This is a genomic window from Azospirillum argentinense (assembly GCF_000632475.1).
Lineage (GTDB): Bacteria > Pseudomonadota > Alphaproteobacteria > Azospirillales > Azospirillaceae > Azospirillum > Azospirillum baldaniorum.
In genome coordinates this window covers 1873911-1929855 of the sequence record NZ_CP007793.1, presented here as the reverse complement: position 1 = coordinate 1929855, position 55945 = coordinate 1873911, and the positions used below count along the sequence as shown (strand labels likewise).

Annotated in this window: 51 protein-coding genes and 1 pseudogene (2 of these 52 only partly in view); 28 read left to right on the top strand and 24 right to left on the bottom strand. The window is 69.7% G+C overall.

Annotation, left to right across the window (positions count from 1 at the left end):
- The 3 genes from ABAZ39_RS09210 to ABAZ39_RS09200 all read right to left on the bottom strand — a co-directional run.
- Positions 1 to 315, bottom strand: the 5' portion of a protein-coding gene (locus ABAZ39_RS09210) for a 5-(carboxyamino)imidazole ribonucleotide synthase (protein WP_038528756.1). It extends 768 nt beyond the left edge of the window; 315 of the gene's 1083 nt are visible here — the first part of the coding sequence; its start codon is at positions 313 to 315; its stop codon lies off the left edge, out of view.
- Between the two features lie 3 nt (positions 316 to 318).
- Positions 319 to 786: a 5-(carboxyamino)imidazole ribonucleotide mutase gene (gene purE, locus ABAZ39_RS09205; protein ID WP_051140162.1), complete on the bottom strand. Its 468-nt coding sequence runs from the start codon at positions 784 to 786 to the stop codon at positions 319 to 321.
- 162 nt (positions 787 to 948) lie between these two features.
- A complete protein-coding gene (locus ABAZ39_RS09200; RefSeq protein WP_014239909.1) occupies positions 949 to 1134 on the bottom strand; it encodes a YdcH family protein in 186 nt (61 codons plus the stop codon).
- 217 nt (positions 1135 to 1351) lie between these two features.
- Here ABAZ39_RS09200 and ABAZ39_RS09195 point away from each other — a divergent pair, with 217 nt between their 5' ends.
- Genes ABAZ39_RS09195 through ABAZ39_RS09185 form a run of 3 tightly spaced genes read left to right on the top strand, consistent with a single transcriptional unit; the run spans position 1352 to position 3523 of the window.
- Positions 1352 to 2437, top strand: coding sequence for an ATP-dependent 6-phosphofructokinase (locus tag ABAZ39_RS09195; RefSeq protein WP_014239910.1), 1086 nt, complete (start codon positions 1352 to 1354; stop codon positions 2435 to 2437).
- 29 nt (positions 2438 to 2466) lie between these two features.
- Positions 2467 to 2925 carry a TIGR02444 family protein gene (locus ABAZ39_RS09190; RefSeq protein ID WP_038528750.1) on the top strand — a complete coding sequence of 153 codons (459 nt, stop codon included), beginning with the start codon at positions 2467 to 2469 and terminating at the stop codon, positions 2923 to 2925.
- A 13-nt stretch (positions 2926 to 2938) separates the two neighbouring features.
- A complete protein-coding gene (locus tag ABAZ39_RS09185) occupies positions 2939 to 3523 on the top strand; it encodes a GNAT family N-acetyltransferase (protein WP_038528748.1) in 585 nt (194 codons plus the stop codon).
- Here the strand turns inward: ABAZ39_RS09185 and ABAZ39_RS09180 are convergent.
- A complete protein-coding gene (locus tag ABAZ39_RS09180; protein ID WP_038531074.1) occupies positions 3507 to 3905 on the bottom strand; it encodes a hypothetical protein in 399 nt (132 codons plus the stop codon). The genes ABAZ39_RS09185 and ABAZ39_RS09180 overlap by 17 nt on opposite strands.
- 216 nt (positions 3906 to 4121) lie before the next feature.
- On the opposite strand from ABAZ39_RS09180, the gene ABAZ39_RS09175 reads away from it, so the two are divergent.
- The gene (locus ABAZ39_RS09175) at positions 4122 to 5897 is read left to right on the top strand and encodes a tetratricopeptide repeat protein (RefSeq protein WP_038528745.1); all 1776 of its coding nucleotides are present in this window, start codon (positions 4122 to 4124) and stop codon (positions 5895 to 5897) included.
- Here the strand turns inward: ABAZ39_RS09175 and ABAZ39_RS09170 are convergent.
- The 5 genes from ABAZ39_RS09170 to ABAZ39_RS09150 all read right to left on the bottom strand — a co-directional run bounded on the left by ABAZ39_RS09170 (position 5887) and on the right by ABAZ39_RS09150 (position 10933).
- The gene (locus ABAZ39_RS09170) at positions 5887 to 7257 is read right to left on the bottom strand and encodes a flagellar hook protein FlgE (RefSeq protein ID WP_038528742.1); all 1371 of its coding nucleotides are present in this window, start codon (positions 7255 to 7257) and stop codon (positions 5887 to 5889) included. The genes ABAZ39_RS09175 and ABAZ39_RS09170 overlap by 11 nt on opposite strands.
- A gap of 229 nt (positions 7258 to 7486) precedes the next feature.
- The gene (locus ABAZ39_RS09165; protein ID WP_038528739.1) at positions 7487 to 8179 is read right to left on the bottom strand and encodes a carbonic anhydrase; all 693 of its coding nucleotides are present in this window, start codon (positions 8177 to 8179) and stop codon (positions 7487 to 7489) included.
- 57 nt (positions 8180 to 8236) lie between these two features.
- Complete coding sequence (locus ABAZ39_RS09160; protein WP_038528734.1) at positions 8237 to 8830, bottom strand: UbiX family flavin prenyltransferase; 594 nt, start codon at positions 8828 to 8830, stop codon at positions 8237 to 8239.
- A gap of 157 nt (positions 8831 to 8987) precedes the next feature.
- Positions 8988 to 9605, bottom strand: a complete 618-nt coding sequence (locus ABAZ39_RS09155; protein WP_014239918.1) for a DUF1013 domain-containing protein — start codon at positions 9603 to 9605, stop codon at positions 8988 to 8990.
- A gap of 320 nt (positions 9606 to 9925) precedes the next feature.
- Complete coding sequence (locus tag ABAZ39_RS09150) at positions 9926 to 10933, bottom strand: NAD(P)H-quinone oxidoreductase (protein WP_014239920.1); 1008 nt, start codon at positions 10931 to 10933, stop codon at positions 9926 to 9928.
- A 210-nt stretch (positions 10934 to 11143) separates the two neighbouring features.
- Here ABAZ39_RS09150 and ABAZ39_RS09145 point away from each other — a divergent pair, with 210 nt between their 5' ends.
- Complete coding sequence (locus ABAZ39_RS09145) at positions 11144 to 11332, top strand: DUF1192 domain-containing protein (protein WP_038528730.1); 189 nt, start codon at positions 11144 to 11146, stop codon at positions 11330 to 11332.
- Between the two features lie 175 nt (positions 11333 to 11507).
- Here the strand turns inward: ABAZ39_RS09145 and ABAZ39_RS09140 are convergent, their stop codons facing one another.
- Both ABAZ39_RS09140 and ABAZ39_RS09135 read right to left on the bottom strand, forming a co-directional pair.
- A complete protein-coding gene (locus tag ABAZ39_RS09140) occupies positions 11508 to 12347 on the bottom strand; it encodes a DUF2189 domain-containing protein (RefSeq protein WP_038528727.1) in 840 nt (279 codons plus the stop codon).
- Between the two features lie 144 nt (positions 12348 to 12491).
- A complete protein-coding gene (locus ABAZ39_RS09135; RefSeq protein ID WP_038528724.1) occupies positions 12492 to 12683 on the bottom strand; it encodes a DUF4169 family protein in 192 nt (63 codons plus the stop codon).
- 205 nt (positions 12684 to 12888) lie between these two features.
- Between ABAZ39_RS09135 and ABAZ39_RS09130 the strand changes: the two genes are divergently transcribed.
- The 11 genes from ABAZ39_RS09130 (at position 12889) to ABAZ39_RS09080 (ending at position 27701) form a co-directional block, all read left to right on the top strand.
- A complete protein-coding gene (locus tag ABAZ39_RS09130; protein ID WP_063922632.1) occupies positions 12889 to 16326 on the top strand; it encodes an AsmA family protein in 3438 nt (1145 codons plus the stop codon).
- 118 nt (positions 16327 to 16444) lie between these two features.
- Positions 16445 to 16780 carry an accessory factor UbiK family protein gene (locus ABAZ39_RS09125; RefSeq protein ID WP_038528721.1) on the top strand — a complete coding sequence of 112 codons (336 nt, stop codon included), beginning with the start codon at positions 16445 to 16447 and terminating at the stop codon, positions 16778 to 16780.
- Between the two features lie 201 nt (positions 16781 to 16981).
- A complete protein-coding gene (locus ABAZ39_RS09120) occupies positions 16982 to 17485 on the top strand; it encodes a type III secretion system chaperone family protein (RefSeq protein WP_014239927.1) in 504 nt (167 codons plus the stop codon).
- A 5-nt stretch (positions 17486 to 17490) separates the two neighbouring features.
- The gene (gene proC / locus ABAZ39_RS09115) at positions 17491 to 18318 is read left to right on the top strand and encodes a pyrroline-5-carboxylate reductase (RefSeq protein WP_038528717.1); all 828 of its coding nucleotides are present in this window, start codon (positions 17491 to 17493) and stop codon (positions 18316 to 18318) included.
- A gap of 6 nt (positions 18319 to 18324) precedes the next feature.
- Positions 18325 to 18807 carry a YbaK/EbsC family protein gene (locus ABAZ39_RS09110; RefSeq protein WP_038528714.1) on the top strand — a complete coding sequence of 161 codons (483 nt, stop codon included), beginning with the start codon at positions 18325 to 18327 and terminating at the stop codon, positions 18805 to 18807.
- 151 nt (positions 18808 to 18958) lie between these two features.
- Complete coding sequence (locus ABAZ39_RS09105; protein ID WP_038528711.1) at positions 18959 to 20614, top strand: acyl-CoA synthetase; 1656 nt, start codon at positions 18959 to 18961, stop codon at positions 20612 to 20614.
- Positions 20611 to 21843, top strand: a complete 1233-nt coding sequence (locus ABAZ39_RS09100; protein WP_247881560.1) for a GNAT family N-acetyltransferase — start codon at positions 20611 to 20613, stop codon at positions 21841 to 21843. Before ABAZ39_RS09105 ends, ABAZ39_RS09100 begins: the two co-directional genes overlap by 4 nt.
- A gap of 181 nt (positions 21844 to 22024) precedes the next feature.
- Positions 22025 to 24367: a methyl-accepting chemotaxis protein gene (locus tag ABAZ39_RS09095; protein ID WP_247881559.1), complete on the top strand. Its 2343-nt coding sequence runs from the start codon at positions 22025 to 22027 to the stop codon at positions 24365 to 24367.
- Between the two features lie 124 nt (positions 24368 to 24491).
- Positions 24492 to 25727, top strand: coding sequence for an O-antigen ligase family protein (locus ABAZ39_RS09090; protein WP_038528705.1), 1236 nt, complete (start codon positions 24492 to 24494; stop codon positions 25725 to 25727).
- On the top strand, positions 25724 to 26668 hold the full coding sequence (locus ABAZ39_RS09085; protein ID WP_038528702.1) for a glycosyltransferase family 9 protein: 945 nt from the start codon (positions 25724 to 25726) through the stop codon (positions 26666 to 26668). Before ABAZ39_RS09090 ends, ABAZ39_RS09085 begins: the two co-directional genes overlap by 4 nt.
- A 61-nt stretch (positions 26669 to 26729) precedes the next feature.
- Positions 26730 to 27701, top strand: a complete 972-nt coding sequence (locus ABAZ39_RS09080; RefSeq protein WP_160174810.1) for a lysylphosphatidylglycerol synthase transmembrane domain-containing protein — start codon at positions 26730 to 26732, stop codon at positions 27699 to 27701.
- Here the strand turns inward: ABAZ39_RS09080 and queG are convergent.
- From queG to ABAZ39_RS09035, 9 genes are all read right to left on the bottom strand, one after another.
- Complete coding sequence (queG, locus tag ABAZ39_RS09075; RefSeq protein WP_038528699.1) at positions 27664 to 28746, bottom strand: tRNA epoxyqueuosine(34) reductase QueG; 1083 nt, start codon at positions 28744 to 28746, stop codon at positions 27664 to 27666. The genes ABAZ39_RS09080 and queG overlap by 38 nt on opposite strands.
- 163 nt (positions 28747 to 28909) lie before the next feature.
- Complete coding sequence (queF, locus tag ABAZ39_RS09070) at positions 28910 to 29374, bottom strand: preQ(1) synthase (RefSeq protein ID WP_038528696.1); 465 nt, start codon at positions 29372 to 29374, stop codon at positions 28910 to 28912.
- A complete protein-coding gene (gene tgt / locus ABAZ39_RS09065) occupies positions 29367 to 30569 on the bottom strand; it encodes a tRNA guanosine(34) transglycosylase Tgt (RefSeq protein ID WP_038528693.1) in 1203 nt (400 codons plus the stop codon). Before tgt ends, queF begins: the two co-directional genes overlap by 8 nt.
- The gene (gene queA / locus ABAZ39_RS09060) at positions 30569 to 31588 is read right to left on the bottom strand and encodes a tRNA preQ1(34) S-adenosylmethionine ribosyltransferase-isomerase QueA (RefSeq protein WP_038528690.1); all 1020 of its coding nucleotides are present in this window, start codon (positions 31586 to 31588) and stop codon (positions 30569 to 30571) included. The genes tgt and queA overlap by 1 nt, the downstream gene beginning before the upstream one ends.
- A 57-nt stretch (positions 31589 to 31645) precedes the next feature.
- The gene (locus tag ABAZ39_RS09055; RefSeq protein ID WP_038528687.1) at positions 31646 to 32992 is read right to left on the bottom strand and encodes an ABC1 kinase family protein; all 1347 of its coding nucleotides are present in this window, start codon (positions 32990 to 32992) and stop codon (positions 31646 to 31648) included.
- A 72-nt stretch (positions 32993 to 33064) separates the two neighbouring features.
- Positions 33065 to 34489, bottom strand: a complete 1425-nt coding sequence (locus tag ABAZ39_RS09050) for an FAD-binding oxidoreductase (protein WP_038528684.1) — start codon at positions 34487 to 34489, stop codon at positions 33065 to 33067.
- Positions 34490 to 34668: 179 nt separating this feature from the next.
- On the bottom strand, positions 34669 to 35070 hold the full coding sequence (locus ABAZ39_RS09045; protein WP_051657892.1) for a bacteriohemerythrin: 402 nt from the start codon (positions 35068 to 35070) through the stop codon (positions 34669 to 34671).
- A 94-nt stretch (positions 35071 to 35164) separates the two neighbouring features.
- Positions 35165 to 36970 carry a M3 family oligoendopeptidase gene (locus tag ABAZ39_RS09040; protein ID WP_038531061.1) on the bottom strand — a complete coding sequence of 602 codons (1806 nt, stop codon included), beginning with the start codon at positions 36968 to 36970 and terminating at the stop codon, positions 35165 to 35167.
- Between the two features lie 170 nt (positions 36971 to 37140).
- Entirely contained in the window at positions 37141 to 37497 is a 357-nt protein-coding gene (locus ABAZ39_RS09035) for a hypothetical protein (RefSeq protein ID WP_038531059.1), read from the bottom strand.
- 297 nt (positions 37498 to 37794) lie between these two features.
- Here ABAZ39_RS09035 and ABAZ39_RS09030 point away from each other — a divergent pair, with 297 nt between their 5' ends.
- Entirely contained in the window at positions 37795 to 38865 is a 1071-nt protein-coding gene (locus tag ABAZ39_RS09030) for an extracellular catalytic domain type 1 short-chain-length polyhydroxyalkanoate depolymerase (RefSeq protein WP_160174809.1), read from the top strand.
- A 182-nt stretch (positions 38866 to 39047) separates the two neighbouring features.
- Entirely contained in the window at positions 39048 to 40970 is a 1923-nt protein-coding gene (locus ABAZ39_RS09025; RefSeq protein WP_038528679.1) for a propionyl-CoA synthetase, read from the top strand.
- Between the two features lie 182 nt (positions 40971 to 41152).
- Here the strand turns inward: ABAZ39_RS09025 and ABAZ39_RS09020 are convergent, their stop codons facing one another.
- Entirely contained in the window at positions 41153 to 41449 is a 297-nt protein-coding gene (locus tag ABAZ39_RS09020; RefSeq protein ID WP_038528676.1) for a hypothetical protein, read from the bottom strand.
- Between the two features lie 262 nt (positions 41450 to 41711).
- Here ABAZ39_RS09020 and ABAZ39_RS09015 point away from each other — a divergent pair, with 262 nt between their 5' ends.
- The 7 genes from ABAZ39_RS09015 (at position 41712) to ABAZ39_RS36075 (ending at position 48143) form a co-directional block, all read left to right on the top strand.
- A complete protein-coding gene (locus ABAZ39_RS09015; protein ID WP_144243481.1) occupies positions 41712 to 42674 on the top strand; it encodes a sulfurtransferase in 963 nt (320 codons plus the stop codon).
- 39 nt (positions 42675 to 42713) lie between these two features.
- Entirely contained in the window at positions 42714 to 43985 is a 1272-nt protein-coding gene (locus tag ABAZ39_RS09010) for a YeeE/YedE family protein (protein ID WP_081862930.1), read from the top strand.
- 214 nt (positions 43986 to 44199) lie between these two features.
- The gene (locus tag ABAZ39_RS09005) at positions 44200 to 44709 is read left to right on the top strand and encodes a sigma-70 family RNA polymerase sigma factor (protein ID WP_014239953.1); all 510 of its coding nucleotides are present in this window, start codon (positions 44200 to 44202) and stop codon (positions 44707 to 44709) included.
- On the top strand, positions 44709 to 45662 hold the full coding sequence (locus ABAZ39_RS09000) for an anti-sigma factor family protein (protein WP_038528673.1): 954 nt from the start codon (positions 44709 to 44711) through the stop codon (positions 45660 to 45662). Before ABAZ39_RS09005 ends, ABAZ39_RS09000 begins: the two co-directional genes overlap by 1 nt.
- Positions 45663 to 45831: 169 nt before the next feature.
- Entirely contained in the window at positions 45832 to 46497 is a 666-nt protein-coding gene (locus ABAZ39_RS08995) for an SGNH/GDSL hydrolase family protein (RefSeq protein WP_038528670.1), read from the top strand.
- Positions 46498 to 46534: 37 nt separating this feature from the next.
- On the top strand, positions 46535 to 47353 hold the full coding sequence (locus tag ABAZ39_RS37660; RefSeq protein ID WP_372684156.1) for a tetratricopeptide repeat protein: 819 nt from the start codon (positions 46535 to 46537) through the stop codon (positions 47351 to 47353).
- Complete coding sequence (locus ABAZ39_RS36075; protein ID WP_051657890.1) at positions 47241 to 48143, top strand: glycosyltransferase family 9 protein; 903 nt, start codon at positions 47241 to 47243, stop codon at positions 48141 to 48143. Before ABAZ39_RS37660 ends, ABAZ39_RS36075 begins: the two co-directional genes overlap by 113 nt.
- A 49-nt stretch (positions 48144 to 48192) precedes the next feature.
- Here the strand turns inward: ABAZ39_RS36075 and ABAZ39_RS08985 are convergent.
- From ABAZ39_RS08985 to ABAZ39_RS08975, 3 genes and pseudogenes are all read right to left on the bottom strand, one after another.
- Positions 48193 to 51699: pseudogene (locus ABAZ39_RS08985) on the bottom strand (indolepyruvate ferredoxin oxidoreductase family protein); the annotation flags it as partial.
- Between the two features lie 382 nt (positions 51700 to 52081).
- Complete coding sequence (locus ABAZ39_RS08980) at positions 52082 to 53101, bottom strand: response regulator (protein ID WP_038528665.1); 1020 nt, start codon at positions 53099 to 53101, stop codon at positions 52082 to 52084.
- A 181-nt stretch (positions 53102 to 53282) separates the two neighbouring features.
- Positions 53283 to 53720 (bottom strand): CBS domain-containing protein, encoded by a 438-nt coding sequence (locus ABAZ39_RS08975; protein ID WP_038528663.1) that lies wholly within the window; start codon positions 53718 to 53720, stop codon positions 53283 to 53285.
- A 173-nt stretch (positions 53721 to 53893) separates the two neighbouring features.
- Here ABAZ39_RS08975 and ABAZ39_RS08970 point away from each other — a divergent pair, with 173 nt between their 5' ends.
- From ABAZ39_RS08970 to ABAZ39_RS08960, 3 genes are all read left to right on the top strand, one after another.
- A complete protein-coding gene (locus tag ABAZ39_RS08970; RefSeq protein ID WP_038528660.1) occupies positions 53894 to 54832 on the top strand; it encodes a cation diffusion facilitator family transporter in 939 nt (312 codons plus the stop codon).
- Between the two features lie 52 nt (positions 54833 to 54884).
- Entirely contained in the window at positions 54885 to 55610 is a 726-nt protein-coding gene (locus ABAZ39_RS08965) for a cation efflux transmembrane domain-containing protein (protein ID WP_051657889.1), read from the top strand.
- A 237-nt stretch (positions 55611 to 55847) separates the two neighbouring features.
- Positions 55848 to 55945, top strand: the 5' end (the start) of a protein-coding gene (locus tag ABAZ39_RS08960) for an anthranilate synthase (protein ID WP_038528657.1). The gene runs 2116 nt beyond the window's last position; the window shows 98 of its 2214 coding nt (coding positions 1-98); the start codon lies at positions 55848 to 55850; its stop codon lies off the right edge, out of view.

The following is a 55945-nucleotide window of genomic DNA, read 5'->3' as shown; positions in this document are numbered from 1 at the left end:
GACCGATAGCACCTTCCCGCCGGGGTGGACGGGGGTGAAGCGGTTCAGATGCTCGACTACGGCGACCGGGACGTTCTCCCACTCCAGGGTCACCACGTCGACGGAGCGGGCGAAGGCTTCCAGCGCGTCGAGGTCGTCCCAGCCGGCGGAGGTGACGGCCGCCGCGACCTGGGCGCCGGGGCTGCCCTCCGATCCCGGCGCGTAGACGTGCGTCTTGTAGCCCAGCCGGGCGGCGGCGAGCGCGGTCATGCGGCCGAGCTGCCCGTCGCCGAGCATGCCGATGGTCGAGCCGGGCGGAAGGATGCGGTGGGTCATGGTTCAGGCGGGCTCGTCGACGGGGGCCTCGGCGACGGCGGCGGTCTGGCGGGCGCGCCAGGCGTCCAGCGCCTCGGCGACCGCCGGGTCCATCAGGGCGATGACCGAACCGGCGAGCAAGGCGGCGTTGATCGCGCCGGCCTTGCCGATGGCCAGCGTGCCCACCGGAACGCCGCCGGGCATCTGGACGATCGACAGCAGGCTGTCCATGCCCTTCAGCGCGTGGCTTTCCACCGGGACGCCGAAGACGGGCAGGGGGGTCATGGAGGCGGCCATGCCCGGCAGGTGGGCGGCGCCGCCGGCACCGGCGATGACCACCTTCAGGCCGCGCTCGCGGGCGGTGGTCGCGTACTCGACCAGACGCTGCGGGGTGCGGTGGGCGGAGACGATCCGGACCTCGTGCGGAACGCCGAGCGCGGTCAGCGTCTCGGCGGCGTGCTTCATGGTGGTCCAGTCCGACTGGCTGCCCATGATGATGCCGACCAGCGGCTTGCGGTCGGTGGTGGCGGCGATGGATGCGGACACGGCGCGCGCTTTCCTCTAGGTCCGGAAAGCGGCGCATTATAGAAAGCGCGCACGCGGAGTCCAGCGCGACGCGATGCGCCGGGCCATGTTCCCCGCCGAAACGCCGCGTCAGGCGATGATGTCGGGCAGCATACGGCTTTCCAGAACCATGATCTGGTCCTTGAGCGCGAGTTTGCGCTTCTTCAGACGTTGCATCTGAAGCTGGTCGAACGGCGCACGTTCGTGCAGTCGGGCGATCACGTCATCGAGGTCGCGATGCTCGCTGCGAAGCGTGGCCAGTTTTTCCTTCAGCATCTCTTGTTCGTTCATACGCGCGGGGCCCGCTGGCTGAGCGGCGGGGACTATACCAGATTTCCGGCGCAACGGCAGTGCGAAACCACGCATTCTTCGCAGGGTTATAATCCGGTCGCCGGAATGTAATATACTCGGAGGACCAGAACCATTGCGGTGGAGCAACGTTCTGGTATGACTACCTTTCGCAGCGGTTCCAGACGACACGGGACAGTCATCCATGACAGCAGGCAAGCGCATCGGCATTCTCACCAGCGGCGGCGACTGCGCCGGGCTGAACGCGGTCATCCGCGCGGTGGTCCACCGGGCCGTCCTGACCTACGGCTGGCAGGTCCTGGGCATCAAGGAGGGCACCCAGGGGTTGCTGCAGCGTCCAGTGCAGTATCAGGTGCTCGACCTGCCGCAGGTCGACGGCAACATGATGCGCATGGGCGGCACGATCCTCGGCACGACCAACCGCGGCGACCCCTTCGCCTACCCGATGGCCGACGGCACGCAGAAGGACCGGTCGGACGAGATCATCGGCGGCTACCGTGAGCTGGGGCTGGACGCGCTGATCGGCATCGGCGGCGACGGCAGCTTCGCCATCCTGAAGAAGCTGGCCGACAAGGGCGGCTTCCAGATGGTCGGCATCCCCAAGACCATCGACAACGATCTCGGCCTGACCGAGGTGTCGGTCGGCTACGACACCGCCGTCGGCGTGGCGGTCGAGGCGCTCGACCGGCTCCAGCCGACCGCGGCCAGCCACGCCCGCGTCATGGTGCTGGAGGTGATGGGCCGCGACGCCGGCCACATCGCCTTGGCCGCGGGCATCGCCGGCGGTGCCGACGTGGTGCTGATCCCCGAGATCGCCTATTCCATCGAGAAGATCGCCCAGAAGATCAAGCAGGTGCGCTCGACCGGCCGCAACTTCGCCCTGGTCGTGGTGTCGGAGGCGGTGAAGACCGTGGACGGCACCGGCGTGCAGAAGCTGTTCCAGGGCGGCCAGAAGCGCTACGGCGGCATCGGCGACTACATCGGCGAGAAGATCGCCGAGGCGACGGGGGCGGAGACCCGCGTCACCGTTCTGGGCCACGTCCAGCGCGGCAGCATGCCCAGCCCGCGCGACCGTCTGGTCGCCTCGGCCTTCGGCGTGCACGCCGTGGACCTGATCGCCGAAGGCAAGTTCGACCGCATGGTCGCTTGGTCGGACCGCGGCGTCATCGACGTGCCGATCACCGAAGCCATCGCCAAGTACGCCTGCGTGGAGCTGGACGGCGCCATGGTCAAGACCGCCCGCGGCCTGGGCATCAGCCTGGGCGACTGAGCGGCGACTTCGGGGAGGCAGGCGCGGCGATGTCGGAAAACCCGCTCTGGGACTTCTCGCTCGCCGTCTACGGACGGCCCGGCGTGTCCGCCGCCTGCCTCGATCTTCAGGACCGGCTCGGCCAGGACGTGAACCTTCTGCTGTTCGCCGCCTGGGCGGGCATGGCCTGCAACGCCGACCTTCCGGCGGGCGAACTGGCGCGGATCGACTCCGCGGTCGCCCCTTGGCGGGACGAGGTGGTCCGCCCGCTGCGCGCCGTCCGCCGCCGGGCGAAGGGGGAGGACGATGCCCTCTACAAGCGCCTGAAGGCGGCGGAGCTGGAGGCGGAGCGCGTCCAGCAGGACCGTCTCTTCGCCCTGTCCGGACTTACCCCCACGCCGGGTGGCGGCGTCGCGCTGGCCGCGGTCAATCTCTACCGGCTGGTGCCGGAGGGCGACCCGGCGGTGATGGCGTTGCTGGCGGCGCTCGACACGCCGCCTGAGCCCTGACGGAACCGGTGCGATGCCGCATGTCACGCTCACCTCCGCGCGCCTGATCCTGCGTCCCTGGCGCGACGGGGACGGCGACGCCTTTCACGCGCTGTCACGGAATCCCGCGGTGATGGAGCATCTGCTGCCGCTTCCCGATCGGGAGGCCAGCGACGCGGTGATCCGGCGCATCGGTGCGCATTTCGACCGGCACGGCTTCGGCTTCTGGGCGGTGGAGCGGCCCGGCCACAGCCCCTTCATCGGTTTCGTCGGTCTGGCCCGGGTGACGGAAGAGATGCCCTTCACCCCCGCCGTGGAGGTGGGGTGGCGGCTCGACCCGGCCCATTGGGGGCAGGGGCTGGCGACGGAGGCCGCCGGGCTGGCGCTGGCCCACGGGTTCGGCACGGTCGGGCTGAACGAGATCGTCGCCTTCACCGTGCCGGAGAACCGGCGGTCGCAGCGGGTTATGGAGCGGCTGGGGATGGAGCGCGACGCGGCGGGCGACTTCGATCACCCGCGGGTTCCCGATGGGCATTGCCTGAAGCGGCACGTCCTCTACCGGATCGGGCGCGGCCGCTGGCGGGACGGGATCGGCACTGGTGTCAGCGGACCAGGATGAGGCTGTTGCGGTCGCCGGTCTCGTCGGAGACCTGGAAGGGCTTGCCGACGTAGAAGGCTTGGCAGCGCTTACCGCCGGACAGGCGGGTCAGCCCGGCTTCCCACTCCTGCCCGCGCGGGCCGAGGATGCGCAGTTTCAACTGGTCGAGCAGCGGGAATATCTGATAGCCCTCGAGGTCCAGCGGCTCCCCCTTCGCGGAGAAGGCCTCCTGGTTCAACGTGAGGGTCTTGCCGTTGAGGTCCAGCTTGACGTCCTGCGCCCACGGGCAGCCGCCACCGGCGGGCTTCTCGTTGGCAGCGGCGGGCGTCGCGGTCAGGATCGCCGGGACGAGGGCGCAGGTGAGGGCGAGGGCGAGGGCGCAGACGTTCAAGGTGCTTGTCATCGACGGAATGCTTTTCATAAGCGGGACCCGGTCCTCGCGCTGAATACCCCGGTATGCTCAAGGGCATGGGGTGCAGAATAAATTTTGCAAAAGTGAAATGCAACGCGGGGCTTCTCGTGGGTGGGTTGCGGGAACGGCAGGACTTGTGACCAATGCGTCAGCGGACCTGTCCGGTCCTTCGGCTTCCGGTACCCCTTCCATCATCAGGCGCGTCCCATGGCGACGATCATCGAGGCCCTTCTGGCCGCCATCGACCACCACCAGTCGGGCCGTCTGGCCGAGGCGGCGACGCTCTACGGGCGGATTCTGGAAGCCGATCCGGAGCAGCCCGACGCCGCGCAGTTCCTGGGCGTGCTCCACGCACAGACGGGCCGGCCGGCCGACGGGGCGCGCCTGCTGTGCCGGGCGCTGGCGCTGCGTCCCGACTCGGCGGGCGGGCACTCCAACCTCGCCGGGGCGCGTCAGACCATGGGCGACGCGGCGGGGGCGGAGGCCGGTTACGCCCGCGCCCTGCGGCTCGACCCGCTGCTCGCCGACGCCCACGCCAGCCGGGCCGCCGCCTTGCGCGACCTGAACCGGGTGCCGGAGGCCGCCCGTTCGGCGCAGCGGGCGCTGGCGCTGCTCCCGGCCTCGGCGGACGCCTTGGTGAACCTTGCCGAAACGGCGCTGGCCGGACGGCGGGGAGAGGAGGCGGAGCGGACGGCCCACCGCGCCGCCGCGCTGGCGCCGGGATCGCCGGCGGCCTTGATGATGCTCGGTTCCGCCTGCGCGGCGCAGAAGCGCTGGGACGAGGCGGAGGCCGCCTACCGCGCGGCGCTGGACCTCGCCCCCGGCTATGGCGCGGCGTGGGGAAATCTCGGATCGTTGCTTGCCGGGCAGGGCCGTTTCGACGAGGCGCTGGCGGCCTTCGCCGCGGCGGAGGAACGCGGTTTTTCCGGGCCGTCCCTGTGGTCGGCGCGCGGCAACGCGCGGCTTGCCATGGCCCGGCCGGCGGAGGCGCTCGCCGACTTCGACCGGCTGTTGCAGGCCCGCCCCGGCGATGCCGGGATGCGCTGGAACCGCGGCTTCGCCCGGCTGCTGGCCGGCGATTGCGAGGGCGGCTGGCCGGAGTTCGACTGGCGCCGCCACGACGCGCGGGCGGAACCTCCCTGGCGCCGCTTCGCCCAGCCCACCTGGACCGGCGGCGACATCGCCGGGCGCACCATCCTGCTCTACGCCGAGCAAGGGTTGGGCGACACCCTCCAGTTCGTCCGCTACGTCCCGTTGGTGGCGGCGCGCGGCGCGCGGGTGATCCTGGAGGTGCAACGGCCCTTGGTGAGCGTTCTGTCGGGCCTGCCGGGGGTGGAGCGGCTGATCGCCCGCGGCGACCCGCTTCCGGATTTCGATCTGGAATGCCCGCTGATGAGCCTGCCGCGCGCCTTCGGCACCAAGCTGGATGATGTGCCCGCCGCCGTGCCCTATCTGCGCGCCGACCCGAAACGCGCCGCCGTCTGGAGTGAGCGGCTGGCGGACGGGCAACTGACGGGTGGGCTGCGGGTCGGGCTGGTCTGGGCGGGCAACCCGCGCTTTCCCGGCGACGCTCTGCGCTCGCCCCGGCTGGCCGGGCTGCGGCCGGTGCTGGATGCGCCGGGCGTGCGCTTTTTCGGCCTCCAGAAGGGACCGGGGCGGGAGGATTTGGATCGGGTGCCGATGCCCTCGACCTTCACCGACCTGGGACCGGACATCGCCGATTTCGCCGACACCGCGGCGATCATGGCCAACCTCGACCTCGTCATCTCCTCCTGCACCGGGCCGGCGCATCTGGCCGGGGCGCTGGGGGTGCCGGTCTGGGTTGTGCTGCCGCTGTCGCCGGACTGGCGCTGGCTGCTGGGGCGGGAGGACAGCCCCTGGTACCCCACCGCCCGCCTGTTCCGCCAGACCCGCGTCGGCGACTGGGCGGAGGTGGGCGGGCGCGTCGCCGACGCGTTGCGCGCCGTGGCTCTTACGACTTGAGCGTGATCGTCGTCTGGGTCATCTCGTCGGCGGTGGACACCAGCTTGGAGGCAGCGGAGTAGGTGCGCTGCGCCTGGATCAGCGTGGTGAACTGCTCCTCGATCTTGACGTTGGAGCCCTCGACGCTGGCCGTGTTCAGCGACGCCCCGACGGTCTTCGGCGCGCTGGTGCCGGTCTCACTGGTCAGGTTGCCGAAGGAGTTCAGGCGGATGGCGCCCGAATTGGCGGTGGTCCGGAACATGGTGCCGGACACGCTTTCCAGATCGGTCGGGTTGATCACCGTCGCATCGGGGATGCGGTAGATGTAGCGCTGCCTGCCGCCCTGGAAGTTCGCGGCGACGAAGCCATCCTCGGTCAGTTCCGCCCCCTGATAGGTGCCGGCGCGGATGCCGTTGTTGCCCTGGACGATCCCCAGATCCATGCCGGCGATGGTGGTGATGGAGTTGGTCATCTTCCCATAGGAACCGAGATCCAGCGTCGTCTGGGCGAAATCGCCGCCGGGGTTCAGGGTCAGGGTCACCGGGCTGCCGGTGGGGCCGCCGGTCAGCGTGCCGTTGCGGGCGAAGTTCAGCGTGCCGAGCGATTGCCACGTGGTGGGGTCGTTGACGTTGCCGTTGCCCACTGGCTTGCCGTCCGCGCCGATGACTCCGGCGTTGAAGACCTGCCACGTCGAGGTGCCGTCCTCGGCCTGCCCGGTCTTCAGGAAGCGCAGCGCCATCGCCCCGTCGGCGCCGTTCTTGTCCACCATGTTCAAAACGACGCCGGTGGTGTTCGCCGTGGTGATCTGGCCGGACACCGGGGCTTGGTCGTAGGGCAGGTTGAGGTTCAGCGACGCCTGGGTCGAGGCTTCGCGGTAGTCCTGCAACCCGCTCAGCGAGACCGGCGTCATGCTGGTGAGGCTGCCGAAGGAGCCGGCGCCGCTGGCGGGGTCGAGCTTGAACCCCATCAGCGCCTTGCCGGCGCTGTTCACCAGACGGCCTTCCTTGTCGGGAGAGAAGTCGCCGGAGCGCGTGAGGAAGACCGAATCGTCGCTGGTCTGTGTGGCGGTCGCGGTCGTGCCGGTCTGGGCAGCCAGATCCTGGACGATGAAGAAGCCGTTGCCGTTGATGGCCGCGTTGGTGGAGATGTCGGTCCGGGTGACCGTGCCGCCGCTGTGGTCCAACCGCTCGAAGGCGCGCACGCCGTTGCCGGGGTCCTTGTTGCCGGTGCGGTCGCTCAGCACGAAGTCGGAGAACTGCGTCTCCGACGCCTTGAAGCCGGACGTCGAGGCGTTCGCGATGTTGTTCGAAATGGTGCCCAGGGCGCGGTTCTGCGCCGTCAGCCCGAGAACGCCATTGTTGAAGATCGTGGTGATGCCCATGGTCCGGCCGCCTCATTCCCATCGACGCGCGTCCGCCGGAACGCGCCGATCTGGGAATTGCAACCGTCGTGCCAGAAGGCGGGGAGCCGCTGAAACAACCCTCTTCCGTGGTGGGGAGGGGTTTGTTCAGGCCGCCGAAACCAAGGGATGGGCAGAAATTTCCCGGCGGAAGCGGCTCCTCACCGTGCGCTGGGCAGCTTTCGCCCAGCCGTCGGCGCCCTCGTTGGTCTCAATCGACCGGTTCGAACATCTTGGTCTGGGAATTGATGGCCCACAGGTCGCCGCTGTCCAGGTCGAACCACCAGCCGTGCAGTTCCAGCGACCCGGCCTCGACCCGCTCGCGGACGAAGGGGAAGGTCATCAGATTGTCCACCGAGGTGCGGACGGCGGCGCGCTCGATCACGTCGGGCTTCTGCTGGAGACGCTCGAACTCGGCTTTGCGCCGTTCCTCGTTGGTGTCCCCCTGGGCGGGCGGGATGTAGGGATCGAGCGCCGCGCTGGCGATGGACACCCAGGGCGACACGAAGTCGTTCTGGTCCGGTTCGCCCTTGCGCAGGCGGATCAGCCCCTGGATGCCGCCGCACAGGGCGTGGCCCAGCACGATGACGTGGCTGACCTGAAGCACCCGCACCGCGTATTCGATGGCCGCCGAGGTGCCGTGGTAGCTGCCGTCCGGCTGGTAGGGCGGGACGAGGTTGGCGACGTTGCGGACGACGAACATCTCGCCCGGCTCCGCCTGGGTCAGCAGCGCCGGATCGACGCGGCTGTCGGAGCAGCCGATCATCAGGATCTTCGGCTTCTGCCCCTCCTCGACGAGCTGGCGCATGCTGTCGGGCCGGCGCTCGTAATAGCGGGCGCGGAAGCCTTTCATCCCGGCGAGAAGCTGACGAATCGGAACGTCCTGGTCGCGGGTGTGTGGCATCGTTCTGATACCCCTCTTCGGTCGGGATTTAGCGGATGCGGTATAGCCCAGGCCGGGTCATGTTTCCAGAACCTCCGCAGGCGCCGGCTCGCCCCAGCGGCGGACGATGCCCGCGTCCAGCCCGAACAGGTCGAGCGCCCGCCCAACGGCGTGGTCCACCAGATCGTCGATGGTCTGCGGGCGGCTGTAGAAGGCGGGGACCGGCGGGGCGATCACCGCGCCCATCTCGGCCAGCTGGGTCATCGTGCGCAGGTGCCCCAGATGCAGCGGCGTCTCGCGCACCATCAGCACCAGCGGGCGGCGCTCCTTCAGCGTGACGTCGGCGGCGCGGGTCAGCAGGGTGGAGGTCACACCCGTGGCGATCTCGCTCATCGTGCGGACGGAGCAGGGGGCGACGATCATGCCCATGGCGCGGAAGCTGCCGCTGGCGATGGCCGCGCCGATGTCGGCGACGGCGTAGGACACGTCGGCGAGAGCGCGCAGCTCCGCCACCTTCATGTCCGTCTCATGGGCCAGGGTGACTTCGGCGGAGCGGCTGACGACGAGGTGCGATTCGACGCCGATCCGGCGCAGCACGGACAGCAGCCGGATGCCCAGGATCACGCCCGAGGCTCCGCTGATGCCGACGACAAGACGGGAGGGTGCAGTCATGCCGAAGAAGTAGCGCGCGGGCCGGGCGTCGTCCAGAGCGCGGTCTTGTGGACCCCTTCACGGGCCCGGCGCCGGGGGCGGAGGGACGGGCCGCACCCGGTCGCACAAAAGCAAAAAGCCCCCCTCCCGCCGGGGGAGAGGGGCCGGGAAGGCGGCGTCAGCGCGCCTCTTCCTGCTCCGAATAGGGCGACTCGTCGCCGTAGCCGTCCTCGCCGTCCTGGGCCTCGCGCTCCTCCTGCGACAGAGGGACGCCGCCGCGGCGGACCGCCAGGGCCAGGGCCTCCTCCAGCTCGCGCTGGGTGCACAGGCCGAGCAGCACCGGGTTGCGCGGCTTGATGTTCGGGGCGTTCCAGTGCGTGCGGTCGCGGACCGCCGCGATGGTCGGCTTGGTCGTGCCGATCAGGCGGCAGAGCTGGGCGTCCGACAGCTCCGGATGGTGCTTCAGCAGCCAGGCGATGGCGTCGGGCTTGTCGCCGCGCTTGGTGATCGGGGTGTAGCGCGGCCCCTTGGACCGCGCCGCCGGCAGCGGCAGGTCGGGGACCAGCAGCTTCAGGCGCAGATCCTGGTTGCGCTCGCAGCGTTCGATCTCGCCCTTGGTCAACTGACCGTTGGCCACCGGGTCCAGCCCGACCATGCCGACCGCCACCTCGCCATCGGCGATGGCCTGGACCTCCAGGGAATGCAGGCCGCAGAAGGCGGCGATCTGCTCGAAGGTCAAGGATGTGTTCTCGACCAGCCAGACGGCCGTCGCTTTCGGCATCAAGGGCAGTGCCATCGTCCCTCCTGACAACTCCAACCCGACCGCACCCGCTGGCGGGTGGCGCGATCGGCCTTACTTTACCGGATGGTCCCGAGCTTCGCCCTCCATATAGGGCCGGAACCGGTCGATGTAAGCGTGCTCGGGCAGGCGGCCGGGAAAACCCGGACGCCGATCCCTCTGCTAACCGTCTTGGCGCGCTTTAGCAAGCCCACCCGGCTGTCCGGGAACAAGAATGAAGCGAAAAAATTGCTTGAAAGGGAATTCCCGGCTGTGAAACCGGGGAATTCCCTTCGCAATTTAATGGTTCGCGGGTGCAGCAGCGGTCGCGGCGGCGGTCAGCCGCCAACCGTCATGACGATCTTGCCGATGTGCGCGCTGGATTCCATCAGGGCGTGCGCCTCGGCCGCCTGCTCCAGCGTGAAGACCTTGTGGATCACCGGCTTGACCGTGCCGCCTTCCAGCAGCGGCCAGACCTTCTCGCGCAGGGCGGCGGCGATGCGGCCCTTCTCCTCGACCGAGCGCGCGCGCAGGGTGGAGCCGGTGAGGGTCAGGCGCTTGGTCATCACCGGGAACATGTTGATGGAGACCTTCGGCCCCTGGAGGAAGGCGATGGAGACGTGCCGCCCGTCGGGAGCCATGATGCCGATGTCGCGGGCGATGTAGTCGCCGCCGACCATGTCCAGCACCACGTCGACGCCACGCCCGCCGGTCTCCTTCTGGATGACGGCGGCGAAGTCCTCGGTCTTGTAGTCGATGGCGCGGTCGGCGCCCAGCTCCTCGCAGGCGCGGCACTTCTCGGCGCTGCCGGCGGTGGTGAAGACCTTGGCCCCGAAGGCCTTGGCAAGCTGGATGGCCGTGGTGCCGATGCCGCTGGAACCGCCGTGGACCAGCAGAGTCTCGCCGGGCTTCAGCGCGCCGCGCTCGAACACGTTGGTCCAGACGGTGAAGAAGGTCTCCGGAACGGCGGCGGCCTCGACCATGCCGTAGCCCTTCGGAACGGGCAGGAGCTGCGGCGCCGGGACCACGCAGTACTGGGCATAGCCGCCGCCGGCGATCAGGGCGCAGACCGCGTCGTCGGCGGCCCACTCCGTGACGCCCTCGCCGATGGCGACGACGCGCCCGGCGATCTCCAGGCCGGGCAGGTCGGAGGCGCCCGGCGGCGGGTCGTAGCGGCCCTGGCGCTGCAGCATGTCCGGGCGGTTGACGCCCGCCGCCTCCACCGCCACCAGCACCTCGCCGGGGCCGGGCACCGGGGCGGGACGCTGCACGGTGCGCAGGACCTCCGGGCCGCCGGGTTGCGAAATCTCAACGCAGGTCATGCTGTCCGGCAGGGCGATGCCCATGGTGTCTCCCCCATTCCTCGTTGACGCGGTGCCACCGCTCGGGCGCCGGTCCGATCATCTGCACTCCAGGCGGCCGGGCCGTTTGTGTCCGCAGGCGTCCAAAGTTAGAATTCCGCACCGGCGCTGACAAGCACGCCCCGCCGGCCTTTCCGATGGGCGGGAAGCGGACGGCGCGGGGCAGGGATGCGCGAAAGCGGGAGGAGAAGCCTTATGGACATCGACGATCTGGAGCCGCGCAAGGCCAAGCCGGCGTTGAAGGACCTGACCGCGCTGGGCGTGGCGGAGCTGAAGGACTACATCGCCGGGCTGGAGGCCGAGATCGCCCGTGCCCGCGCCGCCATCGCCGGCAAGGAGGCGCAGAAGAACGCTGCGGAGGCCTTTTTCAGGAAGCCGTCCTGAGAAGGGGGAATGAAGATTTACCCTCTCCCGCCCCGGGAGAGGGAAGGGGCCCGCGCTCCGCGCGGGAAGGGTGAGGGTGCCGGCAACGGGCTGTCATATGATCCTGGCCTTACCCTCACCCGGCCCTTCGGGCCACCCTCTCCCGGGACGGGAGAGGGGTTAAGGTCGTGATATGTCAGTCCGCGCCGACCAGATCGCGGTAGCAGTGCCAGGAGGCGTGGCCGATCAGCGGCAGGGCCAGCGCCAGCCCGAGGAAGCCGGTGACCATCCCCGCCGCGGTGAACAGCACGATCAGGAAGGCCCAGCCGGCCATGGTCCGCAGATTCTCGCGCAGCACCGCGACGCTGGTCGCCATGGCGGTGAAGCTGTCGGTTTCGCGGTCGAGCAGCATCGGGATCGACACCACGCTGATGGCGAAGACCGCCGTGGCGATGACGCCGCCGACGATGGTGCCGGTCAGCAGGAACGGGATCGTCTGCGCCGAGAAGAAGATGCGGTCGACGAGCTGGTCGAAGGCCGGCGGCTCCGTCGCGAAGAACAGCGCAAAGATCAGAAAGGCGATGCGGATCCAGGCCAGCATGGCCAGCATCAGCGCCAGCCCGATCCCGGCGATCTGCACGCCGTTGCGGCGGTAGGCCCCGGCGACCTTCATCAGCGTCGGCGTCTCCCCCCGCTCCAGCAGGCGGCTGGTCTCGTAGAGGCCGACGGCGAACACCGGCCCCAGCAACATGAAGCCCGCCGCCATCGGCAGGACCAGATACTGCATGTCCTGCATCGACAGCACGGCCACCAGCGCGAGGCTGGACAGCACCGCCAGCAGGCCATAGGCGGCGCTGATCATGGGGCTGGCGCACATGTCGCGCCAGCCGGCGCTCAGCCACACCCAGGGGCGGTCGACGTCGACGCTGCGGATTCGCGGAAGATAGGGTGCCGGCTTGTGGAACTCGGAGGGCTCCTTGCGCCGAACCGGCCGATGGAATTGGGACGCACCGCGGTGAGACGACATGTCGACCATGATGATGGTCCTCCCCTTTGCCCATTGCGCCTCTCGTGAGGGGAACTGTAGCAAAGCGGTCCGCAGCGATCCAGATTGTCTTATGGACGAATTGTTAGAGTACAAAATTGTCACAAAAGCGATACCAAAGCACGGGCTTGGCCGTCACGGGTCGCCCGTCCCGTCCTCGACCTTCTTGCCGTCGAGTTCCGCTTGTCGGCGCTCGGCCTCCTGGCGGTCGCGCAGCTTCTCGGCCTTGGTGCGCCCGAAGCGGACGCGGTTCTCCTCGGCGTTTTTTTCACGCTCTTCCTTCTGGCGCATCTTCCGGAAGCGGTTCAGGTTGACGACATCGGCCATGGGGGACTCTCCGCAGGGCGGGGCATTTCCATCCTTCGATCAACTCGGCCGTTGGAATGCCCAAATTGCTTGTTTTCTTTCGGGACGATAGTTTAGCGAAACCCCGTGCCACCCGGAAGACCGGAGCGGGCGCCGGCGGCTCTCGCGGCTTGTGGCGGAAACACGGCGACTCAACAGCCGAACGGTGGGGAAGGCGCGTCAACCGGTGAAGAGATTCCTGATCGCAGCTCTGATACTCGTCGGTCTGCTGGTGGCCGCGGTGCTGGTCGTGCCCAGCGTCGTCGATTGGAACGCCTACAAATCCCAGATCGCGGAGCGGGTGTCCGCCGCCACGGGGCGCGAGGTGGAGCTGAGGGGCGACATCGGCCTGTCGCTGCTGCCGGCCCCGGCGCTGACGGTGCGCGACGCCCGTCTGGCCAACGCGCCGGGCGGGTCGGAGCAGGACATGGCCCGCCTGAAGGAGCTGGACGTCCGCGTGGCGCTCGGCCCGCTGCTCAGCGGTCACATCCAGGTGCAGAGCATCCGCCTGATCGATCCCACCTTCCTGTTCGAAACGCTGCCCGACGGGCGCTTCAACTGGGACCTGTCCGGCGCCGGCCGCCCGGTCGACGGCGGGCGGGGCGGGTCTGGCGATGGGCTGGCCTCGGCGGTCAGCTTCGATCAGGTGACGGTGCAGAACGGCACCATCCAGTACCGCGACGCCCGCACCGGCCAGTCGGAGGTGATCGACCAGGTCGACGCGCGCATCGTTGCCGGCAGCTTCACCGGGCCGTTCCAGGGGCAGGGCAGCTTCCGGGCGCGCGGCGTGCCGCTGCGCGGGGAGATGTTCGTCAGCCGCCTGATCGATGGCGCCGCCGTCCAGGTCCGGGCGACGCTGTCGATGGCCGACACCGACGCCACGCTGCGCTTCGCCGGGATCGTGACCAACCCGCCGGGCAGCGGTGGGTCGCGCGCCCAGGGCGACCTGCGCGTCGAGGGCAGCGACCTGTCCCGCGCCCTGGCTCTGGTCCGCAGCGGCTCGGCGGCCGGCGGGGACAAGAAGGCGAACGCGCTGCTCGCCCAGTCCTTCGGCATCCGCACGGCGGTCGAGGCGTCCCCGACCGCGGCGAGCTTCACCAATCTGGAAGCGCAGCTTGGCGACACGCGCGCCACCGGTACGGCGACCCTGCACAGCGGCACGCCGGCGCGGGCGGAGCTGACCCTGGCCCTGAACCGCCTGGACCTCGACGCCTGGCTGGAGCGTGCACGGTCGAGCGGCGGCTCGGAGAGCGGCGCCCCGCCCGCCGCCCGCAACGGAAACGCGGCCAAGGGCGCGCCATCCACTTCCCTATCCGGCGGCACGCCGTCGGGTGGTGCAGGCCAGCCGGGCGGGTTCGCCCTTCCGGACGCGCTGGACGCCAAGCTCGACCTCGCGGTGGACGGCATCACCTATAACGGCGGCGTGATGCGCCAGGGGCGGGTGGAGGCCAGCCTGAGCGGCGGCACGCTGAACATCGACCGCATCAGCGCGCTGCTGCCCGGCGGGTCCGACATCGTGGCGGCGGGTGAGCTGGCGGCGGCCAATGGCCAGCCGAACCTCAACCTGCGGATGGAGGCGAACGCCGACAATCTGCGCGCCCTGCTGGAATGGCTGCGGGTGGACGTCCGCGCCGTGCCGGCGGACCGCCTGCGCCGGGCGTCGATCGCCGCGCAGTTGCAGGGGCGGCCGGGGCGGTTGGACGTGAACGGGCTGGACCTGCGGGTGGACGCCAGCCGCCTGACCGGTGCCGTCGCCTATGTGGACCGCGGGCGGCCCGCCTTCGGGGCGCGGCTCGACCTCGACCGGTTGAATCTCGACGCCTATCTGCCCGCGCCGGACAGTGCCCAGACCACCGCCCAGACCACTGCCAACGGCGCGGCCACGGCCCCGGCTCCGACGCCGACGCCGACGCGCAACGGGAACTCGTCCGGGAGCTCATCGACGACCCCGGCCCGGCTGCTGGCCGGCGTGGACGCCAATCTGGAATTGTCGGTCGGGCAGCTGACCGTGCGCAACACGCCGGTCCAGGGGCTGCGGCTCGACGCCACCGCCGCGGGCGGCGCCCTGTCGATCAAGGAGGCGACAGTGCAGGACGCTGCCGGGGTGAAGCTCCGTCTGGACGGGCAGATCGCCGGGCTGGAGCCGCTGCGCGGCGCTCATCTGACGCTGAACGCCGAGGCCGCCAGCCTGGAAGGGGTGGCGCGCGCCGTTCCCTGGCCGGAGGGCGCCCCCGCGCCGGAGCGGCTGGGCGCGGTGAAGGCGCAGGCCCGCCTGTCGGGCGACGCCGAGCGTCTGGCGGTCGAGCTGGGTGCGGAGGCGGCCGAAGGCTCGCTGGAGGCGGGCGGCACGGTGCTGAACGTCGAGAAGAACCCATCCGTCGATCTGAAGCTGCGCGCCAAGCATCCGGAGCTGGCCCGGCTGGCCGGCCTGTTCGCCGATACCCCGTCCTCAGGCGGCGCGGTGTCGGGCTCCTACGGTCCGATGGACCTCTACACGGAACTGGCGGGGACTCGGAAGGCCTTCACCCTGGGCAACATCCAGGGGACGGTGGCCGGCGTCACCGTCAAGGGCAAGGCGAGCGCCGATCTGAATGGCAGCAAGCCGCGGGTGGAGGCCGAGCTGCAAACCGGCGACCTGGAGCTGGACCGGGTGGCGGCGCTTCCCGCCGCCGCGGCCCGCCCCGCCGGTGCCTCCTCTCCGGCGGCCGAGGCGTTGCCGGGCGCGCCCGCCGCCGCGACGGGGGATTTCAGCGGGCTGCGCCGCTTCGACGGGCGCTTCGTTCTGACCTCTTCCGCCCTCGTCAAGGGCGGAACGCGGATCGACAATCCGGCTTTGCGCGCCACCGTGACCAACGGCGTGCTGACGGTGGAGCGTTTCGACGGTACCCTGATGGGCGGGCAGCTCGGCGCCACCGGGCGGCTCGCCGCGCCGGGCAACCAGACGCCGACCGCCGAGGCCACCATCACCCTGTCCAAGGCCAAGCTGGCCGAGGCGGTGGGCGGCGGGCTGGGCGGCGGAGCGCTGGAGATCGCCGGGGGCGTGCTCGACGCCGAGGCTAACTTGACGACCAGCGGGGCCGGCGGCGACGCCATGCTCAAGGCGCTGGCCGGCCAGGGCCGGATCAGCGCCCGCGACGGCCTGCTGCGCGGCTTCGACCTCGGCGCCCTGCGCGACCGGCTGACCAGGCTGGAGCGCCCGCAGGAGCTGCTGGGCGCGGTGATGGGCGGGCTTCAGGGCGGGGAGACCCGCTTCGCCCGGCTGGACGGCAGCTTCGCCATCGACAAGGGCGTGGCGCGCACCGAGGACACGCGGCTGACCTCCGACCTGGGCGAGGCGATGGCGGTGGGGCAGGTCAACCTGCCGGCGCAGACCATCGACATGCGCGTCCGCCTGACCGTGCAGTCCGACCAGTCGCTGCCCCCGCTGACCGTCCGCATGACCGGCGCGCTCGACAAGCCCACCCGCTCCTTCGAGATGCAGGAGGTGCAGGAGTATTTCGCCCGCCGTGCCGCCGAGGGGCTGTTGAACAGGGTGGTGCCGAAGGATCTGCCGATTCCCGGCGGCGGCAACGCTCCGAAACCCGACGCGCTGCTGAAGGGGCTGATCGACGGGCTGAGGCGTTGAGAGGGTGGGGGCGCGTGACGCATTGCGTCCAAGCCCCGTGACGCATTGCGTCCAAGCCCGTTGAAGTTCCGTGGGGCGGGTCCCATAATGCGGCAGACAAGAAGCGGATTTTGAGTCGATGCAGGTGGACAATAAGATTCTGGACGATCTGGCCCGCGTTGCGGGTGGCGCGCTCGGCGCGCTGTCGTCCCTGCGCGAGGAAGCTGAGGCGCAGATGCGCCAGCAGTTCGAGCGCGTTCTGTCGCGGATGGACGTGGTGAGCCGCGAAGAATACGAGGCCGTCCGCGCCATGGCCGCCAAGGCCCGCGAGGAGCAGGAGACCATGGCCGAGCGGCTCGCCGCGTTGGAGGCCACGGTCGCGACGCTCAAGGCCGAACATGATCCGAAGCCGGCAACGGGCGCCTCCGCTCCCGCCGTCGGTCCCATCGCCGGAGGGGGCGGCGGGCCGGTCTGATCCGGCCTCCGTCCCGTCTCCAGCCCTTCACGGATGCACCGCCGAAAACCAGTTGCGCCGGCCAGACCCTTTTGGCACGGTGCTCTTGGTGGTATTCATCCGTCTGCCAGCCACAACATCTCGGGGCTTCCCCTTCTTGCGCGAAGGCGGACCGGCCCCGGGGCGGTTCCGTCCACCGCGCCTTTACAGGAGGACGCCGACATGTCGGCTGTTGCCGTCGACACCCCCTCATCCGCGCACAATCCCCTTGACATCGTCGAGGAGATCGTCACCGCCAACGAATGGCCCTTCGAGCGGGCCGGCGAGGACGAGCTGATCGTCGAGATCGGCGGGCGCTGGTGCGATTACCGTCTCTATTTCGTCTGGCAGTCCGACGTCAGCGCGATGCAGTTCTCCTGCCAGTTCGACATGAAGGTTCCGGCGGCGCGCCGCTCCTCGGTCAACGACCTGCTGGCGGAGGTGAACGCGCGCATGTGGCTGGGCCATTTCGACGTCTGCGCCGAGGAGCACACCCCGATGTTCCGCCAGACCATGCTGCTGCGCGGTTCGCGCGGCGCCACGGTGGAGCAGCTCGAGGACCTCGTCGAGATCGCCCTCTCGGAGTGCGAGCGCTTCTACCCCGCCTTCCAGTTCGTGATCTGGGGCGGCAAGTCCGCGTCGGAGGCGGTGTCCGCCGCCATCCTCGACACCGCCGGGGAGGCGTGACCGCCATGGCGCAAGCTGGGACTCAGGGTTGCACGTTGCTGCTGGCCGGCTGCGGCAAGATGGGCGGCGCGATGCTCGACGGCTGGCTGAAGGCCGGCATCGCGTCCAGCGTCGCCGTGGTCGAACCGTCCGGCCTACCGGAGTCCCTGCGTGGCAACCCCGCCGTCGTCCTGGCCAGCGGTCCGGACAGCGTGCCCGCCGGCTTCGCCCCGGACGTGGTGGTTCTTGCGGTGAAGCCGCAGGTGATGGACTCGGTCCTTCCGGCCTACCAAGCGCTGGTCCGCCCCGGCACGGTGTTCCTCTCCGTCGCCGCCGGCAAGACCATCGCCTCCTTCGAAGCGGCGCTGGGGGAGGGCGCGGCCATCGTCCGCTCCATGCCCAACACGCCCGCCGCCATCGGCCGCGGCATGACCGTCGCCGTCGGCAACCCGGTGGTGACCGAGGCGCAGAAGACCCTGTGCGACTCGCTGTTGCGCGCGGTCGGCGACGTGGCCTGGGTGGAGGACGAGTCGCTTCTCGATCCGGTGACCGCCGTCTCGGGCAGCGGCCCCGCCTACGTCTTCCTGATGGTCGAGGCGATGGCGAAGGCCGGCGAGGCCGCCGGTCTGCCCGCCGAACTGGCCATGCGTCTGGCGCGGGCCACCGTTGCGGGGGCGGGCGAGTTGCTCCACCAGTCCCCGACCGCCGCCGACGACCTGCGCAAGGCGGTGACCAGCCCCAACGGCACCACCCAGGCGGCGCTCGACGTGCTGATGGCCGCGGACGGAATGCAGCCGCTGTTCGACCGCGCCGTGGCTGCTGCCGCAAACCGCTCTCGCGAACTGGCGAAGTAAGGCGTCATGGCGGCCCTCAGCCCCTCCGCCCAACGGGTCCAGGCCTTGCTGGACGGCTTCGGCCACGGCCACAGCGTGATCGAGCATGAGGGCAGCACCCGCACCTCGGAAGACGCCGCGAACGCCGTCGGCTGCGCCGTGGCGCAGATTGCCAAGTCCTTGATCTTCCGTGCGAAGGACAGCGGCCGGCCGGTGTTGGTGGTGGCAAGCGGGGCCAACCGGGTCGACGAGAAGGCGGTGGGCCGGCTGATCGGCGAGAAGATCGAGCGGGCCGATCCGGACTTCGTTCGCGAGGCCACCGGCTTCGCCATCGGCGGGGTGCCGCCCATCGGCCACGCCGTGCCGCCGGTGGTCCTGATCGACGCCGACCTGATGGGCCTCGACGCCATCTGGGCCGCCGCCGGCACCCCCAACGCGGTCTTCCGCCTGACCCCGGCGGAACTCGTCGCCATCACCGAGGGGCGGGTCGAAGCCATCCGCAAGGGCTGACGGTCCGACAACCGAGCCGGTCAACCGGGCAGGATGCCGCAGCGCGGCATGACCGCGCATCGCCGGGTCACCCCTCTTCCAAGCCTCTGGATTCTCTGGCAAGACTCTTCCCAACGAGTTCTTGAACAGAGACGCATCAGGGAGGCCCCCCGTGACTGACGCCCGGCACAACCCGTACGAGACCGACCTCGACCAGAACGCCGCCAACACGGTGCCGCTGTCGCCGCTCTCGTTCCTGCGCCGCACCGCCGCGGTCTATCCGCAGCGCATCGCCGTGATCCACGGCCCGGTCCGCCGCACCTGGGCGGAAACCTACGAGCGCTGCGTGCGCCTCGCCTCGGCCCTGGCCAAGCGCGGCATCGGGCTGGGCGACACGGTCGCGGTCATGGCCCCCAACACCCCGGAATCCTTCGAGGCGCATTTCGGCGTGCCGATGACCGGCGCGGTCCTCAACGCCCTGAACATCCGCCTGGACGCCGAGGCGCTGGCCTTCATCCTGGAGCATGGCGAGGCCAAGGTGCTGCTGACCGACCGGGAGTTCTCCGGCGTCATCTCCAAGGCCGTCCACATGCTAGAGCCGAAGCGCCGCCCCATCGTCATCGACATCGACGACCCGCAGGCCAAGGGCGGCGAACTGATCGGCGAGCAGACCTACGAGCAGTTCCTGGAAACCGGCGACCCGGCCTATGAATGGCCGATGCCGGCCGACGAGTGGCAGGCCATCGCGCTGAACTACACCAGCGGCACGACCGGCAACCCCAAGGGCGTCGTCTACCACCACCGCGGCGCCTATTTGAACGCCATGGGCAACGTGCTGACCTGGGCGATGCCGCACCATCCCGTCTATCTGTGGACTCTGCCGATGTTCCACTGCAACGGCTGGTGCTTCCCCTGGACGGTCACCGCCATGGCCGGCACCAACGTCTGCGTCCGCACCATCACCGCCAAGGGCATCTACGACGCTCTGGCCGACCTCGGCGTCACCCACATGTGCGGCGCCCCAATCATCATGGGCCTGATCGTCAACGCGCCGGAGGACCAGAAGCGGGAGATCCCGCGCGGTGTGAAGATGATGACCGCGGGCGCCGCCCCGCCCGCCGCGGTGATCGAGAAGATCGAGCGGATGGGCTTCGACGTCACCCACGTCTACGGCCTGACCGAGGTGTACGGCCCGGTCACCATCTGCGCTTGGCACGAGCACTGGAACGACCTGCCGCTGGAGGAGCGCGCGGCGCTGAAGGCGCGGCAGGGCGTGAACTACGCCACGCTGGAAGGGCTGATGGTCGCCGACCCCAACACGCTCCAGCCGACCCGCAAGGACGGCGTGACGATGGGCGAGATCTTCATGCGCGGCAACACCGTGATGAAGGGCTATCTGAAGAACCCGCGGGCCACGCAGGAGGCCTTCTCCGGCGGCTGGTTCCACACCGGCGACCTCGGTGTCTGGCATCCCGACGGCTACATCGAGCTGAAGGACCGGTCGAAGGACATCATCATCTCCGGCGGCGAGAACATCTCGACCATCGAGGTCGAATCGGTGCTCTACAAGCATCCGGACATCGTCGAGGCCGCCGTGGTCGCCCGCCCGGACGAGAAGTGGGGCGAGACGCCCTGCGCCTTCGTCACCGTGAAGGAGGGCAAGCAGTTGACCGAGGCCGAGGTGATCGCCTATTGCCGCGAGCATCTGGCCCACTTCAAGTGCCCGCGCACCGTCGTCTTCACGGCCCTGCCGAAGACCTCGACCGGCAAAATCCAGAAATACGTGCTGCGCGATCAGGCCCGTGCGCTCAACGAGGAGAAGGCGTGACCGCTGTGACCGGGGGCTTCGGCCCCCTTCTGCCCGAGGAGCGGGCGGACGCCGCGGCCCTGGTCCGCCAGGGTTTCGGCATTCCCCGCGAGTATTTCGACCGGTCGGTGGAGCTGTTCGGGCCGGACGTGATGCGCGGCCTGCGGGCCGGACCGGAGGCGGGGTGCGCCGGCGGGCTCGTCGCCTGCGCCGCCGTCTGGCCGATGGACCACTGGTTCGGCGGGCGCCCGGTGCCGTCCTGCGGCGTGGCGGCGGTGGCCGTCGATCCGGCGGAGCGCGGGCGTGGCTACGGCAGCGCGCTGATGCGCGGGCTGCTGGAGGAGGCGCGGGCCGGGGGCGCTGCGCTGTCGGTGCTCTACCCGGCGACCCTGCCGCTCTACACCCGCCTGGGCTTCGGGCGGGGCGGGGTGTCCTTCGACTGGAGCGCTCCGCCGGCTGTCCTCTCCGCCGGGCCGCCGCCGGGAGACGGATGGATTCGCCGGACCGAGGCCAGCGACGCCAGCCCCCTTGCGGCGCTACGCCGCAGCCTGCTCTCCACCACCAACGGTCTGGTGGAGCGCAATGAAGGGCTGTGGAGCTTCGCTCTTTGCCCGGACGGAGTTCCGTCCGATGTTTACACTTTTGGTGGTTCTGGCGGCCCCGAGGGCTACGTTGCGGTGGCGCCGCCGGCCGATAGAAAACTCCATGTTGCGGATCTCTGCCTCATCAGCCCGCGGGCGGTGCGGATGGCCCAGGGGTTCCTGGCCGGCTACCGGGCGCAGGTCGACCGCGTGACGTGGCGCGGCGGACCCGACGATCCGCTGGTTCTGCTGGCGCCGGAACGCGGGGTGCGTGTGGACGCCTGCGACGAATGGTTGCTGCGCATTCTCGACGTGCCGCGTGCCCTGGAAAGCCGCGGATATCCACCGGGGGTTGTGGGGGAGTTGGTTTTTGATGTGTCGGACGCGCTGATTCCGGAGAATTCCGGCTGCTTCAGGTTGTGCCTGTCCGAGGGAAGAGCGGCCGTGCGCCGGTTGCCGAGGGCACGGAACAGCGCTGAAAAGGCCGGCGGAAAGACGGATGGAGCGGTGCTGTCGCTGTCCATCGCCGCGCTCGCCAGCCTCTACAGCGGGCACAAGGGTCCTCACGCTCTCCGTCAAGTTGGTCTTCTGCGCGGAGGGGATGAGGCGTTGGCGCTGGCGGCGCTGTTTTTCTCGGGGCCGGCGCCCTGGATGCCGGACCGTTTCTGAAGCGGTGATACCAGTTACGTTTATCAAACCAGAAATTAACCCTTTCTGATGTATCCCTTAGCGACAAAGGCATGACGACGGCCAAAGCATAAGGCCGTACGATCCGGGGGAGCCCGATTTCATGACGATTGGAACGCGGATTGCGCTCGGTTTTGCGGCGGTCCTTCTAATGACGGTTGCCGTGGCGTTCGTTGGTTGGAACAGCCTGCGCACCTACGCCGGACGTGTCGATCTGGCAGCCCACACCGCCGAACTGGACGCCCGGTTGAAAACCGTGCGGATCGAGGAAGCCCGTTTCGTCACCGAGCGGGACTCCAAGGCTGCCGACAACGTGCCCGGCATGCTGGACCGGCTGCGCGACGAGGCCCAGGGCACGCGGTCCGCGCTGGAGGACGCCGGCAGCGTCCGGCTGGTGGACGAGATCCTGGCGGGCATCGCCGGCTACCGCAGCGCCTTCGCCAATTTCGTCGCCCAGGACGGGGAGGCCCGCACCCGCACCCAGAGCATGGAGACGCGCGCCCAGGCCCTGCGGGAGATCGCGGAGAAGATCGGCAAGCAGCAGTCCGACCGCTACGACCAGAACATGGTCAGCCTGAAGGACGCGGAGCACGCCGTGCGGCAGAGCCGCGACACCTCCGACCGCGCCGACCGGCTGATCGAGATGGTGCTGGAGGCGCGGCGCCTCCAGTCCGACTTCGCCCACACCCGCAATCCCGCCACGATGGCGGCCGCCGGGGAGGCCATCGCGGCGCTGCTGGCCAACGCCGAGGCCATCGAGAAGGACCTCGTCGGCACCAACGACGAGGAACTGGCCCAGCGGATCGTCACCATCGCCGGCGCCTACCGCATGGTGTTCGATCAGACCCGCACCGAAGGCGCCGGGGAGTCGGCCAGCGGCCGCATCCAGGCGCTGGATCGCCACGCCCTCGAGATCCAGAATCTCGCCCACGAGATGCAGGAGAATCAGGCGATGGTCTCCAGCGCGCTTCAGGAGGCCGCGAACTTCGCCCAGAGCGAGGTGAACGAGGCCGTCCAGCTGCGCGGCATCGCCATGCGCCTGATCCAGGGCGCTCAGTCCGCGATGCTGGGGCAGCGCGACTTCATCCTGATGAACGGGGAGGGCGCCCGCGCCCAGGTGCATGGCGCGGTGAAGGAGACGCTGGCTCTGGCCACCCAGGCCGGGGCCGTGCTCGTCGATTCGGAAGGCCGCGCGCTGATCGCCGCCATCACCGAGGCCGGCCAGGCCTTTGATCGGGAGTTCGCCGCCCTCGTCACCACCAGCGAGAACCAGCGCACCGCCTCCAAGACCATGGCCAAGGCCGCGGGCGACGTCAGCGAGCAGGTGGCCCGTCTCGTCTCCATCCAGCGCGACGACCGCGAGAACGGGCGCAGCGGGGCGGAGCTGATCATCATCATCGGCGCCGCCGTGGCGCTGGCGCTCGGCATGATCATGGCCTGGATCATCGACCGCGCCATCACCCACCCGATGCACGCCATGACCAAGGCGATGGGCCGGCTGGCCGAGGGCGACCTGACGGTGGACATCCCCGCCGGCGACCGTAAGGACGAACTGCGCGCCATGGCCGAGGCGCTCAGCGTCTTCAAGGAGAACGCCCTGGAGATGCAGCGCATGGAGGGCGAGCGGGAGGAGATGCGCCGGCAGATCGACGCCGACCGCCGCCGCACCATGAACGAGTTCGCCAACGGCTTCGAACAGGCGGTGTCGGGCGTCGTCCAGTCGCTGACCGAGTCCGCCGGCAATCTGGGCCGTGACGCGCAGGAGATGTCGTCGGACGCCGCCCTGACCACCGCCAAGTCGAGCGCGGTCGCTGCGGCGTCGGAACAGGCGTCGAGCAACGTGCAGACCGTCGCCGCGGCGGCGGAGGAGCTGTCCTCCTCCATCGCCGAGATTTCCCGCCAGCTCAACAGCAGCTCGCAGGTGGCGGTCGGGGCAGCGGCCAAGGCGACCGAGACCAACGGCATTGTCGAGGGGCTGGCCGAGGCGGCGCAGCGCATCGGGCAGGTGGTCGACCTGATCGGCGAGATCGCCGAGCAGACCAACCTGCTGGCCCTGAACGCGACCATCGAGGCGGCCCGCGCCGGCGAGGCGGGCAAGGGCTTCGCCGTGGTGGCCACGGAGGTGAAGAACCTCGCCGGCCAGACCGCCCGCGCGACCGAGGAAATCTCCAGCCAGGTGGCGCAGATGCAGGCGGCGACGGGCGGGGCGGTGGGCGCCATCCGCACCATTTCCGACGCCGTCGGCACCATCAGCAGCACGGTCACCGAGATCGCCTGCGCCATGGAGCAGCAGGGTCTCGCCACCCGCGAGATCGCCCAGAACGTCAACCAGGCCGCCGAGGGCACGCAGGAGGTGATGCATCACATCGCCGAGGTGACCAACGCCGCCATCAAGACCGGCGGCGCGGCCGACGCCGTCCTGGGCGCCAGCCGCACGTTGACCCGGCAGGCCGAGCATCTGCGGTCCGAGGTGCAGGGCTTCCTCAACAAGGTGCGAACCGCCTGACCACATGACCGCCTGACCGCGGTCCATCGGGGAGCCGGGGGCTGAAAATTCCCCCGGCCCGTCCCCGTTGCTTTCGCACGGGGCTTCTGTTAAGCCGCGCCGAGCCTCACGGACGCGAGATCTCATGGACTTCCCCTTGTCACAGCGCGATTCCACACGGGGGATTCCCGACGCGCTGCTGGCCGGTCTGGCCGGCGTCGCGGCGCTGGCGCTCGGCCCGCTGGCCTCGATGGCGCCGCGCGGGCTGCCGGTCTGGGCTATCCTGATCGCCCTGATCGGTCTGGCCGGTCTGGCCCGCCGCGGCGCCCTGGGGCGGCTGCAGCGGGCGATGCCCGGCACCGCCGTGGTTCTGGCCTTCCTGGCCCTGGCCTCGCTGTCCATCCTGTGGAGCCCGTCGCCGCGCGCCGGCCTGACGGTGGTGGAGATCGGCTACATCGGCCTCGGCGCCCTGGCCGGCGGGGCGTGGCTGTCCTCGCTGCCCGGGGTGGAGGCGCGGCGGCTGATCGGCCTGTTCCTGATCGGCGTGTTCGCCGGTGTCCTGCTGTTCGCGGTGGAAGCCGCGCTGGATTTCCCGCTGCACCGCTGGTGGAACCATGTGCCGGCGGGCGCCGAGATCGCCGAGACCAACGTGCCCAAGCGCACCGCGGTGCTGCTCTGCCTGCTGGTCTGGCCGGCGGCGATGGCGCTCGACCGGGCCGGTCGCCGCGCGGCGGCGGTCGCGCTGCCGGCGCTCTTCGCCGGCGCCTGCCTGCTGCTGACCAGCCGGTCGGCGATGCTGGGCATCGCCGCCGGCGGAGTGGCTTTCGCGCTGGCGGTGTGGTCGCCGCGGCTGGTTCGCGGGGTGCTGGCGGCGGTCCTCGCGGTGGCCTTCACCTTTGTGCTGCCGCTGGCCCTGCTGTTCGACCGCGTGCTGAACCTGGATGGCGCCGCTTGGCTGTTCCATTCCGCCCGGCATCGGGTGGAGATCTGGGGCATGGCGGCCAGCCGGGCGCTGGAGACGCCCGTCTTCGGGCAAGGCATCGACGCCTCCCGCGCGCTTGACCCGGAGGGCGCGGTGTCGCGCTTCGGCACGCTGACCGACAGCCTGCTGCCGCTTCATCCCCACAACGCCTTCCTGCAGGTCTGGCTGGAGCTTGGCGGCGTCGGCGCCGCGCTGGCCCTGGCGGCGTCGCTGCTCCTGCTGTTCGGCACGGTGCGGATGGAGCGGCGGCTGCAACCCTTCGCGCTGGCCCTGTTCGCGTCCGGCCTCGCCATGGCGAGCACGGCCTACGGGATCTGGCAGGCGTGGTGGATGGGCGGGATGCTGGCCGCCGGCCTGATGCTCCGGCTGGCCGCGCGCACCCCGGCGGGGGGCGAATGACGGGGGCGCACGGCAACGGACCCCGCCGTGTCCTGGTCATCAAGCTGGGGGCCTTCGGCGACTTCTTTCTCGCCCAGACCGCCTTCTCGGCCATCCGCCGGCATCATGGCGGCGACCATCTGACGCTGCTGACCCTGCCGCCCCTGGCCCCGCTTGCCCGCCTCAGCGGCCTGTTCGACGAGGTGCTGGAGGATCCGCGCGGGCGCTCCCTCGGCGCCTATCGGCGGGTCCGGCGGCTGCTGCGCGCCGGCCGCTTCGATCGGGTCTACGACCTTCAGGCGCAGCCACGCACCGACCGCTATTTCTGGCTGCTCGCCCCCGGTCCCTGGCCGGAATGGTCGGGAACGGCCTGGGGCGCCTCGCATCGCGACCAGTATCCGGGCCGCCGCAAGGTGCCGGTGATCGAGCGCTACACCCGGCAACTGGCCCCCTTCGGCATCGTGCTGGACGCGGTGCCGGACCTGTCCTGGCTCGACGCCGACACCGGCGGTTTCGGCATCGCCGCACCCTACGCCCTGCTGATCCCCGGCTCCTCCCCCGGACGGCCCGACAAGCGCTGGCCGGTGGAGCGCTATGGCGAACTGGCGCGCGCGTTGGCGGCGCGCGGGATCACGCCGGTCGTTCTGGGCACAGCCATCGAGGCGGACCTCGCCCGGGCGATCGTCGCGGCCTGTCCGCAGGCGGTGGACCTGACCGACCGTACCAGCGTGCCGGAAATCGCCGGGCTGGCCCGCCGGGCCTGGGCGACGGTTGGCAACGACACCGGTCCCACCCATCTGGTGGCCGCTGTCGGCTGTCCCACCCTGGGACTTTTTTGCGACGCGTCCATCCCCATCCACGCCAACGGGCCGCGGATGGTCATCCACCACCGGCCGTCCTTCGCCGACATGGACGCGGAGGGTGTGCTGGCGGCGATGGACGCTCTTCCGCCGAACCGGTAGAGTGCCGGCCGGCCTTTTTCCAGGAGCCATGCAGGTTTTGAGCAGCCAGGACGCCAGCGCGATGCCCGCGGACGCGGTCACCCTGCCCGCCGGAAAACCGGGCGGGCGCCTGATGCTGCTCGTCAAGCTGGCGGTGACGCTGGCGGTGCTCGGCGTGCTGGGGGCCAAGGCCGACTGGCCGGCGCTGCTGGCGCGGGTCGCCGGGGCGGACCCGGTCTGGCTGGCCGCCGGCTTCACGGCGAAGCTGCTGGCCGTGGTCTGCGCCGGGGAGCGCTGGCGCGACGCCCTGTGGGCCGCGGGCGAACGGGTGTCGCACGGGCTGGCGTTGCGGCTGATGTTCACCGGTCTGTTCTTCGGGCAGGTGTTGCCGGGGGCGCTCGGCGGCGACGTGGTGCGCGGCTGGCTGACCTACCGGGGCGGCGCGTCCTCCGCCGCCGTGGTGCTGGCGCTGGTTCTGGACCGGCTGCTGGCCCTGGTCGGCTGCATCCTGCTGCTGTTCCTCGGCCTGCCGCATCTCGTCGCCACCGCGCCGCCCTCGGTCGCCTGGGCCGGGCCGGCGGCGGTCCTGCTGCTCGCTGTCGCCATGATCCTGGGGCTCCAGGCGGACCGCCTTCCCCTGCCGGGCGTCCTGCTGCGCCCGCCGGTCCGGGCCGTGCGGGCGCAGGTGGCGCGGCTGCGCGCGGCGCTGCTCAGCCGGGCGGCGCTGGTCGGGCTTCTGCACAGCGCGGCGGTGCATCTGTGCACCGTCTTCGCGGTCATCGCCTACGCCCAGGCGCTGGGCATTCCCGTGCGGGTTCTGGACGCGCTGGCCGTCGTGCCGATGACCATCTTCGCGGCGGCCCTGCCGATCTCGCTGAACGGCTGGGGCGTGCGGGAAGGGGCCTTTGTGGCCGGTTTCGCGCTCTACGGTCTTGGCGCCACCGACGCGCTGGCTTTGTCTCTGATGATCGGCCTGTCGGTCACCCTGTCGTCGCTGCCGGGCGGCCTGCTCTGGCTCAGTCTGAAGGGTCCGAAGGGGGCTGGGCGGCCCTGAGGCGGGCCAGCGCCCAGCCGGCGGCGTCGCGCACCACCTCGCTCGGGTCTTCCAGAAGGCGTTCGGCCGCCCGTTCGGCTGCAGCGGCGTGGCGGGCGTCGCCGCTGTTGCCCAGAGCCACCAGCACGTTGCGCACGAAGCGATCGCGGCCGATCCGCTTGATCGGTGAGCCGCTGAAGACTTGCCGGAAGCCCGCGTCGTCCAACTGCGCCAGATCGGCCAGCCGCGGTGCCGTCAGTTCGGCCCGCGGCAGGAAGGCCGCCTCGCGCGAGCGCCGGGCGAACTTGTTCCACGGGCAGGCGGCCAAGCAGTCGTCGCAGCCGTAGATGCGGTTGCCCATCAGCGGGCGCAGCTCCTCCGGGATCGGCCCCTTGTGCTCGATGGTCAGGTAGGAGATGCAGCGCCGCGCGTCCAACTGGTTGGGAGCGGGGAAGGCGGCGGTGGGGCAGGCGTCCAGGCAGCGGCGGCACTGGCCGCAGCGGTCGACCCCCGGCGGGTCCGGCGGCAGCTCCAGCGTGGTGTAGACCTCGCCCAGGAACAGCCAGGAGCCGTGGGAGCGCGACACGAGGTTGGTGTGCTTGCCCTGCCAGCCCAGCCCGGCCTTCTCGGCCAGCGGCTTCTCCATCACCGGGGCGGTGTCGACGAAGACCTTCAGCTCGGCATTGAAACGGTGGGCGATCCATTGGCCCAGCGTCTTCAGGCGGCCCTTGATGAGGTCGTGATAGTCGCGGTTCCTCGCATAGACCGACACGATGCCGCGGTCGGGATGCGCCAACAGGGCGCGGGGGTCCTCCGCCGGGGCGTAGCTGGTGCCGAGCGCGATCACGGTGCGCGCCTCCGGCCACAGCGCCTGGGGATGGACCCGGCGGTCGGCCTTGTCCTCCATCCAGCCCATGTCGCCGTGCCGGCCCTGGCTCAGGAACTCGGCCAGCCGTGCCCTGGCCTCCTCGCCCAGCTCCGCCCGCGCGAAGCCGACCGCGTCGAAGCCCAGCGACAGGGCGCGGTCACGGATGGCTTCACGGGTGGAGGTGTCTGGGTCGGACATGGTGATGTTTTGAAGTGTTAGCCCTCTCCCCTCCGGGGAGAGGGTGGCCCGGAGGGCCGGTGAGGGGGATGCGCATGGCGTGAGGTTCGGCAGAAGCGCAGCCCCCTCACCCTAACCCTCTCCCCAGAGGGGAGAGGGGATTTAGGAGGGTTACACTCCCGAATCAGCCGCGGCCGCGGTAGGTCTGGACGTCCTGCGACGGAATCCACACGCCCTTCGGCGGCTCGCCGGTGGCGTAGAACACGTCGATGGGAATGCCGCCGCGGGGGTACCAGTAGCCGCCGATGCGCAGCCACACCGGCTTCAGCTCGTCCACCAGACGTTTGCCGATGCCGACGGTGCAGGCCTCGTGGAAGGCGCCGTGGTTGCGGAAGCTGGTCAGGAACAGCTTGAGCGACTTCGACTCCACCAGCCACTCGCCCGGCACATAGTCGATGACCAGATGGGCGAAGTCCGGCTGGCCGGTGATCGGGCAGAGCGAGGTGAACTCCGGTGCGGTGAAGCGCACGACGTAGTTCTCGCCGGGGTTCGGGTTCGGCACGCGCTCGAGCAGCGCTTCTTCCGGCGTCTTCGGCTGGACGGTGGCGCCGCCGAGCTGCGTCAGGCCGGCGTAGATGTTCTCAGACATCCGCGGATTCCTTCTTCGCGGGTTTCGCCGGCTTGGCCGGCTTCACCTTCAGGTGGGCCAGCGGGTCTTCGGTGGCCGGGACGTCGCCCTCGTTCAGGCGGGCCTCCAGCGCGCTTGCGACCTCTTCGAAGCGGCCGTCCTCGATGGCTTGCCGAAGCTCGGCCATCAGGTCCTGGTAGTAATGCAGGTTGTGCCAGGTCAGCAGCATCGGCCCCAGCATCTCGCCCGCCTTGAACAGGTGGTGCAGATAGGCCCGGCTGTGGTTGCGGCACGCCGGGCAGCCGCATTCCTCGTCGAGCGGGCGCTCGTCATGGGCGTGGCGGGCGTTGCGGATGTTGATGGTGCCGCGACGCACGAAGGCCTGACCGGTGCGGCCCGAGCGGGTGGGCATCACGCAGTCGAACATGTCGACGCCGCGCCGCACCGCGCCGATCAGGTCGCTGGGGCGGCCGACGCCCATCAGGTAGCGCGGGCGCTCCTTGACCATCAGCGGCTCGGTGAAGTCGAGCACGGTGAACATCGTCTCCTGGCCCTCGCCCACGGCGAGCCCGCCGATGGCGTAGCCGTCGAAGCCGATCTCGCTCAGCGCCGCCACGCTTTCCGCCCGCAGGTCGGCATAGACGCCGCCCTGCACGATGCCGAACAGGCCGTAGCCGGGCCGCTCGACGAAGGCGTCCTTGCTGCGCCTGGCCCAGCGCATCGACAGGCGCATGGACGAAGCGGCCTGCGCCTCAGTCGCCGGGAAGGGGGTGCACTCGTCCAGGCACATGGTGATGTTGCTGTCCAGCAGGTGCTGGATCTGGATCGAGCGTTCCGGCGTCAGGTGATGCTTGCTGCCGTCGAGGTGGGATTTGAAGGTTACCCCCTCCTCGGTCATGGTGCGCAGGTCCGACAGGGACATGACCTGGAAACCGCCGCTGTCCGTCAGGATCGGCTTGTCCCAGTTCATGAAGCGGTGCAGGCCGCCCAACTGCCCGACGCGCTCCGCCGTGGGGCGCAGCATCAGGTGGTAGGTGTTGCCGAGCAGGATTTCCGCGCCGGTGGACTTCACCGCGTCGCTGGTCATCGCCTTGACGGTGGCGGCGGTGCCCACGGGCATGAAGGCCGGCGTGTTGATGACGCCGTGGGCGGTGGAAACCCGCCCGCGCCGGGCGCGCCCGTCGGTCTTCAGAAGCTCGAACCCGATCCCGGTCATCACACCCTCCGGAGCAGCGACGCGTCGCCGTAGCTGAAGAAACGATAATTCTGGCCGATGGCGTGCGCGTAGGCCGCCTTCATCGTGTCCATGCCCGCGAAGGCGCAGACCAGCATGAACAGGGTGGAGCGGGGCAGGTGGAAGTTGGTCACCAAAAGGTCCACGATCTTGAAGCGGTAGCCGGGGGTGATGAAGATGTCGGTGTCGCCGCTGAAGGCCCGGATGCTGCGGTCGTCGAGCCCCGCCGTCTCCAGGATGCGCAGCGCCGTGGTGCCGACCGAGACGATCCGCCCGCCCGCGGCGCGGGTGACGTTGATGGCCTCGGCGGTTTCCGCGGAGATTTCGCCCCACTCGCTGTGCATGCGGTGCTCGGCGATGTCGTCCACCTTGACCGGCAGGAAGGTGCCGGCCCCGACATGCAGCGTCACCGGCACGCGGCGGATGCCGCGCGCGTCGAGCGCGGCCAGAAGCTCCGGCGTGAAATGCAGCCCGGCGGTGGGGGCGGCGACGGCGCCCTCGCGCGCGGCGAAGACGGTCTGGTAGTCCGCCGCGTCCTGCTCGTCCGCCTCGCGCCGGATGTAGGGGGGCAGGGGCATCCGGCCGTGGCGGTGCAGCGCCTCCATCAGCGCCGGCCCGCCCTTGGAGAAGCGCAGGCGCACCTCCATCCCATCCTTGGCGACGACCTCGGCCGCGAAGTCGTCGGCGATGGCGATCACGTCGCCGGGCTTCAGCCGCTTGCCGGGGCGGGCGAAGGTCGCCCACTCCCGCTCGCCCTCGCGCTTGTGGAGCGTGATCTCCACCCGCACCTCGCCGCGCCGGCCATCGAGGCGGGCGGGGATGACGCGGGTGTCGTTGACGACCATCAGGTCGCCCGGCTCCAGCAGGGCGGGCAGGTCGCGCACGGTGCGGTCGTGCAGACGCTCCGCCACGTCGAGCAGACGGGCGGCGTCACGCGGCTTGGCCGGATGCTCGGCGATGCGGTCCGGCGGAAGGTCGAAGTCGAAATCGGCGGTCTTCATGGGAGCCGCTCGTATAGACCAAAGCGGTGGGACGGGGGAAGCATTACGAGTCGGCGGCTATTCGGGCAAAGGGAGGGACTGGGCGGTCAGGGCGGCGGTCTGGCGGGCGTGCAGGACATCCACGTCGAAGCCCTGGATCATCTCCTGGAACAGCCGGTACCAGTTCACTTCGGCCTGGAGGTGCAGGAAGACGGAGCCCAGCCCGATGGCCGCGCGATCCATGAAGACGAACTCCCGCGGCACCTCCACCCCGCCGACCCGGCGCAGCTCGGCGTGGACCTTGGCGGCGGTCTCGCGGCCGTAGTGGCCGGAGTTCGTCTCCTCGATGCGGCGGCTGCGGTCGTCCATGATCGGGGCGTAGACGAAGCGCGCCCAGATGTTCAGCACGTCCACCAGCTCTTTGGTCGGGTTGCCGAAGCCCCAGGTGCGGTAGGCCTCCACCGCCTTGTCCTGGTTGTCGGTCTGCAGCGCGTCGTAGAGGTCGATCACCCCCTTCACGAAGCGGGCCGGGAAGACGCGGACGCAGCCGAAATCCAGCAGGTTGATCCCGCGGTCGGGCCGCACCGTATAGTTCCCCAGATGCGGGTCGCCGTGGATGATGCCGTAGCCGTAGAAGGGCACGTACCAGGCCCGGAACATGTTCATCGCCAGCGCGTCGCGGGCGTCCGGATGGTCCTTCACGAAGTCCAGGATCTTGCGGCCCTCCACCCATTCCAGCGTCAGCAGGCGGCGGGTGGACAGGTCGGGCACCACCGTCGGCACATGAACGCCGGGGGTGTCGGCCAGCATGGCGCGGTAGAGGCGGGCGTGCTTGGCCTCGCGCTCGTAATCCAGCTCCTCGCGCAGCCGGGCGCCGATCTCCGCCTGGATCTGCTTGGTGGATATGGCGCTGTCAGTGCGCTCGAAGATGGCGAAGATCAACCCGAGCTGGCGCAGGTCCGCCTCCACGGCGGAGGCCATGTCGGGGTACTGGAGCTTGCAGGCGAGGGTCTGCCCGTCCAGCCCGACGGCGCGGTGCACCTGCCCCAGCGAGGCCGCCGCCGCCGCTGTCTGTTCGAAGTGCCGGAAGCGCTTGTGCCAAGCGGGCCCCAGCTCGCTGGCCATGCGACGCTTGACGAAGGGCCAGCCCATCGACGGCGCGTCGGCCTGGAGCTGCGACAGCTCCTGCACATACTCGCGGGGCAGGGCGTCGGGGATGGTGGACAGCAGTTGCGCCACCTTCATCAGCGGTCCCTTCAGCCCGCCCAGCGCGGCGCGCAGTTCGGCGGCGTGGCGATCCCGCTCCAGGGGGATGCCCAGCACCCGTTCTCCGGCGAAACGGGCCGCAAGGCCCCCCACGGCGGTTCCGACCCGCGCATACCGCGCGATCCGGCCGCCAAGCCTGTTCTCATCCGTGTTCGGCATGCCGAATAGGTGGGGGCGTGGAGGCCGAAAGGCGAGTCCCAGGCTGGACGAAACCGGAACGTACCGGCGTCGTTACCCACCCGGTGCGATGTTCTGGTTCACGCAGAACAGGTTGGTCGGGTCGTATTTCGCCTTCAGCGCCCGCAGGCGTTCGTAGTTCGGCCCGTAGGCGGCCTGGACGCGCTGTTCGTCGTCGGTGACGAAGTTCACATAGACCCCACCCGTGGCATAGCGGGCGGTCCGGTCGGAAACGCCGCGCGCCCATTGGATGCAGGCGCTGTCCTCCGGCGGGGTGTTCCAGCGCGCGTGGACGTTCATGACAAAGAGGGCGTCGCGGTGCGGATAGGCGGTGGCGTCCGCCGGCACGCGGTTGGCCGCAGCGCCGAGCAGCCCGACGAAAATCTCGCACTGGTCGGAGGGCAGTCTCCCGGCTTCCTCGACCAGCAGGTCGATCAACCCGTCCTCCAGCCCGGTGAAGTTCTGCGATTTCCAGTAGTTCCGCGCGCCCGGCACCAGGAGCGGGTCGAAGGCCGCCTGCCACGCCGCGTAGGGCATGAGGCCGACATGCTCGCCGACGGGCGTGCCCAGCGACAGAACCGGTTCCAGCGCCTTGCGGGCCGCCGCCTCGTCGTCTCCGGCGTAAATGACGGGCATGACGACCACCTCCTTGCCATGAACGTCCGGCGGCAGGAAGGGCAGGGGCGGCGCCTTGCGCAGCACCATCCAGGCGGTGGCCTCGTCGGGCAGGGCCGCCGTGGCGTCGCGGTAGCGGCGCATCAGGTCGCCCGCCCCCGCGAAGGGATGGACGACTAGCCCGGCGAACACCATCGGCCCCACGGGATGCAGGCGGAAGGTGAAGGAGGTGACGATGCCAAAGTTGCCGCCGCCGCCGCGGATGGCCCAGAAGAGGTCGTCGTTCTCGTCGGCGCTGGCGCGCAGGAACTTTCCGTCGGCGGTGACCACGTCGGCGCCCAGCAGATTGTCCACAGTCAGCCCATACTTGCGGGTCAGCCAGCCGAACCCGCCGCCCAGCGTCAGCCCGGCGATGCCGGTGGTCGAGTTGATGCCGACCGGCACGGCCAGCCCGAAAGCCTGCGTCTCCCGGTCGAGGTCACTCAGCGTGGCGCCGGGCGCCACCCGCGCCGTCCGGCTGATCGGGTCGACATGGACGAAGCGCAACGCGCCGAGGTCAATCAGCAGGCCGCCGTCGCACAGGGAATTGCCGGCAATGTTGTGGCCGCCGCCGCGCACGGAGACCAGCAGCCCGTTCTCCCGCGCGAAGCGCACTGCCTGCATGACGTCGGCGGCGCCGGCGCAGCGGGCGATCAGGCCGGGCCGGCGGTCGATCATGGCGTTCCAGATCGTCCGGGCCTCGTCATAGCCCGGTGACTGCGGGGTCAGCAGCGGGCCGCGCAAGCGGGCGGCAAGATCGTTGACGGCGTCCTCGGAAAGAGTCGCGTCCCGCCGGTCGGCGGTGCGAAGCGTGAAATCGCCCATCAAGCACCTCCCACGTCAAAGCAGCAATTTTCGCGAATATCCGGAGCGGATTGGCGCAACAAGGGTAAAGTTTCACCCCTGCACAGGCCATCCGGGAAAGGACTCCATCCGGTGTTCTTCCGGACGGAGCCACCCCTCAATTCGGTGTTCGCGCGGCTTCGACGGTGGAGGGTGGTGGATCAGCCGCCCTGGCTGCGGATCCAGGCGGCGGTGGCGCTGTCCATGGTGTTCTTGTGGTTGATGAACCACTCCGGCACGACCTCGGTCAGATAGCCGCGGACCAGCGCCAGATTGCCGGCAGCCATGCGCTTGGCGATGCCCTCCAGCTCCAGACGGACGCGGTTGTGCTCGTGGACGTGGATGGGCGTCGGCGGGAAGCCGTACTGGTGCATCAGCTCCTCCTCACGGGCCAGATGGTCGCGGAGGTGCTGGGCGAAGGCGGTGAAATGGGTAGGCAGGTCGGCGTCCGACGCCTTGGCGGCTTCGGCCAGCAGCTCGACGGTTTCCTTGTGGTCGGCGTCGATGATGGCGTTGCCGACTTCCAGGGACGGGCTCCAGGCGGGGATCGAGAGGGTGGGCATGGTGCTCTCCGAAGGGATCGTTGGAGGCCACCATACCCATCCGCCGATTGGGGATTCTTGACGTCCGTCAAGAAAACCCGGTGAGAAACTCCGGTCAGGGCTGATTTTCCAGCTCGTCAACAAAGCCGCGGATGACGTTCAGCCCCTTCTGCCAGAAGGCCGGATCGCTGGCGTCCAGCCCGAAGGGGGCCAGAAGCTCCTGGTGGCGCAGCGTGCCGCCCGCCGACAGCATCGCCAGATACTTCTCCGCGAAGCCCTTCTCCGACTCCTGGTAGACCGCGTAGAGCGAGTTCACGAGGCAGTCTCCGAACGCGTAGGCGTAGACGTAGAAGGGCGAGTGGATGAAGTGCGGGATGTAGGACCAGTAGTTCCGGTAGCCCTCGTCGAAGCGCAGCGCCGGGCCGAGGCTTTCGGTCTGCACCGCCATCCAGATCTCGCCCAGCCGTTCGGCGGTCAGTTCGCCCTCGCGGCGCTCGGTGTGGACGCGACGCTCGAAGTCGAAGAAGGCGATCTGGCGGACCACCGTGTTCAGCATGTCCTCGACCTTGGAGGCCAGCATGATCTTGCGGCGCTTCGGGTCGGTCTCGCGGTCGAGCAGGGCGCGGAAGGTCAGCATCTCGCCGAACACCGACGCGGTCTCCGCCAGGGTCAGCGGCGTGTCGGACAGCAGGTGCCCCTGGCCGCCGGCCAGAATCTGGTGCACGCCGTGGCCCAGCTCATGCGCGAGCGTCATCACGTCGCGCGTCTTGCCCTGGTAGTTGACCAGCAGATAGGGGTGAACGCTCGGCACCGTCGGGTGGGCGAAGGCGCCCGGCGCCTTGCCGGGGCGCACCGGCGCGTCGATCCAGGCGTTGTCGAAGAAGCGCTTGCCGAGCGCCGCCAGATCCGGCGAGAAGCGGCCGTAGGCGCCCAGAACGAGATCGCGCGCCTCGTCCCAGCGGATGCTGCGGTCGGCGTCGTCGGGCAGCGGCGCGTTGCGGTCCCAGTAATCCAGATGGTCCTGTCCGAACCACTTGGCCTTCATCGCGTAGTAGCGGTGGGACAGGGCCGGGTAGGCGTCCTTCACCGCCGCGGCCAGCGCGTCCACCACCTCGTCCTCGACGCGGTTGGACAGGTTGCGGGCCGAGGTGGGCGCCTTGTAGTTGCGCCACTTGTCGTCGATCTCCTTGTCCTTGGCCAGGGTGTTGGTGACCAGGGCGAACAGGCGGATGTTGTCGCCCATCACCCGGCCGATCACCGTCCCGGCCTCCTTGCGGACCTCCGGACGGCGGTCGGACAGGCGGTTCAGCGCCTCCGCGCAGGTCAGCTCCTTCCCGCCAATGGGGAAGCGCAAGCTGGCGATGGTCTCGTCGAACAGGCGGTTCCAGGCGGCGCGCCCGACCACATGCTTCTCGTGCAGTAGGCGTTCGACCTCGTCGGAGAGTTGGTGCTCGCGGAACAGGCGGACGTCGCGCAGCCAGGGGGCGTAGCGGGCGAGGTCCTTCGACGCCTTCAGCTTGGCGTCCAGCGCCTTGTCTTCCAGCCGGTTGATCTCCAGCGTGAAGAAGACGAGGTGGGTGGAGATGCCGTTCACCCGCTCCTGCGCCGACTGGTAGAACTTGGCGATGGTCGGGTCGGTCATGTTGCCGTTGTAGACCAGCCCGGCGTAGGACATCACCCGCGACAGCACCTCGTCGATGTGCTCGTACTCGCGGATGGCGGCGGCGAAGGCGTTGCCGTCCAGCCCGGCCAGCTTGGTCGCGTATTTCTCATAGAAGTCCTTGGACGCGCGCTCCATCCGTTCCAGGTCGGCCTTCAGTTCCGCCGACTCCATGCCCGGATAGAGGTCCGTCAGGTCCCAGGAAGGCAGGGCGCCGAGGTCCGGCCCATCCCCCGTGGCGGCCAGGGCGGTGTCGGGCATGGTGGTCTGAGGAGCGCCAAGGAAATCGCCAATCGGGTGCCGGGTGGCGCTGCGGGTCATCTGTCCCTCCGTTCTGGGCTTGAGCCGTTCTGGGCTTGAGCCGTTCTGAGCTTTGGAACCGGATATAAGCGCCGTGCGGGCTCGGGGGAAGGCTGCGCTGCGGCGCCCGCTCAGGGAGTCTGGCTTTCCTGCGCGCGGCGGATCGCCGCCTCCACGCATTGCAGGTGCAGCTTTTTGCGGGCGAGCTGGCGGGTCCGCCGCTCCTCGAGGTCGGTGGTGGGCATCGCCTCGATGGCGCAGCCGCGCCAGCCGTTGGCGTCGAGCGCGCGGGCGACCTCCGCATAACCGAAATAGCCCTTGTCCGGCTGCTCCCACGGCGCGCGGAAATCGGCGCGGCGCAGGACGAAGCGGTTGGACTGGCTGGACCCGCCGAGACTGGTCAGCCGGGCCACGATCAGCCGTTCGCCGTTCGGGTGGACGACGGTCAGGATCGGGCGGATGCCGAAGACGGGCGGGTCGATGCTCATGGGGACATGCATAGCGTTCCGGTCTCCAATAGGCCAGAGACAAGGCCGCCGCACAGGGAAGCCGATCACGGACAGGACGTCGCGACCTGTGAAAAATGAGCGCAGTCATACGCAAGTATGCGATCGGATCGACCGCCTGAAAATTAGTGGTTCACAAGTGATTGTTGCGTGTCTTCTATGGAATCTAGTGAGGAGATTTGATGATCGGCGAATCAATTCTCCTAGTATGGAAAGGAGAAGGCGGCGATGACATTGTTGGTGCGCTTACGAAAGCCGGTTTTGGCGGCGTTCTTCCTCTTGTCGTGGCTTCTTCCCGTCGCCGCGGCGCCAGCTCAGCCGGCTCCCGTCGAACTGCCCGCCAGCGCCTACGACGCGCAGGGCACCGCTCTGTCGGCCCTGGTCTATGTGCCGGACAGCGCGCGGGCGCGCGGCAAGGTGCCCCTGCTGGTCCTGCTGCACGGCTGCGAGCAGGACGCCCGCACCTTTTTCGAGGATTCGGGCTGGAAGGACATGGCCGACGCCCACGGCTTCGTCGCCCTGCTGCCGGCGCAGAAGCACAACCTGTTCTCCATGGTGGGGACGGGAGGGCTCGGGCGTTACGGCAACCCGCTCGGCTGCTTTAACTTCGCCGACCGGCTGAACAGCCCGTTGAAGGGCTTCGTGCCGAGCGAGGCGGCGGCCATCGCCTCGATGGTCGGCGCGGTCGTCTCAGGCAAGGGGCTGGGCGCCAACGGCCCGGCGGTGGACGCGGAACAGGTGTCCGTCACCGGCCTGTCGGCGGGGGCGGGCATGGCGGCGACCCTGCTGGCCGATTTCCCGCAGGTCTTTGCGGGCGGGGCGCTCTTCGCGGGCGTTCCGGCGCTGTGCGCGCAGAGCATGCAATCGGCCGCGTCGCTCTGTGGCATCTCGGTTATGCGCGGCTGTGCTGAGGTGAAGGCGCGCTCCGGCGGCTACGACAGCCGCGAATGGACGAAGGCGGTCCAGCGCGCCCAGCACCCCGCCGGGCGTCCGCGCGTGCTGATCGTCCAGGGGACGGCGGACTGCACCGTGGACCCGCAGAACGCCCTCTATCTCACCAACCAATGGACGGCCTTCCACGGCCTGAAGACCGACGCTCCGGTGGTCATCGGGCAGGAACCCTCCTGGCCGGCGCGCGCCGTGCGGCAGGGCTACGCCCCGGTGGGTGCCAACGCCCTGTGGGTGGAGACGGTGCTTCTGAAGGACGTCGGCCACGTTATGCCCATCGACACCGGCAACCCGCAGCGCCCTTGCGGGCGGGTCCGGGTGTCGGAGACGAAGACCTACATCGAGGATGTCGGCTTCTGCGGCGCGGCGCTGGCCGCCGGCTTCCTGCAACTGGAACAGTAACACCCGCCGAAAGGGCGGCGGGCGGGTCCGGCACTCACCAAAGTGGTGCGACAGCCCGCCGCACCTTCCGGAATGCCGTTTGCCAAACGATGCAAATCTGACGCAGATTGGGGCCGCTGCGTGAACGTTCATTGCGCGGCTGCGGAGAAACGCGAACCAAACAAAATATAAGGGACGCCCCCATGAGCCAAAGCTCGGCCGATCGCTACAACCAGATCCACGCCCGTTCCCTGTCCGACCCCGACGGATTCTGGGGCGAGGCGGCGGAAGACATCACCTGGATCAAGCGCTGGGACAAGGTGCTGGACGACAGCAACGCGCCCTTCTACCGCTGGTTCACCGGCGGCGTCCTGAACACCTGCTACAACGCCGTCGACCGCCATGTGGAGGCCGGACGCGGCGCCCAGGCGGCGATCATCTACGACAGCCCGGTCACCAAGACCGTGCAGACCATCACCTACGCCGAACTCCAGGATCAGGTCGCCCGCTTCGCCGGCGCGCTGCGCGCCCAGGGCGTGGAGAAGGGCGACCGCGTCATCCTCTACATGCCGATGATTCCGCAGTCGCTGGTCGCTATGCTGGCCTGTGCGCGCCTCGGCGCCGTGCATTCGGTGGTGTTCGGCGGCTTCGCCCCGCACGAGCTGGCGACCCGCATCAACGACTCCCGGCCGAAGGCCATCGTCTCGGCCTCCTGCGGCATCGAGCCGAACCGCGTCGTCAAGTACAAGCCGATGCTCGACGCCGCCATCGAGCAGGCGGAGCACAAGCCGTCCAGTGTCATCGTCTTCCAGCGGCCGCAGGAGACCGCGACCCTGGTCGAAGGCCGCGACGTGGGTTGGGCGGAGGCCGTCGCCAAGGCCGAACCGGCGGAATGCGTGCCGGTGGCCGCGACCGACCCGCTCTACATCCTCTACACCTCGGGCACCACGGGCCAGCCGAAGGGCGTGATCCGCGACAACGGCGGCCACGCCGTGGCGCTGAAGTGGACGATGAAGAACATCTACAACGTCGAGCCGGGCGAGGTGTACTGGGCGGCGTCGGACGTGGGCTGGGTCGTCGGCCACTCCTACATCGTCTACGGCCCGCTGCTGCACGGCTGCACCACGGTGGTGTTCGAGGGCAAGCCGGTGGGCACGCCGGACGCCGGCACCTTCTGGCGGGTGATCGAGCAACACAAGATCGGCACGCTGTTCACCGCCCCGACCGCCTTCCGCGCCATCAAGCGCGAGGACCCCAACGCCGAACTGCTGAAGAAGTACGACCTGTCGCACTTCCGCGCCCTGTTCCTGGCCGGCGAGCGCTCGGACCCCGACACGCTGCATTGGGCCGAGGACAATCTGAACGTTCCGGTCATCGACCATTGGTGGCAGACCGAGACCGGCTGGGCGATCTCCGGCAACCCGCTGGGCGTGCATCTGTTCCCGATCAAGTACGGCTCGGCCACCCGCCCGATGCCGGGCTGGGACGTGCAGATCCTGAACGCCGAGAACAAGGAAGTGCCGCGCGGCGACATCGGCGCCATCTGCGTGAAGCTGCCGCTGCCTCCGGGCACGCTGCCGACGCTGTGGAACGCCGACGACCGTTACAGGAAGTCGTACCTGTCCGATTACCCCGGCTATTACCAGACCGGTGACGCGGGCTTCATCGACGACGACGGCTATGTCTACATCATGGCCCGCACCGACGACATCATCAACGTCGCCGGCCATCGCCTGTCCACCGGCGGTATGGAGGAGGTTCTGGCCAGCCACAAGGACGTGGCGGAATGCGCGGTGATCGGCGTGGCCGACGACCTGAAGGGGCAGGTGCCGCTGGGCTTCCTCTGCCTGAAGGCCGGCGTGACCCGCCCGCACGAGGAGATCGTCAAGGAGGTGGTCCAGCTGGTGCGCGAGCAGATCGGCCCGGTCGCCGACTTCAAGCGCGCCGTGGTCGTGGAACGCCTGCCGAAGACCCGCTCCGGCAAGATTCTGCGCGGCACCATGCAGAAGATCGCGGACAACCAGGACTACAAGACTCCGGCGACCATCGACGATCCGGGCATCCTGCCGGAGATCGCCGAGGCGCTGCAGTCTCTGGGCTACGCCAAGACGCATCAGGCGAGCTGACCGCTTCCGCCGGCACCGCGTTCCAAGCCCCTTCCCCGGCACCGGCCGGGGAAGGGGTTTTCCTTTTCGGCTAAAGCGAACATTCGTTCGCTTTAGACTCATATCGCCTCATTCGCCGGCGGGCTCCGGTCGCATGTGCGACCGGGACCGCCGTCGCGGTCCAAAGCGGATCGCAATCCGCTTTAAGCCCTGCCCAGCGCGGCCAGGGAGTCGTCCAGCTCGTCCAGCCGGGCCTGTTCGGCCTCCAGTTCGGCCAGGACGCGGCGGGCGTTGGCGATGTCGAGGTCGAGCTGGTCGCGCCGTCGCCGGATCAGTTCCTCCAGAGGGGTCAGCTCCTCCACGGCCAGCGCCTGGGCGATGGCCGCGTTGCTGCCGCCGCCCAGCGCCAGCCGCAGCATGCGCGTGGTCGGGCGGATGCCCTGGGCCTCCAGATGGCGGGCGGTGACCAGGATTTCGATGGTGTCGTGATGGCGTGCCATGGCCCCGCCCTTATGACGCAGTGCCGGCAATCTTGCCAAGCCACGGGCCGAATTCGCTGATTCATCAGCGCGCAGCGGCAATTTGCCACAATCCTCCGCGGAAACGTTCTTTCCCACCCCGGGAAATGGATCGCGCTTGCGATAAAACTATTTATCTAGTAGATTTATATGAATAATAACACAAGCCATGCCGTGTAATCTGGCGTGCCAGTCTCTCGCTTCACCGATCCGCTTCCGCACCGCTGACGAACCAGGAGACACGATGAACACGCCACTGCCCTGCAAAATCCGTTTGGCCAAGCGCCATTTCGCCGCCGCCTTCGGCGCCATGCTGGTGACGACGATGTCCGGATTTGCCCTGGCCGCCGCCCCGGACGGGCCGCTGGTCACCACCGACTGGCTGGAAAAGAATCTGAGCGACCCGAAGGTGAAGGTCATCGAGGTCAGCGTGAACCCCGGCGTCTACGAGCGCGGGCACATCCCCGGCAGCGTGAATTTCTCCTGGCACACCGACCTGAACGACACCGTCCGCCGCGACATCGTGGGCAAGGAACAGTTCCAGGCCCTGCTGTCCAAGGCCGGGGTGGAGAAGGACAGCACCGTCGTCCTCTACGGCGACACCAACAACTGGTTCGCGGCCTGGGGCGCCTGGGTGTTCGACATCTACGGCGTGGACAATGTGAAGCTGCTGGACGGTGGCCGCAAGAAGTGGGAGGCGGAGAACCGCACCCTGTCCACCAAGCCGGCTGAGGTGAAGCCCAGCAACTACACCGTCTCCAAGGTGAACGCCGGCCTGCGCGCCCGCCTGACCGATGTGGTCGCCGTTGCCGACGGCAAGAGCGACGCCAAGCTGGTGGACATCCGCTCCCCCGACGAATACCAGGGCAAGGTCTTCGCCCCGCAGGGCATCCAGGAGTTGTCGATCCGCGCCGGCCATGTGCCGGGCGCCGTGAACGTCCCGTGGGGCAAGGCGGTGAACGAGGCCGACGGCACCTTCAAACCGGTGGCGGAGCTGAAGGCGCTCTACGCCTCGGTCGGCATCGACGGCTCCAAGCCGGTCATCACCTATTGCCGCATCGGCGAGCGGTCGAGCCACACCTGGTTCGCCCTGTCCAAGCTGCTGGGCTATGAGGTGAAGAACTACGACGGGTCCTGGACCGAATACGGCAACGCCGTGGGGGTCCCGGTGAACAACCCGGCCGGTACGGTCTGGGCGGCCAAGTGACGGGTGGCCATGGATGGATGGCCGACTGACACCCGTCGCATGACGGCCCGGATCCGCAACGGGGAGCCCGCCTTGCGGGCTTCCCCGACGCCCCACGCAGCCCTCGCCCCGGCTTCCGGCGCCACCGCGCTGGCCGGGCGGGTTCTGCTTCCCCTGCTGCTGGCCGGCGCGGTCGTGGCGGCGGCCTACGCGCTGGCCGCGCAGCCCGGCGGCGGCCCGTCGCTGGCCTTCGCGCTGACGCTGGGCGCGGCGTTCGGCGCGCTTCTGCAACGGACGCGCTTTTGCTTCCTCTGCCATGCCCGCGACTTCATCGACCGCCGCGACCCGCGCGGCCTGCTGGCGATCCTGCTCGCCCTGGCGGTGGGGACGGTCGGCTATCACATCGTTTTCGGGGCCTGGGTGCCCAACCCGGTCGCCCCACGCCTGCCGCCCGACGCCCACATCGGTCCGGTGAGCTGGGTTCTGGCGCTGGCCGGTCTGGCCTTCGGGCTGGGGATGGCGGTGTCGGGCTCCTGCATCAGCGCCCATCTCTACCGGCTGGGCGAGGGCTCGCCGGTCTCCCCCTTCGCTCTGGTCGGGGCGGCGGGCGGCTTCCTGCTCGGCTTCCTCACCTGGAACGATCTCTACCTGTCCACCATCATCACGGCCCCGGTGGTCTGGCTGCCCCATCATCTGGGTTATGGCGGGTCGCTGGCGGTGCAGCTCCTGGCGCTTGGCGGCCTTGCGGCCCTGCTCTGGCGCTTCCGCGCGGCCTCCGCCCCCGAAACGGCCGTCCGTGAGCCTCCGCACACCCTGCCAGACCTGTTGCGCTCCTGGTTCGACGGGCGTTGGCCCTATTGGATCGGCGGGCTGGGCGTCGGGCTGATCGGCTTCCTGGTGATCCTGCGGCTCAAGCCGCTGGGGGTCACCTCCGCCATCGGCAGCGCCGCCCGCCAGTTGGGCAACGAGGTCGGGCTCGTTCCCCTGCGGCTGGAGGGGCTGGACGGCTTCGCCGGCTGCGCCACCGTGCCGGGCGATAGCTGGCTGACCCCGAACGGTCTTCTGGTCGCCGGTCTGGTCGCCGGAGGCTTCGCCGCGTCGCTGGCCGCCGGCCAGTTCACCCCGCGCCGCCCGACGCTGAAGGACGCCGCCCGTGGCCTTGGCGGCGGGCTTCTGCTCGGCTGGGGCAGCATGACCGGGCTTGGCTGCACGATCGGCACGCTGCTGTCCGGCACCATGGCCGGCGCCCTGTCGGGCTGGGTGTTCGGCCTGACCGTCCTGGCCGGTGTGTGGGCCGGCCTGGCCCTGCCGCGGCGCTTTGTCCGCAACTGACCGCAACCCCCCGCCTCGATTTTGCCGAATTTTTGCTGCACGGGCATCAAAGTCTGGAATAAACGATGAGCGGGGGGCGTTCATCCTGGCGTACCGGGTCCTTGCGAGGGGGCTCGGCCCTGGGAGGGCGCGCCACCCGTTCCTACCTGAAGGAGTGCCATGATCCGCCACCCGGCGGTCCATGGAGCCTTCGAGGCAACAATCGGGTGCGCGGTTGAGCACGTTCGGGGTCGAGCTGGAAGTCCATATTGCGTCGCTGCGCCGCTACGCGCGCGCGTTGCTGCGCAACCGTTCGGATGCCGAGGATCTGGTGCAGGAGGCGTTGACGCGGGCGGTGGCGCGCGCCGACACCTTCAAGGCGGGGACGAACCTGCGGGCGTGGCTTTTCACCATCCTGCACAACGTCCATGTCAATCAGGTCCGCTCCAAAGCGTCGCGGCCCGACGAGGTCGACGTGGACAGCGTCGAGTCGAAGCTGGTGACGCCGGCCCGGCAGGAGGAACGTGTGGAGTTGCGCGAGATGATGCGCGCGCTCGACGACCTGCCGGAGGAACAGCGCAAGGTGCTGCTCCTCGTCGCGCTGGAGGGCCTGAAATACGAGGAGGTCGCCGAGACGCTCGGCGTGCCGATCGGGACCGTCATGTCGCGCCTCTCACGGGCGCGCGAGGCGGTCAGGGCGAAGCTGGCGAACGAGGGCTCGGTTGCCCTCAGGCGGGTGAAGTGATGAACGCGCATTGCGTAACGGACGACGAACTGCATGCCTACGTGGATGGGCAACTGGCTCCGGAACGCCGGCTCTTCGTGGAGCGATGGCTGGCCGATGACCCGGATGCCGCCCGCCGGGCAGAGGACTACCGCGCCCAGGCCGCGCTGCTGCACGAACTCTTCGACCCTGTGCTGCGCGAGCCGGCCAGCGGCCCGGTCGATGAGCTGACGGGCAAGCTGCGCGGGCGCATGCCCGGCAACGACAACGCCGCCCCCTGGCACGCCCGACACTGGGTGCGCATGGCCGCGGCGGTGATGCTGATCGTCGGCGGGGCCGGCGGCGGCTGGCTGGGCCGCGGCGCCGTCGACCAGTCGCCGGTCGTCCAGCAGCGCCAGACGCTCCAGACCTTCGCCGAGGAGGCCACCCAGGCCCACCGCTTCTACACCTCCGACGAGCGCTTCCAGGTCGAGCTTGGCGCCGACAACCAGGACGAGCTGAACAGCTGGCTGTCCAAGCGCGTCGGGCGCGACGTCTTCGGCCCGGACCTCGACAAGGTCGGCCTGCGGCTGATCGGCGGGCGTTCGCTGCCGACCGAACTGGGGGCCGGCGCCCAGTACATGTACGTGAACGAGGCGAACAAGCGCGTCACCCTGTTCGTCGGCGCCCCGCGCTCCGGCAACCCGGCCAAGTTCGGCTTCTCGCAGAACGGCGACGTGGCGACCATCTACTGGGTGGAGGGCCCGCTGGCCTACGCGCTGGCCGGCCGGATGTCCAAGGAGGACCTGCTGCGCGTCGCCGAGGCCGTCTACAACGACGTCAAGGCCGGCCCGCGCCGCCCCGAGCCGCAGGCCCAACAGAACCAGCAGCCCCAGCAGCAACAGCAGCAGGAGCAGCAGCCCCAGCAGCAGCAGGACCAGCCGCCGGCCGGCGTCCAGCCGATCAGTGACACGCACAAGCCGAAGGATAGCTAAGCGGGGAGGCGGGGATTTTATCGAGGGGCACCACCCCTCGCGCCCCCTTACGAGATGACGGGACTCTTGGGGCGCTCAAGTTGAGACAACGTCCCGCTTTTCGTTTCCCGGTTTACTCCCACCCCGCCGCCGCTCCACAATGCGCCGGTGGCGGCGTGGAACGTGGGGCATGCGGGGCTGGTACTTCATCGGCGACAGCCATGTACAATCCTTCGAGATCGCTGCGACGATCCGCCTGCTCGACCGGCCGGCGCGCTGTCTGCTGGTTCCGGGGGCGACCTCGATTGGGCTGCGCAACCCGGAAAGCCAGACGCACGCTGTTGTTCTGTTCAAGGAGGCGCTGCTGCCTGCCGATCCGAACGCCATTCCGGTGATCCAACTCGGCGAGGTCGATTGTGGCTTCGTCATCTGGTGGCGGGCGCAGAAGCACGGCGACGGCGTCGAGCGGCAGTTGGAGGACTCGGTGGCCGCCTGCGCCGCCTTCGTGGACGATCTGCTGGAGGGCGGCTATCCCACGCTGGTGCTGACCGGGGCGGTGCTGCCGACCATCCGGGACGGCGACAGTCGGGGCAAGATCGCGCGCGCCCGGCACGAGGTCACCGCCACGCTGCGCCAGCGCACCGAGCTGACCCACCGCTACAACGCGCGCCTGCGCGACGAGGCGGCGGTGCGCGGGCTGCCCTTCGTCGACATCACGCCGCGCATCACCGATCCGGAGAGCGGGCTGGTCGCCGAGGCGTTCCGCAGCCCGAACCCCGGCGACCATCACCTCCACCCCATCCGCTCCGCGGAGGTCTGGGCGGAGGCCCTGAACGCGCTGGACCTGCCGCCATGACCCGACCACCAGCACCGGAGGCCGCGTGACCGACGCGATGGACTTTCTCCGCGCGGGCGCCGCCGCGCTCCAGCGGGGCGACCGGGCGGGGGCGGAGCGCCGGATCGTCCGCGCCCTGGCGCTGGTCCCCGGCCACGGCGAGTGCTGGAATATCCTGGGCGTGCTGGCCGTCTCCGCGGGCGATCCTGCGGGAGGCGAGGCGCGCTTCCGGCGGGCCTCCGCCTGCGTGCCGGAGAACCCCGTCTACGCGCGCAGCCAAGCCGAATGCCTGAAGCGCCAGGGGCGGGCGGACCAGGCGGCGGCCCTGCTGGCCGGCGCCGTGCGCCGCGGCGTGCTGTCGCCTGATCTGGCCTGCGATCTCGGCGACTTGCGGCTGGGCGCGCGGGATGGCGCGGCGGCGGTGGCGCTCTACCGGCTCGCTCTGGCGCTGGCCCCTGGCCACGCCCGCAGCCTGAACAATCTGGCAGAGGCGCTGGGCAAGGCGGAGCGGCTGGACGCGGCGGCCGACGCCTCGCCCGGCTGGCGGTGCGGCGGCGCTGCTGGCGGCGTGGCGGCAGGACGAGGCGCGGGGGGCGCTGCGCCGGGCCGTCGCGCTCGACCCGTCCACGGCCGAGCACTGGGCCAACCTGGGCTTCGCCGGACTGGGACGGCACGCGGTCGCCCTGGCCGAGGTCGCCTTCGACCGCGCCTTGCGCCTGTCGCCGGGGATGGACACGGCGCGAGCCGGGCGGGGGACGCTGCGGATGCTCACCGGGCGCCTGCGCGACGGGGCGGCAGATTACGAAGCGCGGCTGAGCCTGCCCACCTTCCAGCCATCGCGGACCTACAGCCGGCCGATGTGGGACGGTCGGGTTGAGCCGGGCCGGACGCTGCTGATCCACGCCGACCGCGGCCATGGCGACGCCATCCAGTTCATCCGCTACGCTCCGCTGCTGCGGGCTCGGGGGATGCGTGTGGCCTTCCTCGGGCCGGAGGGTCTGCTCGACCTGTTCCGCGCGTCGGAACTGGTGGACGACCTGTCCGGGCTCGACGGCCCGCCGCCGGCCCACGACCTCCAGATCCCCATCATGAGCCTGATCCATCGCATGGGCACCGATCTGGACAGCGTGCCCGCCGCCGTTCCCTACCTGCGGGCGCCGGACGCGGCGGCGCGGCGCTGGGCGGACCGGTTGGCCGGCTTGCCGGGGCTGAAGGCCGGGCTGGTCTGGCACGGCTCGGTCGCCTTTCCCTATCACCGCCAGCGCTCGCCGGGGTTCGAGGCGGTGCGGCCGCTGACCGGCGTCCCCGACGTGACGGCGATTCTGCTCCAGGTCGCTCACGGGCATTCGGACCTGGAGCGCCTCCGCCCGCTCGGTCCGGTCCTCGACCTTGGGTCGGAGCTTCGCGATTTCGCGGACATCGCCGCGGCGATCCAAGCGCTGGACATCGTGATCAGCCCTTGCACCGCCGTGGCTCACCTCGCCGGGGCGCTGGGGAAGTCGGTTGCGGTGCTGCTTGACCAGGGGGCGGAGTGGCGCTGGATGTTCGGACGGACGGATTCGCCCTGGTACCCGACCGCGCGCCTCTACCGCCAATCCGTGTTCGGCGACTGGTCGGAACCGGTGGACCGGCTGCGCCGCGATCTGGCCGCCATGACCGCCACGTGAAGACCGTCTCCCCGCACGGCCGATGGGGCGCGGGGAGACGGTCGGCCGATCATTCCGCCGCCATCGGCTGCGGGGCGGCGGGCTGGCGGAAGCCGTCGAGCAGGGCGGCTTCCTTCGCCTTGGCCGCCTCGACGTTGCGGGCCTTCACCGGGCCGTACCCGCGCATCTCCTGCGGCAGACGGGCGATCTCCACCGCCGTGGCGTGGTTGTCGCGGGTCAGGCCGTGGAGGATTTCGCCCATGATCGCCTCGTACTCCGCGATCAGGCGGCGCTCCATGCGGCGCTCGGCCAGCCAGCCGAACGGGTCGAGCGGGCTGCCGCGCAGGCGCTTGCCCTTGGCGAGCAGGCGCAGGGCCTTCAGCATCCACGGGCCGAAGCGCTTCTTCTTCGGCTCGCCGCCGTCCTCGCCGCTCTCGCCCATCACCGGCGGGGCCATGTGGAAGACCAGCTTGTAGTCGCCCTCGAACATCCGCCCGACCTGCTCGACGAAGCCGGTGTCGGTGTAGAGCCGGGCCACCTCATACTCGTCCTTGTAGGCGAGCAGCTTGAAGTAGCCCTTGGCGACGGCCTCGGTCAGGGCGGTGGAGCCGGGGATCTTCTGCCCTTCGACGCGCCGCGTCCAGTCGACCAGCGCGTGGTAGCGGCTGGCGTAGGCCGCGTCCTGATAATCGGTCAGGAAGGCGGTGCGGCGGGCGATGGCCTCGTCCAGGCTGGCCGAGGGGCGGCGCTGGTCGAGGATGAACAGGTCGTGGGCGGCGGCCTGCTCCTGCGGCGGGTTGGCGGCGGCCTCCACCGCGGCCAGATCGACGGCGGCGCGGCGGCCCCAGTTGAAGGCGTCGGTGTTCATCTTCACCGCCACGCCGTTCAGCTCGATCGCCTTCAGAATGGCTTCGGCGGTGATCGGGATCAGCCCCTTCTGCCACGCGTAGCCCATCAGGAAGGGGTTGGTGGCGATGCTGTCGCCCATCAGCGCGGTCGCCAGCTTGGTCGCGTCGAAGGCGTTCACCGCCCCCTCGCCGCAGGCCTTGCGGATGTCGGCCACCAGATCCCGGACCGGCACCGCGAAGTCCGGCTTCTTCAGGAAGTCCACGGTGATGGTGTCGTGGGTGTTGATGACCGCGCGGGTGTGGCCGTGCGCCATCTTCGACAGGGCGTCGCCCGCCCCGGCGACGATCAGGTCGCAGCCCACCACCGCGTCGGCCCCGCCCGCCGCGATGCGGACGGAATGGATGTCCTCCGGCGTGGCGGCGATGCGGATGTGGCTGGTCACCGCGCCGCCCTTCTGGGCGAGGCCGGTCATGTCCAGCACGCCGACGCCCTTGCCCTCGATGTGGGCGGCCATGCCGAGCAGGGCGCCGATGGTCACCACGCCGGTGCCGCCGACGCCGGTGACGTAGATGCCCCAGGGCCGGTCGAGCGCGGGCAGGGTGGGGGTGCGCAGGTCCGACGCATCGGCGCCGGCCTTGGCGGCGGCCGGTTTGGGCTTGCGGAGCTGCCCGCCCTCCACCGTCACGAAGCTGGGGCAGAAGCCCTTGGTGCAGGAATAGTCCTTGTTGCAGCTCGACTGGTCGATCTGGCGCTTGCGCCCGAACTCGGTCTCCAGCGGCACCACCGACACGCAGGAGGATTTGACGGAACAGTCGCCGCAGCCCTCGCAGACCAGCTCGTTGATGATCACGCGCTTGGCCGGGTCGACCATCTTGCCGCGCTTGCGGCGGCGGCGCTTCTCGGTGGCGCAGGTCTGGTCGTAGATCAGGACGCTGACGCCGGAGACCTCGCGCATCTCCTTCTGCACGCGGTCCAGGTCGTCGCGGTGCTCGACGCTGGTGTATTGCGGCAGGCCGTCGCCGATGCCGTACTTCTCCGGCTCGTCGGAGACGACGACGATGCGGCCCACGCCCTCGGCGCGGAGCTGGTTGGCGAGCGACTGGACGGTCAGCGTGCCGTCCACCGGCTGGCCGCCGGTCATCGCCACGGCGTCGTTGAACAGGATCTTGTAGGTGATGTTGGCCTTGGCCGCGATGGCCTGCCGGATCGCCAGGATGCCGGAGTGGTAGTAGGTGCCGTCGCCGAGGTTGGCGAAGATGTGCTTCTCCTCGGTGAAGGGCGCCTGACCGACCCAGGGCACGCCCTCACCGCCCATCTGGGTGAAGGTGTCGGTCTTGCGGTCGAGCCACGTCGCCATGTAGTGGCAGCCGATGCCGCCCAGCGCACGGCTGCCCTCCGGCACATGGGTGGAGGTGTTGTGCGGGCAGCCGGAGCAGAAGGTCGGCTTGCGGATGACGCGGGCCTGATGGGCCTTCTGCTTCTCCTGGGCGTCGAGGAAGGCGACGCGGCGCCTCAGATTCTCGTTGTCGACGAAGCGCTCCAGCCGGCGCCCGATGACCACGGCGATCTGGGCTGGGGAAAGCTCACCGGCGGAGGGGAGGATCCACTCGCCGTGCTCGTCGAACTTGCCGACCACCTTCGGGCGGACGTCGGGGTGCCAGTTGTAGAGCTGCTCCTTGAGCTGGTTCTCGATAACCGCGCGCTTCTCCTCGACCACGACGATCTCGTCGAGCCCCTCGGCAAAGTGGCGCACGCCGTCGCGCTCCAGCGGCCAGGGCATGCCGACCTTGTAGACGGTGAGGCCCCAGTCGGCGGCCATCTCCTCGGTGATGCCCAGCTCGTCGAAGGCCTGCCGGACGTCCAGATAGCTCTTGCCGGTGGTGACGATGCCGAAGCGCGGGCGGGGGGAGGACACCATCACCTTGTCCAGCCGGTTGGCACGCGCGAACGCCAGGGCGGCGTACAGCTTGTGCTTCATCAGCCGGTATTCCTGCTCCAGCGGCGGGTCGGGCCAGCGGATGTTCAGGCCGCCCTGCGGCATCGGGAAGTCGGCGGGGACGATCGGGCTGACGCGGTGCGGGTCGATGGTCACCGAGGCCGAGGTGTCCACCGTCTCGGCGATCGTCTTCATGGCGATCCAGCAGCCGGACCAGCGGCTCATCGCCCAGCCGATCAGGCCGTAATCCAGAATCTCCTGCACGCCTGACGGGTTCAGCACGGGGATCATCGCGTGCATGAAGGCGTGTTCGGACTGGTGCGGGAAGGTGGAGGACTTGGCGTTGTGGTCGTCGCCGGTCAGCACCAGCACGCCGCCGTTGCGCGACGTGCCGGCGGCGTTGGCATGCTTGAACACGTCGCCGGAGCGGTCGACGCCCGGACCCTTGCCGTACCACATGGAATAGACGCCGTCGTACTTGGCGCCGGGGAACATGCCGACCTGCTGGCTGCCCCAGACCGCGGTGGCGCCCAGCTCCTCGTTCACGCCGGGCTGGAACTGGATGTGGTTCTTCTCCAGGAACTTGCGGGCGTTCCACAAATTCTGGTCGAAGCCGCCCAAGGGCGATCCGCGGTACCCCGAAATGAAACAGGCGGTGTTCAGCCCGGCGGCAAGATCGCGCTGGCGCTGCATCATCGGAAGGCGCACCAGCGCCTGGGTTCCCGTCAGGTACACGCGCCCTTGTTCAAGCGCGTACTTGTCGTCAAGGGTCACGGTTGCGAGAGCCATTGTTCCATCCCCTTTGTGGCGCCCTGAAAAGCGCTGTTCGGGGCGCGTTCGCCGCGCCGCTTCTTGTGTTTGTTCGACAAGCAAAAAGGTAACGAAGGCTGTCTTATTCGGCAACCGGCGCCGGGCCTCCTTCTGCAAAAAGCAAGGAACGGTCCGGCACTCGCAGCGCTGTGAAACGGACGGGCGGGAATCGCCCTTCGGCGGGACATTCCCGCTCGCGTTCCAATGCGTTCGACCGCTGCCCCCTCCCTGACCCTCCCCCCGCTCCCTGACCCTCCCCCCGCTATCGCAGGGGAGGAAACTGCCGCCGCTTCGCAGAAGGCACCCTCTCCCGCAAAGCGGGGGAGGGTTGGGGTGGGGGCTCTTTACCCGATATGGGACGTCTTCAGGCGGGCGGCAGGGGAGAATGACTGGAGGAGGGGCCCGCCTCACCCCCGTGGTCCGGCGCGCCGAAGGCACCGTCCGGCCACAGGCTGGGGCCGCTGCCGTCGCGCAGGCTGAGGCTGCGCACCATCGCGCGCAGGGCGCCGATCATGACCCGCAGGGCGGCGGAGGAGTCCGCCCCGCCGCCGATGCTGATGGTCCAGCGCAGGGCGTCGATATGGGCCTGCGCCGCCTCCTGGAAGCTCTCCCCGTCATGGTCCACCCAGGTGACGCAGGTGGACAGCGACGCGACGATGGCTGTGGCCGCGGCGTTGCCGGAGGCGGCCAGTTGCAGATCGGACACCGCGTGGCGCAGCCGCGTGCCCAGCGCGTCGGGACAGGCCAGCGCCCTTTCCATCCGGTCGAGCGCCAGCACCAGGCGGACCATCTTCGGGTCGGTCGAGCGCAGTGGACCCGTTCCCGCCGTGGACGGGCCGGACAGGCGGGGCGGCGGAGGCGGCAGGCGCAGCGGCGCAGGGGCGGAGGAGATCACCGGGCGGGCCGGCGCCGAACGGGAGTGCGGCGGCGTGTTGTTGTTCGTCGGCTTCGCCGTGGCCGCCTCGGCTTGGGAGCGTCCGCCCCGGCGCGGGTTGTTCAGCACGGTCTCGATCCGCCGGGCGATGGTGGCGGCGGAGGCCGGCTTGGCGAGCACGGTGTCCGCCCCGGCGTCCCAGGCGGCGCGCACGGTGGCGACGTCGGCGTTGGCGGTCAGGACGATGATCGGCAGATCGGGGCTGAGGCAGCTGGCCGAGCCGCGCACCCAGCGGACGAGCTGCCCACCGCCCACCGGCTCCATCACCCAGTCGGTGACCATCAGGTCGTAGGGCTCCCGGCGCAGCAGTTCCATCGCCTCCTGCCCGTTGGCGGCGGGGGCGACCTGACCGACTCCCCAATGCTCCAGCATGTCCCGCAGCGCCCGCAGCAGCAGCGGGTTGTTCTCGACGACCAGGATCTTCAGGTGGGTCGGGTAGCGGCGCGGCATGTCGGGTCCGAAGGTTCGGGAACGAAGCGTTACCGAATATCCGAACGCCGCCCTGGGATTTCAGGACGCGGAGACGTGTTAGCGCCATTCGGCGCACGACCGGGGGAGCCTTTTCGCCTCATGGAGTGCGCCTGGTCTTCGGCTCCCCCGTCCGGGGACTTGGTCGAGGTCCGGGGTGCCTCTAGCGGACCAATGCAAGATCCTTCAGGACGGCCACCTCGTGGGCCTGCTCGTCCAGGCGGGCCTTCACGGCATCACCGATGGAGATCACCCCGGCGAGATCGCCCGCCTCGTTGCAGACCGGCACATGGCGGTGGCGGCGCAGGGTCATCATCTGCATCAGGTCCTTGATCGTGTCCTCCGGCCGGCAGGTCTTGACCTGACGGGTCATCAGATCCTCCACCGGCATGTCGAGCGCGTCGGCGCCATGCATCGCCACGGCGCGGACGATGTCGCGCTCCGACAGGATGCCGGCCAGCCGGCCCCGGCGGTCGCACACCACCAGGGCGCCGATGCGTCGCTCGGTCAGCGTGCGGGCGGCGGTCCGGATGGATTCGGACGGCAGGATCGATGCGACATTGTGGCCTTTGCGGTTCAGAACCTCGGAAACGACGGTCATGTCCACCCTCCCTCATTGGGGTTGGCGAATCGGCGGGGTCCGATTCGGAATGAGCCTGGAGCGGCCGGCGGTTCCGGCAAGGGCTTGGCGGTCCGGATTGGAAAATCGGTTTTGCCGCCTCGTCAGGGCCGCTATGCATGAGTGCAACGTGTGGACGGGGAAAGGGAGCGCGCATGACCACCGAGCAGAAGGTTCTTCGCCTGTCCATCGCCGTCACGGTGCTGCTGGCGGGCGCCGGCATTCTGTTCGGCCTGCTGTCGGGCTCCTTCGCCATCGTCTTCGACGGCATCTATTCGCTGGTGGACGCCAGCATGACGATGGTGACGCTGCTGGTGTCCAACCTGATCGCCGCTTCGACCGCCACCTTAAGCACTGGCGGCCCGCGCCGCGGCAAGCTGGCCGAGCGCTTCACCATGGGCTTCTGGCATCTCGAACCCATGGTCCTCGGGCTGAACGCCACCCTCCTGATGGGGGCGGCGATCTACGCGCTCATCAACGCCGTGGGCAGTCTGATGGCCGGCGGGCGCGACCTCGCCTTCGACCACGCGATCGTCTACGCGGCCGTGACCGTTCTCGTCGCGGCCGGCATGGCGGTCTTCGCGACGCGGGCAAACCGGACGATCCGCTCCGATTTCCTGGCGCTCGACGCGAAGGCCTGGATCATGTCGGCGGCGCTCACCGCGGCGCTGCTCGTCGCCTTCGTTTTCGGATACCTGATCCAGGGCACCCGGCTTCAATGGATGTCGCCCTACATCGACCCGGCGGTGCTGGCCCTGGTCTGTCTGGTGGTCATCCCGATCCCGGTCGGCACGATGCGGCGGGCGCTGGCCGACGTCCTGCTGGTCACGCCCGCCGACCTCAAGCGGCACGTCGACGCCGTCGCGTTGGACATCGTGCGGCGCCACGGCTTTTCCTCTTACCGCGCCTATGTCGCGCGAGTGGGCCGAGGGCGGCAGATTGAGCTGTTCTTCATTGTCCCGAGCGGATGGCCGCCGCGCAGGCTGGAGGAGTGGGACAAAATTCGCGACGAGGTGGGTGCGGCGATCGGTGGCGAAGGCCCTGACCGCTGGCTCACTATCGTCTTCACCAGCGACCCGGAATGGGCGGAATGACGGCCGGTCCTGTGGACGGTCCGGACCGTGTACATTAGAGTGTCCTTGATAAATGGAGCGCGTGGCGCGGGTGGAGGGTGACGGGATGGCCGGCAATTGCTGTGGAGGCTCCTGCGGGAGCGGCGGGGGCAGCGGTCGCCCGAACGCCGGGCTGCCAAAGGGCGGGCGGCAGGCTGATTACCGCCGGACCCTGCGCCTAGCGCTGCTCGTCAACGGGCTGATGGCCGCCGTCGCGCTGGCCGCGGGGCTGGATACGCAATCCATGGCCTTGCGGGCGAGCGCGCTGGATTTCCTGGCGGCCGCGCTGACCCACGGCGTCGGCCTGTGGATGATGGGGCGGGGGCTGGAGTCCCGCGGCTGGGCGACGCTGGCGCGAGGGCTGGCGCTCACCGTCCTCGGGCTGGCGGTGGTGGCCGCGACGGCGTGGAGCGCCACCGCCGGCACCGTTCCCGACGCGCCGGTGATGAGCCTCGTCGCGCTTCTCGGGATGGGGGCGAGCCTGTCGGTGGCGGTCCTGCTGTTCGCCGGACGGCGCGGCGGATTGACGCTGCGCGCGGTCTGGCTGTGCGCCCGCAACGGCGTGCTGACCAACGCCGCGGTGATGATGGCGGCGGCGGGGGCCTGGGTGATGGGGCAGGGCTGGCCGGACCATCTGGTCGCGGCGGTCATCGCCGTCACGGTGCTGTCCGCCGCGGTCACGGCGCTGCGGCAGGCGGTGGCCGAACTCCGCGCGTGGCACGCCCCAGCCGACCCGACCGGGCTGGGCAAGGGGGCTTGACAGGGCCGCATCCCTGTGGCGAACTCGCCGCCATGATTTTCGTTGCGCCCTCCCTGTCTCGTCGTTGGTGGTGGCCCGTCTAACCGGGCCGGCCAGCCGACGCGCGTGAGCGCACACACCATCGAAAGGCCGCCCGGAGCTTCCGGGCGGCCTTTTTCCTGATCAGGGAATCCAGGTGTCGAGCAAGGGAACTCCGGGTGTCCGTCCGCCAACGGATCGACCACCGGAGACCCCACCATGTATCCCGCCGATCTCCTCGCTTCCCCCGGCCTCCTCGAACCGCTGCGTTTCCGGACGCGCGGCGGCGTCACCGTCACGCGGCGGGCGACGGCGCT

Bases quoted from the DNA above. Each gene is read 5' to 3' on its own strand.
- purE (WP_051140162.1), bottom strand. From the start codon at position 786: ATGGGCAGCCAGTCGGACTGGACCACCATGAAGCACGCCGCCGAGACG.
- ABAZ39_RS09200 (WP_014239909.1), bottom strand. From the start codon at position 1,134: ATGCTGAAGGAAAAACTGGCCACGCTTCGCAGCGAGCATCGCGACCTC.
- ABAZ39_RS09195 (WP_014239910.1), top strand. From the start codon at position 1,352: ATGACAGCAGGCAAGCGCATCGGCATTCTCACCAGCGGCGGCGACTGC.
- ABAZ39_RS09190 (WP_038528750.1), top strand. From the start codon at position 2,467: ATGTCGGAAAACCCGCTCTGGGACTTCTCGCTCGCCGTCTACGGACGG.
- ABAZ39_RS09185 (WP_038528748.1), top strand. From the start codon at position 2,939: ATGCCGCATGTCACGCTCACCTCCGCGCGCCTGATCCTGCGTCCCTGG.
- ABAZ39_RS09180 (WP_038531074.1), bottom strand. From the start codon at position 3,905: ATGACAAGCACCTTGAACGTCTGCGCCCTCGCCCTCGCCCTCACCTGC.
- ABAZ39_RS09175 (WP_038528745.1), top strand. From the start codon at position 4,122: ATGGCGACGATCATCGAGGCCCTTCTGGCCGCCATCGACCACCACCAG.
- ABAZ39_RS09170 (WP_038528742.1), bottom strand. From the start codon at position 7,257: ATGGGCATCACCACGATCTTCAACAATGGCGTTCTCGGGCTGACGGCG.
- ABAZ39_RS09165 (WP_038528739.1), bottom strand. From the start codon at position 8,179: ATGCCACACACCCGCGACCAGGACGTTCCGATTCGTCAGCTTCTCGCC.
- ABAZ39_RS09160 (WP_038528734.1), bottom strand. From the start codon at position 8,830: ATGACTGCACCCTCCCGTCTTGTCGTCGGCATCAGCGGAGCCTCGGGC.
- ABAZ39_RS09155 (WP_014239918.1), bottom strand. From the start codon at position 9,605: ATGGCACTGCCCTTGATGCCGAAAGCGACGGCCGTCTGGCTGGTCGAG.
- ABAZ39_RS09150 (WP_014239920.1), bottom strand. From the start codon at position 10,933: ATGGGCATCGCCCTGCCGGACAGCATGACCTGCGTTGAGATTTCGCAA.
- ABAZ39_RS09145 (WP_038528730.1), top strand. From the start codon at position 11,144: ATGGACATCGACGATCTGGAGCCGCGCAAGGCCAAGCCGGCGTTGAAG.
- ABAZ39_RS09140 (WP_038528727.1), bottom strand. From the start codon at position 12,347: ATGGTCGACATGTCGTCTCACCGCGGTGCGTCCCAATTCCATCGGCCG.
- ABAZ39_RS09135 (WP_038528724.1), bottom strand. From the start codon at position 12,683: ATGGCCGATGTCGTCAACCTGAACCGCTTCCGGAAGATGCGCCAGAAG.
- ABAZ39_RS09125 (WP_038528721.1), top strand. From the start codon at position 16,445: ATGCAGGTGGACAATAAGATTCTGGACGATCTGGCCCGCGTTGCGGGT.
- ABAZ39_RS09120 (WP_014239927.1), top strand. From the start codon at position 16,982: ATGTCGGCTGTTGCCGTCGACACCCCCTCATCCGCGCACAATCCCCTT.
- proC (WP_038528717.1), top strand. From the start codon at position 17,491: ATGGCGCAAGCTGGGACTCAGGGTTGCACGTTGCTGCTGGCCGGCTGC.
- ABAZ39_RS09110 (WP_038528714.1), top strand. From the start codon at position 18,325: ATGGCGGCCCTCAGCCCCTCCGCCCAACGGGTCCAGGCCTTGCTGGAC.
- ABAZ39_RS09090 (WP_038528705.1), top strand. From the start codon at position 24,492: ATGGACTTCCCCTTGTCACAGCGCGATTCCACACGGGGGATTCCCGAC.
- ABAZ39_RS09085 (WP_038528702.1), top strand. From the start codon at position 25,724: ATGACGGGGGCGCACGGCAACGGACCCCGCCGTGTCCTGGTCATCAAG.
- ABAZ39_RS09080 (WP_160174810.1), top strand. From the start codon at position 26,730: ATGCCCGCGGACGCGGTCACCCTGCCCGCCGGAAAACCGGGCGGGCGC.
- queG (WP_038528699.1), bottom strand. From the start codon at position 28,746: ATGTCCGACCCAGACACCTCCACCCGTGAAGCCATCCGTGACCGCGCC.
- queF (WP_038528696.1), bottom strand. From the start codon at position 29,374: ATGTCTGAGAACATCTACGCCGGCCTGACGCAGCTCGGCGGCGCCACC.
- tgt (WP_038528693.1), bottom strand. From the start codon at position 30,569: ATGACCGGGATCGGGTTCGAGCTTCTGAAGACCGACGGGCGCGCCCGG.
- queA (WP_038528690.1), bottom strand. From the start codon at position 31,588: ATGAAGACCGCCGATTTCGACTTCGACCTTCCGCCGGACCGCATCGCC.
- ABAZ39_RS09055 (WP_038528687.1), bottom strand. From the start codon at position 32,992: ATGCCGAACACGGATGAGAACAGGCTTGGCGGCCGGATCGCGCGGTAT.
- ABAZ39_RS09050 (WP_038528684.1), bottom strand. From the start codon at position 34,489: ATGGGCGATTTCACGCTTCGCACCGCCGACCGGCGGGACGCGACTCTT.
- ABAZ39_RS09045 (WP_051657892.1), bottom strand. From the start codon at position 35,070: ATGCCCACCCTCTCGATCCCCGCCTGGAGCCCGTCCCTGGAAGTCGGC.
- ABAZ39_RS09040 (WP_038531061.1), bottom strand. From the start codon at position 36,970: ATGCCCGACACCGCCCTGGCCGCCACGGGGGATGGGCCGGACCTCGGC.
- ABAZ39_RS09035 (WP_038531059.1), bottom strand. From the start codon at position 37,497: ATGAGCATCGACCCGCCCGTCTTCGGCATCCGCCCGATCCTGACCGTC.
- ABAZ39_RS09025 (WP_038528679.1), top strand. From the start codon at position 39,048: ATGAGCCAAAGCTCGGCCGATCGCTACAACCAGATCCACGCCCGTTCC.
- ABAZ39_RS09020 (WP_038528676.1), bottom strand. From the start codon at position 41,449: ATGGCACGCCATCACGACACCATCGAAATCCTGGTCACCGCCCGCCAT.
- ABAZ39_RS09015 (WP_144243481.1), top strand. From the start codon at position 41,712: ATGAACACGCCACTGCCCTGCAAAATCCGTTTGGCCAAGCGCCATTTC.
- ABAZ39_RS09010 (WP_081862930.1), top strand. From the start codon at position 42,714: ATGACGGCCCGGATCCGCAACGGGGAGCCCGCCTTGCGGGCTTCCCCG.
- ABAZ39_RS09000 (WP_038528673.1), top strand. From the start codon at position 44,709: ATGAACGCGCATTGCGTAACGGACGACGAACTGCATGCCTACGTGGAT.
- ABAZ39_RS08995 (WP_038528670.1), top strand. From the start codon at position 45,832: ATGCGGGGCTGGTACTTCATCGGCGACAGCCATGTACAATCCTTCGAG.
- ABAZ39_RS37660 (WP_372684156.1), top strand. From the start codon at position 46,535: ATGGACTTTCTCCGCGCGGGCGCCGCCGCGCTCCAGCGGGGCGACCGG.
- ABAZ39_RS36075 (WP_051657890.1), top strand. From the start codon at position 47,241: ATGCTCACCGGGCGCCTGCGCGACGGGGCGGCAGATTACGAAGCGCGG.
- ABAZ39_RS08980 (WP_038528665.1), bottom strand. From the start codon at position 53,101: ATGCCGCGCCGCTACCCGACCCACCTGAAGATCCTGGTCGTCGAGAAC.
- ABAZ39_RS08975 (WP_038528663.1), bottom strand. From the start codon at position 53,720: ATGACCGTCGTTTCCGAGGTTCTGAACCGCAAAGGCCACAATGTCGCA.
- ABAZ39_RS08970 (WP_038528660.1), top strand. From the start codon at position 53,894: ATGACCACCGAGCAGAAGGTTCTTCGCCTGTCCATCGCCGTCACGGTG.
- ABAZ39_RS08965 (WP_051657889.1), top strand. From the start codon at position 54,885: ATGGAGCGCGTGGCGCGGGTGGAGGGTGACGGGATGGCCGGCAATTGC.